The following is a 57,671-nucleotide window of genomic DNA, read 5'->3' as shown; positions in this document are numbered from 1 at the left end:
CATCTGGACGTAGACCGTCATCGCGTCGCCGCCGGTGCCTGGACCGCCGGGCAACGGCACGTTCGCGATGCCCTTCCACGAACCGCACGACGTCAGCACCACCGCGGCCACGGCGAGCGCGGCCGTGCGGGAGGCGAGACGACGGAATCTGTGCTTCATCACGGCGCTCCTGCTTCAGCGGGCAACGGCGGTCCTGCCGGTGCGGGTGCCGGCGCGGCGGGCGCGGGCCCGGGCGCCGGACCCGACAGCGGGGAGCCCCCGGGGTCGCCCGGGATGACACCCGGTGCGGGCGCGGGCGGCGGCCCGGGCTGCGGGTACCACGGCGGCGGCAACGGATTGCGTTCGTCGAAGGCGTTCGGCGGGCCGGGCAGGTTGCCGTCGCGTGTGGTGCCGAACGCGGGCGGGGCACCCGGGATGGGCGCGTCGGGTCCGCCGAGCAGCGCCGCGAGCGACTCCGGCGTCAGCATGTTCGCGGTGAACGGCTGCACGTCGACACCCTGCATCCCCGGGGCGACGACCCAGCCGGGCTCGTGGTTGCCGTGGGAGAACAACGTGTCGCGGGAGAAGATGCCGGGCACCGTGGTGTCCTTGTATCCCGGCGGCGGACGCAGCCGGTCCTCGGAGTAGGCGATCATCTTCGGCAGCGTCATGGCCGTGCTGATCTGGTTCAACCCGAACGGCGGGAAGTTGAACTTCAGCGCGTCGAGGATCGGCGCCAGGTACTGCGCGCACAGCTCCGCCGACTCCTGGTAGCCCAGCCGGCTGCCGGCCTGGATCGAACTGCAGATGAACTGCATCGGGTTGGCCATGTTGTTGATGACCGGCAGACCGACGATGCCGCCCGCGACCGGGGAGCTGATGTTGACGATGTTGGCGCCCAGGTTCGGGAACACGTGCAGACCCGTTTCGAGACCGTCGAGCGGTTCGGGCTGCAGGATCGCGTTGGTGACGTCGGCGAGGTTGTTGATGTCCTTGGTCAGGACCTCGCTGTTTTCGTCGAGGAACCCGCGCGTCGTGGTGAGCAGCTCGTTGAGGTCCTGCAGCGCGGTCGCCAGCTCACGGTCGGTGTTGGTGAACGAGTTGGTGAACTGCGCCAGGTCGTCGTTGAGCGCGACGAACTGCTGATCGCTGCGGTACAGCGCGTTGACGAACAGCGCGAGGCTCTTGACCACGCTGAAGAAGTCACCGCGGCCCTCGTTGAGGGTGGTGAGCGCCTCCGAGAGGCTGTTCAGCGTCGTGTTGATCTGCTTGCCCTTGCCGGACAGGCCGTCGGCGAAGGACTCGATCACGTCACCGAACGGGCCCTTGGGCTGATCCGGCGTGGGGCCGAGGTCGGTCAGGATGCGGTCGAGCGAATCACGCAGCTCGTCGTATTCGACGGGCACCTGGGTGCGGTCGATCGGGATGACCGCGTCGTCCTCCATGACCGGTCCGCCCGTGTACGGCGGGGCCAGCTGGATCGTGCGCGACGCCACCAGGCTCGGGTTGAGGATCGACGCGGTGGCGTTCGCGGGGACCTTGTACTTCGACTCGTAGCTGAAGGTCACCTTCATCTTGTCGCCGGCCGGTTCGATCTTGTCGATCGTGCCGACGCGGACACCCATGATCTGCACCTTGTCGCCGGGGTACAGCGCCAGGGTGTCGGAGAAGTACGCCACGGCGGTGTTGGTGGTCAGCTTCTTGTACAGCTGCCAACCCGCGAACGCGGCCACCAGCGCCAGCACCACGACGAGCGTGCCGATGATCACCGCAGCGCGCGACAACGTCGGCATCTTCATGTTTCGCACGTTGAAGATCGTTGACATCGATCAGGCCCCCGTCATTGTTGAGATCCCGGCGGGAGGAACGGTGGATTGCCCGGCAGCGGCCCCGTCTGGGCGGGCGAGAGCTGCTGGCCCGGCCCCGGTGGCGGCGGCGGACCCGGCAGCGGCGCCGGCGGCGGCACATTGGTCACCTGACCGCCCACGGCCGTCGGACCGGGGAACGGTCCGGGCGGTTCGTTGCGCGCACCCGGCGGGGCCGGCGGCAGCGGCACCGGCGTACCCGGCACCACGGGCGCCTGCTGACCCGGCACGCCGGAACTGGCGACGCCAGGAGTGGGCAGCATGCCGTTCGGGTTCGGCTCGGACGTCGCCACGTTCGGCCGGCCGTGGTAGTTCGGACCGTACGGGTTGTCGCCGAACGGCCCGACGCTCAGGTCGGCACACGGCAGCGGATTGCCCGGCGTGGGCAGGCCGTCGGCCGGCGGGGTGTACGAGCATGGATCGCCCCTGGGCACCGCGGGATTCGGGTACTCCGGGGTGCCCTGCAGGGTCGCCGGCGCAGGCGGCGGCGCACCGTTGGGCTGACGCACCCCGTTGGGATCCGGGAACTGGTAGGCAGGCAGACCGGCGTCGCGCCAGAACTTCTGCGGGTCGATACCGCGCTTCTTGAACGCCGCGTCGACGTACGGCTGGAGGAGCCAGTAGGGCGCCAGGTTCACCAGCATGACCTTGAAGTACGGGCCGGACGCGATGCCCTCGGCCAGTGACGCGGTGAACTTGCTCAGCGTGGTCAGCACGTCGACCAGGTCGAACTTGCGCTCGACCAGGATGTCGCTGATCGTGCGCAGCTGCTCGAGCACCCGGTTGAGATTCGGGTTGTCGTCGATGAAGCCCTTCACCTGCTCCGAGAATTCCGACACCCGCTCGAGCAGCTGACCGACGGCGTAGCTGCGCTCGTTGATCGCGGCCAGCAGGGTCTGCGCGTTGACCAGCAGCGCGTTGACCTGACCGCTGCGCTCACCGAGCACCCCGGCGATCTTGTTGGCGTTGGCCAGCAACTGCTTGAGCTGCTCGTCGCGTTTGCCGATCGTGTCGGAGAAGCGGGCCACCCCGTCGAGCGCCGCGCTCAGATGTGGATAGGTCTGGTCGATCGTCTCCGACAGCACGTTGAGCGATTCACGCACCGACTTGGTGTCCCAGCCGGACGCCGCCTTGGTCACGTCGAAGAAGGCGTCGTAGATCTGGTACGGCGTGGTCGTCTGGCCCAGCGGCAGGATGCCGTTGGCCTCCAGCGCCGTGGACCCGCGCGGCTCGATCTCGATGTTCTTGCGACCGAGGATCGTGTCGGTGCGGATCGCGGCCCGGCTGTCGCTGCCGATCTGCGTACCGCCCAGCGTGAAGCCGACGACGACCTTGTCGCCGTCGATCTCGGTCTTGAGCACCTCGCCGACGTCGACGCCGGCGATGCGGACCTTGTCCCCGGGGTTGATGCCACCGGTGTCGCCGAACTGGGCGAAGTACCTCGGCTTGGCGAACAGCATCGGCACGCTGGCGAAGCTCTGCCCCACCCCGACGACGAGCACCAGGATGATGATGCCCATCAACCCACCGCGGACGCGGTTCGATCCCTCGAGCGTTCTCATTGCGGCGTGCACCTACCCGTGGGCTGACCCCAGACCTTGACGGTGCGCACCGGCCCACCCGGCTGCAGGCCGTTGAGCTTGAGCGTCACGTCGCAGGCGTAGAAGTTGAAGAAGTCGCCGTACACGCCGCCGGCGCGGCCGATGATCTTCAACGCGTTCGGCAACCGGACGAGGATGTCATTGAGCTGATCCTTCTGGTCGACCAGCGGCTGCTGGGTGGCCTCCAGGTAGCCGATCGTGTCCTGCAGCAACGGCCGGTTCTCGGCGAGCAGGTCGGCCACGGTGCCCGCGGCGTCGCTGATGTCGGCGACCGACGTCGCGATCGGGTCGGCGCGGTTCTTCAGACCGGTGATGAGCCTCTCGAAGTTCACCAGCGTCTCGTCGAACTGCTCCTGGTGCCTGACGGTGGTGTCGAGCACGGTGTTGAGATTGCGGATCACCTCACCGATCGCCTGGTCGCGATCGGCCAGCGCCGACGTCAGCGACGCGGTCTGGTCGAGGATGTCGTTGATGGTGCCGCCCTGACCCTGGAAGACCGTGATGATCGACCTGGCGATGTTGTTGACCTTCTCCGGGTCGAGCGCGCGGAACAGCGGGCGGAATCCGCCGATGAGCGCGTCGAGGTCCAGCGCGGGTTCGGTGCGTTCGACCGGGATGGTGCCGCCGGCGGGCATCTTGCGATCGCTGTCGCCGCGCTTGAGTTCGAGGTAGCGGTCGCCGATCAGGTTGAGGTAGCGCACCGATGCGGTGGACTCGTCGAACAGGGGCAGGGACCGGTCGACCTTGAAGTCGACCTTGACCCGGCTGCCACCTTCGATCAGCTCGATCTTGGAGACCTTGCCGACCTCGACGCCGGAGGCACGGACGAACTGTCCGGGCCGCAGGCCGCTGGAGTTGGTGAAGATCGCCGAATAGCCGGTGGTGCGATCGAAACGCATCTGACCGAACACCACGATGATGATCGCGGTGAACAGCAGCAGCACCAGCGAGAAGGCGCCGAGTTTGAGGGCGGTACCGGTGATTTTCATGGGTTGATCGTGTTCTCCCCGATCTGGCGTCCCCAGACGTATTCGATGGCGATCGGCTGGCCGAGTTCGAGATGGTTGTACGGCGCGATCGAGGCGCCGGTGTCGGCCACCAGGTACGGGGCCGGCCACAGATCGCGGGTGACCGGTTGCCAGCAACCGGGACGGCCCTCCGGACCACCCTTGGCGTTCACCCGGGGCAGGTTGTCCGGATACACGTAGGGGTTGCCCGCGCCGAGCACCTCGGAGTGGGTGTTGAGCGAATAGCCGTTGCCGCCCAGCGACGAGGCGATCTTGGGCTCCACGTCGTGGAAGTTGCGGATCGTGCAGAACAGCGCGGGGCTGTACTCGTCGAGCAGCGCGCTCGTCGGGATGAGGTCCTCGGCGCCGCGGACCAGGTACGGGCCGCCGCGTTCGAACACCTCACCGCCGGTGTTGCCGAATCCGACCGCCGCGATGAGCGCCTGATCGAGGTTGCCGCGCTGCTCGTTGAGCGTGCGGGCCGTGGTCACCGCGTTCTCCAGCCCGTCGAACAGGTCGGGGGCGGCGTTGGAGTACACCTCACCGAGGTCGGCCAGCCCGCGGACGTCCCGCCGGATCTGCGGCATCTGCGGGTTGAGGTCGGCCAGGATCGTGTTGCCGTTGACGATCGACTCACCGAAGCGGTCGCCGAGCCCGTCCAGCGCCTGCGCGGTCGCGGTCAGGGTCTGGTTCAGCTTGACCGGGTCCACCTTTTCGGCCACCGACACCACGGTCTCGAACAGCGTGTTGAACTCCGTCGTCACGCTCGTCACGTCGATGACGTCGGTGGTCTTGATCCGCTGCGCGACCGGGTCGGGCGGCGACGAGAACGACACGTACTTGTTGCCGAACACCGTGGTCGCCGAGATCTCCGCGTTGACGTTGGCCGGGATGAGCTCGATGTACTTCGGCTCGACCTCGAGCGTGATCCTGGCCCGGGGCTCGTCGCCGACGCTGACGGCGTTGACCTCGGCGACGCGGCCGATCTCCACACCGTTGTAGGTGACCTTGGTACCTGGGTCGAGGTTAAGGCCGGCGCGGGCGGCCATCATCGTCAGCTTCTCGCGTGGGGCGAAGTCGCCGCGGAACTGGAACGCGACCAGCGTCGCGATCACCAGGAACACCACGAGGAGGACGAGGCCCGCGATCTTGTACGGCGGCGTGCGGGGCTTGTTGACGGGTGAGTTCGGCTCGGCCATGGCTACACCGTGAGGTTGAAGTTCGGGTCGGTGCCGTAGAGCGCCAACGAGGCCAACAGGACCACCAGCACGATCGCGATGAGCGAGGCCCGCATCGAGCGGCCGACCGCCTCACCGACACCCACCGGTCCGCCACTGGCGTAGTAGCCGTAGTAGCAGTGATTGAGCATGACGATGATCGAGATGATGATCGCCTGCACGAACGACCATGCGACGTCGTCGGGTCGCAGGAACGTGCGGAAGTAGTGGTCGTAGGTACCGGTCGACTGCCCGTAGAACAGCGTCGTGGTGACCTGCGCCGACAGGAAGCTCATGATGATCGCCATCGCGTAGAGCGGGATGATGACGATGAAGCCGGCCATGATGCGCGTCGACACCAGGTAGGAGATCGATTTGATCCCCATCACCTCGAGGGCGTCGATCTCCTCGCTGATGCGCATGGCGCCGAGTTCGGCGGTGGCGCCGGCGCCCACGGTCGCGGCCAGGGCCTGACCGGAGACCACGGGTGCGGCGATGCGCACGTTGACCAGTGCGGCGAAGAATCCGGTGAACGCCTCGACGCCGATGTTGCCCAGCGAGGCGAAACCCTGGATCGCGATCAGCGAACCGCCCGAGAGGGTGACGAACCCGACGATCGCGACGGTGCCGCCGATGACGGCCATCGCGCCGGTGCCCATGCCGATCTCGGCGATCAGCCGGAGCACCTCCTTGCGGTAGTACCGCAGGGCGTGGCCGATCGAGCCGACAGCGGTGACGACGAACCACGCGACGTGGCCGACGCTGTCCAGACCACGTGACGGCGCCGCGACGAGCTTCTCCGCACGGGCGTAACCGCGGGGGAAGCGCTGCCGCAGGACGGTGCCGGTGTTGGTGTTCGACTGTGATGTGGTTGCCATGTCAGCGCCCCGTTCCGAACCGCACGCCGATGGTCGTGAGCACCACGTTGACCGCGAACAGCGCGACGACGCAGAGCACCAGGGTCTCGTTCACGCCGGTACCGACGCCCTTGGCGCCGCCGCCCACGGTCAGTCCCCGGTAGCACCCGACCAACCCGGCGATGAGGCCGAACGTGGTGGCCTTGACGACGGAGATCAGCACCTCGGGCAGGCCGGTCACCAGCGTAAGCGTGGAGACGTAGGCGCCCGCGGAGACGTTCTGGATGTAGACGCCGAAGATGAAGCCGCCGACCAGGCCGATGGTGATGACCGCGCCGTTGAGCAGCAGTGCGACGAAGGTCGAGGCGATCACGCGCGGGACCACCAATCGGTGGATGGGATCGATGCCGAGCACCTCGAGGGCGTCGATCTCCTCCCGGATGGTGCGTGCGCCGAGGTCCGCGCAGATGGCGGTGGACCCGGCGCCGGCCACCACGAGCACCGTGACCAGTGGCCCGAGCTGGGTGACCGCACCGAGGGCGGCGCCCGCGCCGGAGACGTCGGCGGCGCCGAACTCCGCGAGCAGGATGTTCAGCGTGAAGATGATGAGCACGGTCAGCGGCACGGAGACCGCGACCGTGGGCAGGAACGACACCCGGAACAGGAACCAGGCCTGCAGGATGAACTCGCGCCACTGGAACGGCGACCGGAACAGCGCCTTGCCCGTCAGCACGCACATCCGGACGAAGCCGCCGACGGCTTCGAGCCCCGGCCTCACCTGATCGCGTACGTATCCCGTCAGCCCGCCGTTGGAGGCGGTCACGCGTGCACTCCCGTGCCGGAACCGTCAACCCCGTGGCGCAACGGCAGAACCTGTCGCACGCCGCCTCCTTGCCCCATCCCGACCCTAGTGACGACTGTCTCCCTACTCCTGGGTAGTAAGTGAGACCACAGGACTGTACCCGATGGTTCTCCGGCCGTGCACCGCATCGGCAGTATTGAGCGTCCAACCGTTAGCAAACCCGCCCCCATTCGCTAACCGCCGGAACCCGAGGCCGAACCCGTTGGCGCAGTGGCACTTTCGCCGGCGTCAATCGGTTGCGGGCCTGCGTACCGCTGGCGTAGCTCTGTCTTGAGGACCTTGCCGGCGGGGTTGCGCGGCAGCGCGTCGACGATCTCGAGCGCCTTGGGGTGCTTGTACCGGGCCAAACGTTCGGTCAGGAACGCGTCCAGATCGGCCAGCGACAGCGCCGGCTGCCTGGCCGCGTCCACGCCGCCCCGTACCGCCGCGATGGCGACCGGGACCTCACCCCACTTCTCGTGGCTGCGTCCGATGACGGCCACCTCGGCGATCGCCGGGTGGGCGGCCAACACGTTCTCGACCTCGGCGCAGTAGATGTTCTCGCCGCCCGAGATGATCATGTCCTTCTTGCGGTCGACGACCCAGATGTAGCCGTCCTCGTCCTGACGGACCAGGTCGCCGGAATGGAACCAGCCGCCCTCGAACGCCTCGGCCGTCGCCTTCGGGTTGTTCCAGTAGCCGGCCATCAGGGTCGGTGCCCGGTACACGATCTCGCCGACCTGGCCGACCGGGACGTCGTTCATGTCCTCGTCGACGATGCGCGCGGCGACGGTGGGGATCACCTTGCCCACGGAGCCGAGTTTGCGCAGCGCGTCCTCACCCAACAGCATGCAGGTCACCGGCGACATCTCGGTCTGGCCGAACGCGGCGAGGATCTGCGCGCCGGGAAACGTCTCGGCCATGTCGCGCAGCAGGGTGTCGGACGCGGGTGCGGCGCCCCAGGACAGCACGCGCAGTTTGAGGTCACGGGGGTCGGCCCGCTGCGCCGCGCACACCGCCTGCCACTGCGCGGGCACCAGGAAGATGCCGGTGACCTTCTCTTCGGCGAGTACGTCGAGCAGGGCGCCGGGGTCGAACGCCCCGAGCGGGTAGAGGACGGTCGGACGGCCGAGCAACAGGCCGACGATGGTGTTTCCGATGCCGGCGATGTGGAACAGCGGCACCCCGATGAAGCCGACGTCGTGGTTGAGGTCGACGCCGTTGGTGAACAGGAACGTCATCGCCTGCCCGGCGATGTTGACGTGGGTGAGCACCGCGCCTTTGGGGCGGCCGGTGGTTCCCGAGGTGTACATGATCAGCGCGGGTGCGTCGTTGGGGATGTCCACCGGCGCGGGCGCCTCGCCGGGCTCGGCGATCAGGTCGTCGTAGCCGAGGATCCCGTCCTCGGTGGCGCCGCCGGCGACGATCACCGTCTCGAGCGTGGCGTCGAGGTCGCGGACCGCCGTGGCGACGGGAGCCAGCACGGCCTCGGTGATGACGACCTTCGCGGCGCAGTCGCTGACGAGGAAGGCGATCTCCGGCGGCGTCATGCGGAAGTTCACCGGGACGGCGATCCCGCCGAGCTTGTTGACGGCCAGGAACGACTCGATGAACTCGGTCCGGTTGAGCATGAGGATGAGCACGCGGTCGCCGAAGCCGACGCCGCGACGGCTCAGGGCTCCGGCCAGCTTGGTGACGCGCTCGTCGAGTTCACCCCAGGTGGTGGTGCGGCCCATGAACCGCAGCGCGGTGTCGGCGGGCTGCATGAGGGCGTGCCGGGCGAGCTGGTTGGTCCAGTTCTGCCTGCGCGCGAGGTATGGCTGCTCCGTGGCGGAGGGCTCGGTGTGCACTGAGGCGTCGGGCAGGGGGGTCAACGGCGGTCTGCTCCATCGGCTCGGGGTTGCGTGTCGTTGATATTTGATCAAACATTGGATGGCCCCGGTCACACTATGGCCAAGGCGCTTCGTGGACAAGCCCGTTCGATCCCGCCGAAGAACCGGAGAGCACCGTGAACGCCCCCGTCCGACGACCGGCGAGGCGGCGCGTCAGCCGCCGCGAACAGCTCTCCGACGAGGTGGCCGGGCATCTACGTGCGGCGATCATGACCGGATCACTGCGGCCGGGCTCGTTCATCCGGCTCGACGAGACGGCCGCGGAGCTCGGCGTGAGCATCACCCCGGTGCGGGAGGCGCTTCGGACGCTGCGCGGCGAGGGCATGGTGCGGCTGGAGCCGCACCGCGGTCACGTCGTGGTGCCGATGACGCGGGGGGACATCGAGGACATCTTCTGGCTGCAGGCGACGATCGCGGCGAAGTTGGCGGAGGCGGCCACCGAGCGGATCAGCCAAGCGCAGATCGAGGAACTCGACGAGCTCAACTCCGCACTGGCCGACGCGGTCGAGCACGAGGACGCCGAGGAGGTGGCGTTCGCGGAGTTCGCGTTCCACCGGGCGTTCAACCATGCCTCCGGGCGGATCAAGTTGGCGTGGTTCCTGCTGCACGTGGCGCGATATCTGCCTCCGCAGCTGTACGCGACGGATCCGAGTTGGGGGGCGGAGGCCGTGGCCAGTCACCGGGAGTTGATCGACGCGCTGCGCAGGCGTGACGCGGAGACGGTGGTGCGGTTGACGACGGGGCAGTTCGCCGACGGTGCGGATCGGTTGATCGTCCGGCTGGAGCAGATCGGGCTCTGGGGATAGTCGGGCCGCGACGCGGTTTCGATCAGGCGCTTCCCGCGCCCAGGTGTTCGGCCCGGGCCTTCAGGTTGTCGGCCAGGTAATCGAGGGTCTCGCCGACCGCCTTCTTCACCATGGGCTTCGGGATGGGCAGTTTCGTCTCGACGTCCATGTCGACCGTCAGCAGCGACGACGCCCCGATGGACACCACCGAGAACCGTTGCTCGTGCTTGTCGAAGTGGTCGCCCTGCTGCAGCAGCGTGAAGATCTGGTTCTCCCCGGGGTAGTACACGGCGTTGATGAACGTGCCGGCCTGCCCCTGCACCTCGACGTCGAGCCGCAGCTGGCTGGGCCTGCCGTCGTCATAGCGCGCGAGAATCCAGCACCCTTTGATCTCCGGGTTCCATTCCGGGAACCTCTCGAAGTCGGCGACGATCGCCATGATGGCCTCGGCGGGCGCCTCGACCTCGACGGTCTTGCTCACGAGCGGCATGGGGCGAGCATATCGACTACTCGACCCGCGCCGTCTCCAGCAGCGACCTGATCGCTTCGGGGATCGGCACCGGGCGGCGGTTCGCGCGGTCGACGTACACGTGCACCCAATGCCCGACCGCCGCGACCTCCATCGCGTCGCGCTCGAACAGCGCCAGGCGATAGCTGACGCTGCTGTTGCCCAGCCGCGTCACCGCCAGGCCGACCACCAGCGGGTCCGGGAACCTCAACTCCGCGAAGTACCGGCAGCCCGATTCCGCGACCACTCCCAACCACGGCGCACTCACCGGGTCGACATCCACCGTGGTGTTGATCCACCCGTTGATCGCGGTGTCGAACAGGGCGTAGTACACGGCGTTGTTGAGGTGACCGAACATGTCGTTGTCGGTCCACCGGGTCGTCACCGGCCACCGCACCGGGAAATCCGCGCTGCTGAACTCGCTGGGCATGGTTGCAGTGTCGCAGTAGGGGCAGTCTGGAGAGCATGACGATCACCATCCGCGGCGCCGTCCTCGAAGAGATCGGCCGGCCGAGACCCTTCGCCGAATCCGTCCCCTTGACCGTCTCCGAACTGCAGCTCGATCCGCCCGGCCCCGACGAACTGCTGGTCCGGATCGAGGCCGCGGGACTGTGCCATTCGGATCTCTCGGTCGTCGACGGCAATCGGGTGCGGCCGGTCCCCATGCTGCTCGGCCACGAAGCCGCCGGGGTCGTCGAGGAGGTCGGTCCCGGCGGGTCCGACCTACGCGTGGGTCAGCGGGTCGTCATGACGTTCCTGCCGCGCTGCGGCCACTGCACCGCCTGCGCCACCGGCGGTCTGACACCCTGCGAACCGGGCACCGCCGCCAACAGCGCGGGCACCCTCATGCACGGTGACATCCGCCTGCACCGCGACGGCCGACCGGTACACCACCACCTCGGCGTCTCGGGGTTCGCGACTCACGCTGTGGTGGACCGGCATTCGGTGGTGCCCGTCGAGGCCGAGGTCCCGCCGGTGGTGGCGTCCCTGTTGGGCTGCGCGGTCCTCACCGGCGGCGGCGCGGTGCTCAACGTGGGCAGACCGCAACCCGGTCAGACGGTCCTCGTCGTCGGCCTCGGTGGTGTCGGGATGGCGGCGATCATCACCGCCATGGCCCACGACGGCGTCGACGTGGTCGGCATCGACCAACTGGAGGACAAACTCGACCGCGCCCGGTCGATGGGCATCAACGCCGCCTACACCCCGGAGGAGGCCGCCGAACGCACCCTCAAGGCCGAGGTGGTCATCGAGGCCGTCGGCCACCCCGCCGCGCTCGAGACGGCGATCGCGCACACCGCTCCCGGCGGCCGCACGATCACCGTCGGCCTCCCGCGCCCCGATGCGCGGATCTCGGTGTCGCCGTTGGGTTTCGTCGCCGAGGGCCGCTCGCTGATCGGCAGTTACCTCGGGTCGGCGGTGCCGGCCCGGGACATCCCGCGGTTCGTCGAGCTGTGGCGCTCCGGTCGCCTCCCGGTGGAAACACTGGTGTCGTCGACGATCTCACTGGACGAGATCAACACCGGTATGGACCGGCTCGCCGAGGGCAAGGCCGTCCGTCAGGTGATCGAATTCCACTGACCCGCAGGGTCAGAACCAGGCGTCGGACATCTCCAGCGTGGTGCGGTCCAGGCTCTCGAGCAGGTCGAGTCGCGGGCCGACCTTCGGCAGCTCGTAACGATAGAAGAACCGCGCCGCCTGCCGCTTGCCGTCGTAGAAGTCACCCGTGTGCCCCTCGGCGGCGACGACCTGCTCGAGCCACATCCAGGCGATCACGATGTGCCCGAACGCCTCGAGATAGACCACGCTGTTGGCCATCGCCGCCTCGACGTCGCCGGAGGCGAACATCGCGGTGGTGACGGCGACGAGCCGCTGCCACTGCGCATCCAGGCGGGCGGCCAGTTCGGCGGCCTCCCCACCGCACTCGCCCGCGGCCGCCACCGTCGCCGCCAGCGCCTCGCCCGCCGCCCGCAGGCTCGCACCGCCGCGCTGGGTGACCTTGCGGCCGAGCAGGTCCAGGCTCTGGATCCCGTGGGTGCCCTCGTGGATCGGGTTGAGCCGGTTGTCGCGGTAGTGCTGTTCGACGTCGTACTCACGGGTGTAGCCGTAGCCCCCGTGGACCTGGATGGCCAGGCTGTTGGCCTCCAGACACCACTGCGACGGCCAGCTCTTGGCGACGGGCGTGAGGATGTCGAGCAGGTCGGCGCTGTCGCCCCGGTCGACCAGCCGCGCGCAGTACAGCGCGAGCGCCAACGCGCCTTCGACATAGGACTTCTGCGCCAACAGCATTCGCTTGACGTCGGCGTGCTCGATGATCGGCACCTGCGGGGTGGCCGGATCCTTGGCGGTGACCGGCCGGCCCTGCGGGCGTTCGCGGGCGTACTTCAGCGATTTCAGGTAGCCGGTGTAGCCGAGCGCGACCGCGCCCATGCCCACCCCGAGCCGGGCCTCGTTCATCATGCGGAACATGTAGGTGATGCCGCGGTGCGGTTCGCCGACCAGGTAGCCGACCGCGCCCGGCTCCCCGCCGGGGGTGAAGACACCCTCCCCGAGATTGAGCACGGTGTTGGTGATGCCGCGCTGACCCATCTTGTGGTTGAGCCCGGCCAGCACCACGTCGTTGCGCTCGCCCACCGCACCGCCGGCGCCGACGAGATACTTCGGCACGATGAACAACGAGATGCCCTTGGTGCCCGGCGGACCGCCGGGGATCTTGGCCAGCACGAGGTTGACGATGTTCTCGGTGATCTCGTGTTCGGCCCCCGAGATCCACATCTTCGACCCGAACAGCCGGTAGGTGCCGTCCTCCCGGGGTTCGGCGCGGGTGGTGATGTCGGCCAGCGACGACCCGGCTTGGGTCTCCGACAGCGCCATCGTGCCGGAGAAGCGCCCGGCGAGCATGGGCCGGACGAACCTGTCGATCTGCTCCGCGGTGCCGAACTCGGCCAGCAGGTTGGCGTTCGCAATCGTCAACATGACGTAGCCCGACGTCGCCAGGTTGGCCGCCGAGATCCACGCGAACGCGGCTTGAGCCACCGTCGCCGGGAGTTGGGCGCCGCCGAGGTCGGCGTCCATCCCCATGCCCAGCAGGTCGGCCTGGGCGAACGCATCCCAGGCCTCCTTGACCTCGGGGATCAGCGTGACCGTCGAGCCGTCGAACGTCGGTTCGTGGGCGTCGCTCTTCTTGTTGTGCGGGGCGAAGTACCTCTCGGCGAGCTGTTCGCACAGGTCGAGCACACCGGTGAAGGTTTCGTGCGAATGCTCGGCGAACCGGGGCAGCTGTGTCAGTTCATCGACCCGTAGCCACTCGAAGAGCAGGAAGTCCAGGTCGCGGCGCGACAGCAGCGTCGACTTCATCGGATCGTGCTCACGCCACCGTCGACGGGGATCACGGCGCCGGTCACGTAGGCGCTGGCACGGCTGGCGAGGAACACGGCGATACCGGCCATGTCGTCGGGCATGCCCACCCGCCCGAGCGGTAACGCCGCGCCGACGGCCTCCTCGCCGGCGGCGAGCAGCACCTTGGTCATCCGCGACGGGAACAGGCCGGGCGCGATCGCGTTGACGAGGATCCTCGGCGCCAGCTCGGTCGCCAGGTGTTTGGTCAGCATGTGCACCGCGGCCTTGCTGGCGGCGTAGGAGAAGTTGTCGCGCCCCTTCTCCGGCGTGTGGAAGCCGTCGACGCTGCCGGTGTTGACCACCCGGGCCGGATCCTGTTCGGTCGCAGCGGCTTCCAGCAACGGCACCAGGGCGCGGGTCAGCAGGAAGACGCCCTTGACGTTGACGTCGAAGACCCGGTCGAAACCGGACTCGGGGAACTCGTCGAACGGGGCGCCCCAGTTGGCGCCGGCGTTGTTGAACAGCGCGTGGACGCGGTCCTCGCGGGCGGCGAGCGCGTCGGACAGCGTCTGCACACCCTCGGCGGTGCCGAGGTCGGCGGGCACCGCCTCCACGCGCCCCAGCGGCGACAGTTCGTCCACCGCGGCGGCCAGTTCCGCCTCCTTGCGGCTAGACAGATAGACCGACGCACCGGCCTGCAGCAGCCCACGGGCGATCATCACGCCGATCCCGCGTCCGCCGCCGGTGACCACCGCGACCTTTCCGTCGAGGGAGAACAGGTCAGTCATGCGCAACTCCCGTCCGGACGTCGACACCCAGCGGCGACTCGGTGCGCACCGTCTCGTCGCGGATCAGGCCGCGCAGCAGCGCGGTACTGAACTCCTCGGCGATCTCCTGCGCGGTGCGCCGTCCCTGCGGACGCAGCCAGCGGTAGGCGCCCAGTGTCATCCCGATGTAGCCCAGCGCCAGCACGTGCGAGTCGCAGTCGTGGAACTCGCCGCTGGCGATCCCCCGGTCGATCACGTCGCGCACGTGCTCGTAGACCTGGGCCTCCTTCTCACGGATGTACTCCACCTGCTCCTCGGTGAACCACTCGCTGATGTAGGGGCCCTCCTGGAAGTACACCGCGGCGCGTTCGATGTCGCTGGCGATGCCGACCAGCAGCCGACGGGTGAAGTGGTAGATCGTCTCGCGCGCCGATGCGCTCGGATCGTCGTGCAGCGCGTCGACGGTGAAGTCGGCGGCACCCTTGTAGATGTCGTAGAGGATGAGTGACTTGCTGGCGTAGTAGTGGTACACCGTGGCCTTGTTCAGGCCGACGGCGTCCGCGACGTCGTCCATCCGGGTGCCGTGATACCCGCGCGCGGCGAAGAGCTTGGTGGCGACCCGCAGCAGTTCTTCACGCCGAGTGGACCCGTTCGGGGAGGGTTCGGCAGGCATGGCGACTCACTATCGACGGGCCCGTCGAACGGGCATCTATCAACCGGGTGGTTGACCAGTGTATGGCAATGTGGCCGGACCCTGTTTAGGTCCGGTCCCGTCGGTCTAGACTGCACCAAACGCCGCGTCACACCCGGAGGTACCGAGATGGACCCGAATCCCGATTACGACGCGAGCGACGAGATCGAGTACTTCTTCAACTACTTCTTCTGGGGCTTGCGCGGGGTCTCCGGCCCCGGCGGTGGCTACCCGCCGCCCGCCTACCCGCCGGTCTGAGCCACGCCGCTTCCGCGTGATTCGCGGCTACGCCGCTTCCGCGTGATTCGCGGCTACGCCGCTTCCGCGTGATTCGCGGCTACGCCGCGGCTGCCTTGACGGCGCGTCCCACCTCGGCGCGCAACTCCGTGTACTCCGGCGATCGACGCAGTTCGTCGGGATCGACGTTCGTGCGTGGCAGGTCGACGGGTAGGTCGAGCGCCACCTGACCCGGCCTGCGCGTGAGCACCACGATCCGCGACCCGAGGAACGCCGCCTCGTCGGCACTGTGCGTGACGAACACCGTGGTGCGGCCCGACTCCGCGCTGACCTGCCGCACGTCCTCCTGCAACCGTTCGCGGGTGAGCGCGTCGAGCGCGGCGAACGGTTCGTCGAGCAGGAACAGCGGCGTCTCCGCCGCCAGCGCCCGCGCGATCGCGACCCGCTGCTGCTGCCCCCCGCTGATCTCCCAGATCCGCCGGTCGGCCGTGCCCTCGAGGCCGACCCGCTCCAGCAACTGCTCGCGCCGCTCGGCCCGACGCTCACGCGGCACCCGCGCGTACTTCAACGCCAGGTCGACGTTGCCGCCGACCGTGCGCCACGGGAAGAGTCGGGGCTGCTGGAACACCACGCCCGCCGTCACACCGGGGGTGGGCGGTGTGCCCGCCACCGCCACCGTTCCCTCGGTGGGCGTCTCGAAGCCGGCGAGCAGTCGCAGCAGCGTGCTCTTCCCGCACCCCGAGGCGCCGACCAGGACGAGGAACGCCCCGGGTTCGACGGTCAGGTCGACGGGTCCGACCGCGGTGAGGTCCCCGTAGCGATGTGCGACACCGCTGATCCGGATGCCGTCACTGCGTGATGGCACCGGGCAGACCCTTGGTGTAGATCGCATCCTGGAAGGCCTTCAGCGGTGCGGCCGACGGGATCTGCTTCTGCTCGGCGAGGAACTGCGATGCGCTCTCCAGATTCGCCGCGAGATTGCCCGGCGCACCGTCGGAACCCAGCCACTCCGCCGACGCCACCTCGGCCGGCGTCAGGTACACGCCCTGCTCGAGCTGGCCGGCGACCTCATCGGGGCTCAAGCCGATCTCGGCCGCGATGGCCTTGGCCGCAGCGTCGGGATCGTTCTTGATGACGTCGAGCGCCCGGGCCTCCTGCTGCCGCCAGACGTCGACCACGTCCGGGTGGGCGTCGGCGAACTCGTCGGAGACCACCCCGAGGTCGAGCGTGGGGCTTGCCGTCTCGGGCCAGCCGGCGGCTGGTGATCAAGTCCTTGCCGTTGCGGCGCAGCTGGTCCAGAGTCGGCAGCCAGGAGTATCCGGCGTCGATGTCGCCGCGGTCGAACGCCGCGAGGATGGCCTGCGGTTGCAGGTCGACGAGCGCAACGTCGTCGGGCGACAACCCGTTCTGGTCGAGTGCGGCCAGCAGGCTGTAGTGCGCCGTCGAGGCGAATGGTGTGCCGACGCGCTTACCCCGCAGATCGGCGATGGTGTTGACCCCGCTGCCGTTGCGGGCGACCAGCGCCTCGTTGTCGCCGGCGACGTCGAGGACGAAGGCGACCTTGTAGGGGATGTTCAGCGGTGCCGACAGTCCACGCGCCACCGGGCTGGAACCCAACGCGCCGAAGTCGACCTCCTTGGCGATGAACGCGGTGTTGACGTCGGCGCCCGAGTCGAACTTCGTCCACTTGATGTTGTAGTCGGGCAGCGCGTCCTCGAGCCAGCGGCTGTTCTTCACGATCAGGTCGCCGCTCGGGAAGCTCTGGTAGGCGATGCGGATCGTCTGCTTCTCGGCGTCCTGTCCCGACCGGTCCACCGAGCACCCGGCCAAGGCCATGGTCGCCGCCGCCAGGACCGCCAACGTTGCCTTGAACCTCATACTTTTCCTCTCCAGGGGACACTGCGACGTTCGATCGTGCGCAGGAGACCGTCGATGACCAGACCCGAGATGCCGATGGCGAAGATGCCCACCAGCACGACGGGCGTGTTGTTGTAGTTGCTGGCGTCCTTGACCAGGCCCCCCACACCGGGCAGACCGTTGAACAGTTCGGCGGCGACCACCGACGAGTACGCCATCCCCACCGCGAGCCGGATGCCGGTGAACGTCTCCGGCAGCGCCGACGGCACCACGACGTCGCGGATCACCTCGGCGCGGGAGGCGCCCAGCGCGCGGGCGGCCTCGGTCAGCCCGACCGGGGCGGCGAGCACGGCCGCCGTCGTCGCGACCGCCGCCGGTGGCAGCGCCGCCAGCGCGAGCAGCGTGACCTTCGGCGCCTCGTCGATGCCCAGCCAGATGACGAGCAGGAAGAAGTAGGCCAGCGGCGGCAGCGCCCGCAGGAAGGTCAGCCACGGCTCCAGCACGCTGCGGACCCAGCTGACCGAACCCATGACCAGGCCCAGCAGCACGCCGAGCACCACCCCGATGACCACTCCGGCCAGGACCCGGCGCAGCGTCATGTACAGGTGCTCGGCCAGTAGGTAACCCCCGTAGCCGCGAACCCCGTCGTGCGTGGTGGACACGTCGACGAACGCCTGCCACACGGTGGCCGGGTACGGCACGAACGTCTGGTTCCACACGCCGCTGGCGGCCACGAGCTGCCAGAGCCCGAAGAACACCGCCACCGAGATCAGCGGCAGTGCGGCACGGGTGAGCCGGCCACGCCAGGGTCCGCGCGGCGGCGCCGCCGGCGAGTCGAGTTGAGATTCGTCCGGCGTGATATCGACGAAGACCGACACGGTGGCGACTTTCTGTGGCTGAAGAAGGGGGCGAAAAGGCTTCAGCGACAGCAATGGTCGGACAGCGCGCGCTTCACCGGCATATTGCTACCGGCGCCACCGGACGGTTGAAAGAATTGCGATCCGCGTGAATTTATTCGGGGTGGCTGCCGCGGGCGTCGAGGCGGCGCAGGACACGGTCGACGATCGTCGGGTCGGTGCCCGATTCGGAGCGGGCCTCGACCACGGCGTCGCGGGCGGCCGCCAGCATCTCGTCCTTGAGCGCGTTCACCGTCAACGCGTGGTCGGTGTGCGCATCGTGGGATTCGGCGTCGGGTGGGGCGAATCCCACCGAGTGCCACATCCGTTCGGCGTTGTCGCGGGCGTGTTCGATGACCTCGGGGTCGGCTCCCTCCCGCTCCTGGAGTTCGGCGAGCCGGGCGAAGCCGGCGTCGCGGGCACGCCGGATCAGCGCCTGCACCGCGTCGTCCTCCTCGTGGGGTGACGCCCGCACCCGGAGCCTGCGCACGAGCGTCGGCAACGTCAGGCCCTGCAGCAGCAGCGTGACGACGATCACCACGAACGCGAAGAACACCAGGCGTTCGCGCTCGGGGAACTGCGGCGGCAGCGCGAGGACGGCGGCGAGTGTCACGACGCCGCGCATCCCCGCCCACGACGAGACGGTCATCTCCCGCCAGCCGATCGGCTCCGCCACGTACGCCTTGCGCCGGTGCAGTCGCTCGTCGATGGTGGCGACCGGGAAGATCCAGAGGAACCGCACGACGATCACGACCAGCGTGATCACCAGTCCCTGGGTGATCAACTCCTTCATCGGGGCGTCGACGCTGACCGCCACGGCGCGCAGCTGCAGCCCCACGAACGCGAAAGCCGAACCAGTGAGCAGTAATTCGATGATCTCCCACGTCGTCCCCGTGGCCAGCCGCGTCTGTGAGGACTCGGCGTCGCCGTAGCGGCTCATCGCCAGGGCGACGGTCACGACCGCGAGCACCCCGCTGCCGTGCACGGCGTCCGCGGCGGCGTACGCGGCGAACGGGACGACCAGGACGAGGCCGCTGCCCGCCGGATGCGGCGGCAGCTTGTTGATCAGCCAGCGCGTCGCGAACGCGATCGCCAGGCCGACCAGGACGCCGAGCACGATGGCGAGTCCGAGCGCCTCGCCAGCGCCCCAGGCGGAGAACGCGCCCGTCATGGTGCCCGCGACCGCTACTTCGTAGAGCACCAGGGAGGTCGCGTCGTTGGACAGCCCCTCCCCCTCCAGGATGGTGCGCAACCGCCGCGGGATGCCCAGCTTCTGGGCGACCGCGGTGGCGGCCACGGCGTCCGGCGGGGCGACCGCCGCGCCCAGGGCGATCGCCGCGATCAGCGGAACGGTCGGTATCAGCGCGTGCAGCGTCGCACCGACGGCGACGGCGGTGACGCCGACCAGCGCGACGGCCAGCAGCGCGATGGGTCGGCGGTTGTCGAGGAACTCCCGCCAGGAGGTGCGGCGGGCGGCGGCGAACAGCAGCGGGGGCAGCACAAGCGGGAGGATCAGTTCGGGGTTCGGGGTGAGCACCGGGACACCCGGGATGAACGCCAATGCCAGCCCGACCGCCAGCAGGACGGCCGGATACGGCACGGAGAGGCGCTGCGCCACGGGGGCGAGTACGACGGTCGCCGCCAGCAGCGCCAGGCACAAGGTGAGAGCGGCCAAGGCGGGTGATCCTTCCGGGGGCGGACGACAACTTGTACCCGTTCCGGCCCGCCGCACCCGGGAAATCGACGACAACATAAGCTGCCTTACCGTTACCTTATCTTTTCCTTAACTTCCTTAATTCGGGTGTACGGTGGCATGCATCGTCCGGTCGAGGAAGGAGCCAGACATGCACCATGGACCCGAACGGATCGTCCTGATCACCGGCGCCTCGGGAGGCATCGGCGCCGAGGTCGCGCGGCACCTCGCCGGCCCCGACACCCACGTGGTCGTCCACTACCGCGAGAACTCCAGCGGCGCGGACGCCGTCGCGGACGCCATCCGCCAGGCGGGCGGTCACGCGTCCACGCTGGCCGCGGACATCTCCGACGAAGCGCAGGCGGCGACGCTGATGGATGCCGTCGCGGCGCGGTTCGGGCGTCTCGACGCGCTGGTCCTCAACACCGCGAGCCGGCCCGAACTCGGCGCCGACCCCCGGTACGCCATGCGCCTCAACCGGGATGCGCAGCGTCGTCTCGCCCAGCTGGCCGTACCCCTGATGCCGGCCGGCGGCCGCATCGTGTTCGTCACCAGCCACCAGGCGCACTTCTTCCCGAACAAGGCCGTGCCGAAGGGTTATGTGGCCGTCGCCGCGAGCAAGCGCGCCGGGGAGACCGCCCTGTACGGGATGCGGACGGTCCTCGCCCACGCCGGCGTCCACCTCACCGTGGTCTCCGGCGACCGGGTCGACGGTCCGACCATGCGACCGCTGCCGACGGCCGACGAGTTCGCCGAGGCGATCGTCACCGCGGCCACGACCGCGCACCCGCCGAGCATCGCCTACGTCGGCCGGGCCGACTACCTCATGACCGCCTGACCGCTCGCGGTCACCTCGATCTCCTCACCACGACGGCAGATCAGCCCGTCGCGCTCGAACGCGTCGAGCCAGTCCGGCATCGGCCAGCGGTTCCAGCGGCGCCGGAAGATCCTGGCGTTGCCGACGATCTGGTGCAGGTGCTCGACCGGCGGATCGGACACCGGATGATGCTGGTGGTAGGCGTGCGCGCCGCCCACCCAGACGAGGGGGACACCGTGCTCGCGCGCGACGGCGCCGAAATCGGTGTCCTCGCCGCCGTAGCCCACGTACGCCTCGCAGAAACCACCGAGGAGCCGCCACGTCCGCGCGGTGACCGCGAAGGACAGCGACCAGAACAGGTCGTGGTCGTCGGCGACGACGAGCCGCCCGGCGGCGGGATCGGGGCGTGCCGGATGCGGCCGGGTCATCGTGTCGAGGGCGTCCACCGGGTAGCCGTCGCCCGCCGGCGGCGGCGGCAGGTAGGTGACCGGTCCGCTGAACAGCGCGGCGGACTCGGCCTCCGCGCACGCCCGGACGTACCGGCCGACCAGTTCGTCGCCGGGTATGCAGTCGACGTCGAGGAAGATCAGCACGTCCGCGCCGCGCCGCAACGCGTGCTCGGCGCCCATGTTCCGCGCCCGCGCCAGAGGTAGGCCGCAGGACGGCCCGGACGTCCTCGCACACTCGATGACCTCGGCCGAGCTGTCCACCGCGCCGGCGATCCCGGGGTCGTCCATCGCCACCACGACGCGCAGGTCCGGCCGTACCCGCGAGCGGTCGAGTCCGGCGCTCTGCCGGCGCAGGTGCCCGTGGCGGCCGTGCGCGACCGTCACCAGCGCGGTCGTCGGGGCGCTCACGCGGCGATCACCGATGCGGCGCGGGCGGCGGCGCCCGCGCCGCGTAGCCGCTGCCACCGACCACCGGCGTTGCGGGTTCGGGCCGCCGACAGCAGCCCCGCCCACTCGTCGGGGCGCGGCCAGGCCGGCGCGGTGACCACGACGCCCGCCTCGGCCAGCGCTCCCGCCGTGGCGCACTGCTCACCGAAGGGCCGCTGCTGTGGGATGACGACGGCGGGAACGCCTGCCGTCGCGATGTCGGCGATGGCGCTCTGTCCCGCGTGGGTCACGACGACGTCGGCGCCGCTCAGCAACGGCCACAGCTCGTCCACCCAGCCGGCGTCTCCGCCGGCGGCCACCCAGCGACAGTCGGGCGCCGCGCGCCGCAGCTGGTCGAGCGCGTCATCAGGCGTCGCCGATCCACCTGCCCCCGCCAGCAGCAGTCCGGTCCTCGGCCGCGCGGCCGACGGCGTGACCGGCGGGGCACCGTCGAAGCGGCTGATCACGCCGACGTAGTGGGTCCGTTCGTCGTGCGGGGCCAGCCAGCCGGGGCGGTACACCTCGCGCGACCACGGGGCGACGATCCGGTCGGCGATGTCGTATCCGAGCGCGTGCACCGCGTCGCCGCGATCGCCCGGCATCGCCATCACCGTCACCGCGACGCCGGCCAGCCGGCACAGCAGCGCCACCTCGACGGAGACGTCGACGACCATGCGGCGCGGTCGCAACGTCGTGATGGCGTTCACCAGCACCGCGGAGCGGTCGGCGAGGCCGCCCAAGTTCAGCGGGACCCAGTGCAGCCGGCCGTTGGCCGTCGGATCGGCGGCCGCGGTGTCCTGCCCGGGGACGTCGAGCGGCAGCCGCACCCAGTCGACCCCGGGGCGGAGTTCCCGCGGACGCGGCGCCGAGGAGAAGAACACCACCTCCTCGGTGAGATGCCTGCTGATGGCCAGCGCCCGCGATGTGTGGCCGCGTCCGTGATGGTGCACGTAGTAACCGATCACGCCGAGACCCGCTCGTCCTCGACGTCCATCAGGTCGGCGTACCGCGCGAGGTAACGCTCGACCATCACGGTCTGCGAACAGTGCGATTCCGCACGCGCCCGGACCGGGCCGCGCGGCAGTTGCGCCGCGGCGAGCAACGCCCGGCTGAGCGCGTCGACGTCGCCGGGTGGCGCCAGCCGGCCGCTGGAGGCGTCGATGGTCTCGGGGATGCCGCCGCGCGCGAAGGCCGCCACGGGTGTGCCGCTGGCCAGTGCCTCGGCGGTCACGAGACCGTAGGGCTCCTCCCAGCGAGGTGTCACCAGCGCGACGGCCGCGTTACCCACCAGTTCGTTGAGTTCATCGCGGCGCAGGTGTCCCTCGTAGCTCACCGCACCGCCGAGCTCCGGCCGCACCGCCTCTTCGAAGTACGCGGGGTCACCCACCGGGCCCGCGATCCGCAGCGGGCACCCGGCCGCCCGTGCCGCGGCGATCGCGTCGGGCAGCCCCTTCTCCGGAACCAGACGCCCGCTCCAGACCGCGTAGTCGCCCCCGGGTCCGGGTCGCCACTCGTCGAGGTCGATGCCGTTGGAGATGACGGGCACCGGCCCGTTGACCGGCTCCCACTGCCGTGCGGTGAACGCACTCACCGCGGTGAACGAGCTGGCGACCCCGCCCGGCAGCGCCACCGCCTGTTCCAGCCATTTCAACGGCGGGGTGTGCAGCGTGGTCAGCATCGGCACCGGAAGCGTGCGCGCCATGGCCAAGGGCAGGTAGTGGAGGCTGTGGTTGTGGACGATGTCGAACGAATCCCTCAGCCGGTCAGCCAGATTCAGCATCACCGACAGGTAGGCGTGCGTTTCGTGAACCACCCAGTCGGGCACCGAGGGGTCCTCGCGGGACGCGTCGGTCATCTCCAGGGCGTGCACCGGAACCACGTCCCAGGGCAGGTCGACCGCGGAGCCCGGCGCCGCGAACATCGTCACGGAATGGCCGGCCGCGGTGAGCGCGTGGGCGAACTGGTAGACGAACGCCTCGAGGCCGCCGGCGAACGGCTGGCGCACGGGATACCGCGCCGAGGCGATCATGGCCACCCGGATCGAAGAGGTCATGCCGCGTCCGCATCCGCGAGGACGGTGCGGTAGAGGCTGCTCATCTCCCGCCGGACCTCTCGCAGTTGCCGTCTCCGCTGCGCGCGCCGGTCGTCGCCGGTCGCCCGCCGGTGTCCCGCCGCGACAAGCCCCTCGCGGACCGCATGCCGCAGGCTCTCCACCAGTCGCGTACCTGTTGCGGTGTGGTCGTACGTCGGATCGCCGTGCTGTTCGTGGAAGTGCCCGCAGTCGGGGACGACGGCCGCTACCCCGGCGTCGTAGCACGCCTCCACCCATCCCGAATGCGTCCCGAACCGGTAGGGCAGCACGAGCGCATCGATCTCGCCGAGGTAGTCCTGCAGTTCCCGGTCGGTGAACCGGGCGTGCACGCGCACATCGACACCGCGCCGGCTCAGTTCGTCGAGCCGGACGGTGGTCAGTTCACCGGCCCGGGATGAGCGGCGGACGTCCTCGTCCACGTCCAGGCGCAGGCGCCACCCCGGTTCGCCCGCGGCGAGCAGCGCGTCGAGTACCGGTAGCGGATCGATGTTGGCGCGCAACGATTTCGCGTGGACGGCGACCACCGGTTGGGCCCACACGGGACGCTCCGCTCCGACTGCGGCGGGCGTCAGGACGTGCGGATGCGGCAACACGGTCGCCCGCCTGCCCCACCGGTCGGCGATGGCGGCGGCCGCCCCGGTGGTCAGCGTCACGACCGCGTCCGCGGCCGGGATCAGCACGTCCAGCCGTGCCAGGTGATCCCGCGGGTCGCGGAAATGCGGATTGTGCAGATCGTGGACGGTCACCACCAACGGCTTGCGGCGCGCGGTCAGGAACTCGACGACGTCGCGCAACACCGCAGGTGGTGTCGCGTCGAACCCGAAATGCACATGCATGACATCGAAGTACCCGGAATCGTCGGCGAGATATGACGGATCGAGGAACTGTGGTGGCCACCACTGTTCGGGCGACGTCGCACCGGGCGGCCGCGGATCGTCAAGCAGGACAATGTTTTCCGGGTCGATGACGGCACGCACGTAGGGGTGCGCGGCAGGAACCGAGGCAACAGCGATCAATCATCCAAACCTGTCAAGCAGCAGGGGAAGCACACCCTCGCCGCTTGCTAGACGATTGCGCCACGACCGTTGTATCACGATTGGCGACGCCTACTCTCGACGTGGTGAACGACGACGACCCCGCCCGGGTGTGGCACTACCGGGACTTCTACCGCCCGCCCGGTACGGAGCCGGCGGCGGATGCGCCGCTGTGGTTGGTCGTCGGCAACTGTCAGGCCGAAGCGCTGCGGGTGGTCCTGGACGCCGTGCCGCAGCGGCCGTACCGCACCGCCCGCATTCCCCCCGTGCACGAACTGCGGCGCTCCGATCTGCGCCACCTCGACGACCTGTTGACCCAGACCGCCGTGCTCATCTGTCAGCCCGTCCGCGACGACTACCGCGACCTGCCGCTCGGGACGGCACAGTTGACCGAGCGGCTGCCCAAAGCGGCGAAAGTGTTGCGGTGGCCGGTTATTCGCTACGCCGGGCTGTACCCGTTCCAGGTCATCGTGCGCCATCCGGCCGATCGGTCGGTGACCCCTCCCCCGGTGCCCTACCACGATCTGCGGACCATCGTGGCGGCCCGCGACCACCGGTCCTCCGACGAGCCGTGGGACGTCGACGTGTCGGCGGCGCAGCTGCGGGCGGTCGCCGACGCCAGCCGCGACGAGCTCGCCCGCCGCGAGCGTGCCCACACCGATGTGGGGGTGTCCGACGTGCTGCCCGGTCAGGGCGCGGACGCCGCACACACCATCAACCATCCGGGCAACGGTGTGCTGACCGAGCTGGCGCGGCGGATCCTGTGTCACCAAAATGTCACACTTTCGCTCGAGCCGCCTGCTCGGACGCTGCTCGGCTCGATCCGCGCGCCCCTGGAGCACCGGGTGCTGACGGCACTGGGCATCGACGCTGCCTCTCGGTCGAATTGGGAAGAGGGACAACGCATATGGACGCCGCAGGAGGTGCACGCGATCCAGATGCGCTGGTATGCGGCTCATCCCGACTACATCGCCTTGGCGCTGGAACGCCACGCCGCGACGCTCGATCTGCTCGGCCTCCCGGCGGCGGGCCTTTTCCGGTGAACGCGGCCGTCACCCATCTGGTGGTCGGCCCCGGCGAGCACGGGGTCACCCGGTTCGGCAGCGAGCTCGTCCGAACCCTGCGGCAGAACGGATTCGACGCCCCGATCGCGTATACCGCCGACGCCGCGCTACGGGCGGCGCCGGCCTGTGGGGTGCACGTGCAGTTCACCGACCGCCTCTTCGGGAGTACGCCCGAGCAGGCGGCTGAGGCGGTGGGCGCGCTCGTGCACGACATCCGCCGGCGCGGCGGGCGGATCACCGTGACCCTGCACGATCTCCCGCAACCGTCGGACGGAACACACCACCACCGACGATGCGCCGCGTACGCCGAGGTGGCCGGACTCGTCGACGGTGTCGTCGTCAGCAGCGAGCACGAGCGCGCGTTGATGGCCGAGGGCGGGGTGCGTGCGCGCCGCGTCGCCGTGGTGCCCCTGCCCGTGTCCACCGCGGGCCCGGTCGGGGCCGAATCACCGCGCCACGACGGCATGCGGACCGTCGGCGTCTTCGGCTTCCTCTACCCGGGCAAGGGGCACGCCGAGGTGATCGGGGCGCTCGCCGACGCCGCACCGGACGTCGAGATCCTCGCCCTGGGCGCCCCGTCGGCCGGACACGCCGGCCTCGTCGACGAACTGGCCGATGAATGTGCCCGCAGCGGAAGGCGTTTCCGCGTCACCGGTCACCTCGCCGACGCCGACGTCGGCCCCGCGCTGCGCGGCGTGACGGTGCCGGTCGCCCCGCACCGCCACGTGTCGGCATCCGGTTCGCTCAACTCCTGGGTCGGCGCCGGACGGCGTCCGCTCGCGCCGGCCAACCGGTACACCCGCGAGTTCGAGCAGCGCAACCCCGGTGCGGTCCTGCTGTACCCGGACACCCCCGCCGGGTTGCGTGGTGCGCTCGAGCACGCCCTCGACGCTCCCGCGGTGACGTGGCTGCCGCCCGGCACGGAGTGCGTGCCGTCCCCGGCCGCGGCCGCCCGGCAGTACGCCGGTCTGCTGCGGCGGTGGCACTCGTGACAGCACGACCGATCCCGCTGAGCGACGGCCGTTTCACCGTCCCCGGCAACCGGTGGGACCTGATGGCGGGCCGCGCCGCCCCCGACGTGCCGGTGGCCGTCGTCATCCCCTTCTACAACCAGCAGCGCGAACTCGACCGGACACTGGACGCGCTCACGCGGCAGACCTACCCCACGCACCTCGTCCAGGTGATCGTCGCCGACGACGGTTCAGCCCGCGCACCGACGCTGCGCCGTTCGCCGCTCGACATCCGGGTGGCCCGGCAGGAGGATCTGGGGTTCCGGGCGGCGGCGGCCCGCAACCTCGGCGCCGCCGCGGCGGATGCGGCCGTGCTGTGTTTCCTCGACGCCGACACCGTTCCCGAACCCGGCTACCTGCGCGCCGCCACGCGGCTGCCGGCCCAGCTGCCGGACGCGTTGGTGGTGGGCCGGCGGCGCTACGCGGACCTCGACTCCCTCGCCGCCGATGCCGCGCCGCGGCCGCTGCCCGAGCCGCGCTGGCTCAGCGACGCCTACACGGCCACCGCGAACCTGCTCCACCTCGACCACAGGTCCTACCGTTACGTCATCAGCTCGGTGATGTCCTGCGGCGCGGACCTCTTCACCGACATCGGCGGCTTCGACGAGTCGTTCGTCGGCTACGGCGGCGAGGACTGGGAGTTCGCGCACCGCGCCCTGGCCAACGGAGCGGTGCTGCACCACGCCCCCGACGCGGTCGCCTGGCATCACGGACCGGACTGGGCCGGCCGTGATGTCCCCGACCGGGCGGCGGTCAAGAACGCCGAGGCCGTCGCGCTGTCGCGCCGCATCACCGACCCGGACGCCCGCCGCACCGGACTGCGTCACGCGCTGCCCGACATCGCCGTCGACGTGGACGGCACCGGTCACACCGCGGCCTCGCTCGTCGCCACGATCAGCTGCTTCCTCGCCGAGGACGTCGGTGTCTGGGTGCGCGGCGACGACGCCGCCCGGTTGCTGACCGCCGTCGGCGCCTCCGACGACCGCCTCCACGCCGGGCCGGTTCCCCCGGACGTTCTGCGGCGCTGCCGGTACCTCATCACCACCGACGGACGTGCCGTGCTGTCCCGAGCCGGCGTCGCGACGCTGGTGCGCACATGCTCCGGCCCCGGGGTGGGCGCCGTCGCCGCGAGCGCGCCGGGGGTCGCGGTGACGTGCCAGGCCACCTGGGCGCGGAACCGGGTTCGCCGATGGACCACCGGCGCGGTCCGGTTCGCCGACCCCGCCGACGCCGCGGCCGTGAGCCACACCGTGACCGTCGATCCGGAGTCGATCGGCCTGCGCCGCGGGGCCGTGGAACCCGACCTGTCCTGGTGACGATCAGCGGGTCCGCGGTACCGGCGGTCCGGGTGGATGCCAAACTGTGCCGATGCTCATCGCGATACCACGCGAGTCTTCACCGGGTGAGACCCGCGTCGCCGCCACACCGCAGACGGTCGGGCAGATCATCAAGCTCGGCTATTCGGTCGTCGTCGAGTCCGGCGCAGGCGCAGCCTCCAGCTTCTCCGACGCCGCCTACGTCGAGGCCGGCGCCGAGATCGGATCGTTCGACCAGACCTGGTCCGCCGATGTCGTGCTCAAGGTCAACGCACCGACCGACGCCGAGATCGCCGCGCTGCGTGACGGCGCAACCCTGATCGGGCTGATCTCCCCGGCGCTGAACCCCGACCTCGTCGAGCGGCTCTCGACCCGCCGGATCACCGTGCTGGCCATGGACGCCGTACCGCGGATCTCCCGGGCGCAGTCGCTGGATGTGCTGTCGTCGATGGCCAACATCGCCGGCTACCGCGCGGTGGTGGAGGCGGCGCACCGATTCGGCCGGTTCTTCACCGGCCAGGTGACCGCCGCGGGCAAGGTGCCGCCCGCCAAGGTCCTGGTCGTCGGCGCCGGCGTCGCGGGTTTGGCGGCCATCGGCGCCGCGGGCAGCCTCGGCGCGATCGTGCGGGCCACCGATCCGCGGCCGGAGGTCGCAGATCAGGTCGCCTCGCTCGGTGGGGAGTACCTGGCCGTCGATCCGGCCGCGGCGGAGGTGTCGGCCACCGGCTACGCCAAGGAGATGGGCGAGGACTACAAGGTCCGCGAGGCCGCGCTGTACGCCGAGCAGTGCAAGGACGTCGACATCATCATCACCACCGCGTTGATCCCGGGCCGGCCGGCCCCGCGGATCATCACCGCCGACATGGTGGCCTCGATGAAGCCGGGCAGCGTGATCGTCGACATGGCCGCGGCCAACGGCGGCAACGTCGAGGGCACCGTCAAGGATCAGGCCGTCGTCACCGACAACGGGGTGACGATCATCGGCTACACCGACCTGGCCGGACGGCTTCCCGCGACGGCCTCGCAACTCTACGCCACCAACCTGGTCAACCTGCTGAAGCTGCTGACGCCGGAGAAGGACGGGCAGCTCACGCTCGACTGGGACGACGTGGTGCAGCGCTCGGTGACCGTCGTGCGCGACGGCGAGGTCACCTGGCCACCGCCACCGGTCCAGGTGTCCGCGGCACCGGCGGTCGCGACGGCCGCCGCCCCGGCCGTGACCCCGCAGGCCAAGCAGCCGATGTCGATGCGACGCCGGCTCGGGGTGGCCTTCACCGCGGCCGCGGCGCTGTTCGCCCTGATCGCGCTGTCCCCGGCGGCCCTGCAGGTGCACCTCACGGTGTTCGCGCTGGCGATCGTCATCGGCTACTACGTGATCGGCCACGTGCACCACGCGCTGCACACACCGCTGATGTCGGTGACCAACGCGATCTCCGGGATCATCGTCGTCGGCGCCCTGCTGCAGATCGGGCACGCCGACCCGGTGATCACCGGCATCGCCACCGTCGCGATCCTGCTCGCCAGCATCAACGTCTTCGGTGGGTTCGCGGTGACACGCCGCATGCTCGCCATGTTCTCGAGGAGCTAGGACCGTGCTGACCATTGAAACGGCCGCCACGTCGGCCTATGTTGTTGCGGCCCTGCTCTTCATCCTCGCGCTGGCCGGACTGTCCAAACACGAGACGTCCAAGGCGGGCAACACCTTCGGCATGGCCGGCATGGCCGTGGCGCTGGTCGCGACCGTCGCGCTGGCCCTGGACCACGACATCGAGCCGCTCGGCCTCGGGCTGCTGATCGGCGCCATGGCCATCGGTGCGGCGATCGGGCTGTGGCGGGCCCGGATCGTCGAGATGACCGGGATGCCCGAACTGATCGCGCTGCTGCACTCGTTCGTCGGTCTGGCCGCCGTGCTGGTCGGGTGGAACGGCTACCTGCACGTCGAGGGCGAACCCGGCGGCGCCGAGGCGGCCGCGCTCGGCGCCGAAGGCATGCTGGGCATCCACTCCGCCGAGGTGTTCGTCGGGGTCTTCATCGGTGCGGTGACCTTCACCGGCTCGATCGTGGCCAACCTGAAGCTCTCGGCGCGGATGAAGTCGGCGCCGCTGATGCTGCCCGGCAAGAACATCCTCAACGTCGGGACGCTGGTGTTGTTCGCCGCGCTCACCGTGTGGTTCGTCATCGACCCGCAGCTGTGGCTGCTCATCGTGGTGACGGTGCTCGCGCTGCTGCTGGGCTGGCATCTGGTCGCCTCGATCGGCGGCGGCGACATGCCCGTCGTGGTGTCGATGCTCAACAGCTATTCCGGTTGGGCCGCCGCCGCATCCGGCTTCCTGCTCAGCAACGATCTGCTGATCATCACCGGCGCGCTGGTGGGCTCCTCCGGTGCCTACCTGTCCTACATCATGTGCAAGGCGATGAACCGGTCCTTCATCTCCGTCATCGCCGGCGGTTTCGGCATCGAGGCCGGGCCGGGCGAGGACAAGGACTACGGCGAGCACCGCGAGATCACCGCCGAAGGCGCCGCCGAACTCCTCGCGGGCGCCGATTCGGTGATCATCACCCCGGGCTACGGCATGGCGGTGGCCCAGGCCCAGTACGGGGTGGCCGACCTGACCCGCAAGCTGCGCGAGCGCGGCGTCGACGTGCGGTTCGGCATCCATCCCGTCGCGGGCCGGCTGCCCGGGCACATGAACGTGCTGCTGGCCGAGGCCAAGGTGCCCTACGACATCGTGCTCGAGATGGACGAGATCAACGAGGACTTCGACGACACCGCGGTCGTCCTCGTCATCGGCGCCAACGACACCGTCAACCCCGCCGCGTCCGAGGATCCGGGCAGCCCGATCGCCGGTATGCCGGTGCTGACCGTGTGGAACGCCGACAACGTCATCGTGTTCAAACGGTCGATGGCATCGGGATACGCCGGTGTGCAGAACCCGTTGTTCTTCCGGGAGAACACGCAGATGCTGTTCGGGGACGCGCGCGACCGGGTGAACGACATCCTCGCCGCGCTCTGAGCCGCGAAAACCAGGAGACGCAACTATGCCGGTCGATCGTCTACTGCCCTCCGACGAGGCCCGCGAACTCATCGCGCTGACCCGCGACATCGCCGACAAGGTGCTCGACCCGATCGTCGACGCCCACGAGAAGGCCGAGACGTACCCCGACGGGGTCTTCGGGCAACTCGGTGCGGCCGGACTGCTGAGCCTGCCGCAGCCCGAGGAGTGGGGCGGTGGCGGCCAACCCTACGAGGTCTACCTGCAGGTGCTCGAGGAGATCGCCGCGCGGTGGGCGGCGGTCGCGGTGGCGGTGAGCGTCCACAGCCTGTCGTCGCACCCACTGCTGGCGTTCGGCACCGACGAGCAGAAGCAGCGCTGGCTCCCCGGGATGCTGAGCGGTTCACAGATCGGCGCGTACAGCCTGTCCGAACCGCAGGCCGGCTCCGACGCCGCGGCATTGCGTTGTGCGGCACGGCCTTCCGACGGCGGCTACGTGATCACCGGGGAGAAGTCGTGGATCACCCACGGCGGCCGGGCCGACTTCTACACGCTGTTCGCACGGACCGGCGAGGGGTCGCGCGGTATCAGCTGTTTCCTGATCCCCGGTGACCAGCAGGGGCTCTCCTTCGGTAAACCGGAGGAGAAGATGGGGCTGCACGCGGTGCCGACGACCACCGCACACTACGACCAGGCCCGCGTCGACGCCGACCGGCGCATCGGCGAGGAGGGCCAGGGTCTGCAGATCGCGTTCTCCGCGCTCGACTCGGGACGGCTCGGCATCGCGGCGGTAGCGGTCGGTCTGGCGCAGGCCGCGCTCGACGAGGCGACGGCGTATGCCAACGAGCGGACGACGTTCGGCCGCAAGATCATCGACCACCAGGGCCTCGGGTTCCTGCTCGCCGACATGGCGGCCGCCGTGGTGAGCGCCCGCGCCACCTATCTGGACGCGGCGCGGCGGCGCGACCTCGACCTGCCCTACTCGACGCAGGCCAGCGTCGCGAAACTGGTGGCGACCGACGCGGCGATGAAGGTGACCACCGACGCGGTGCAGGTGCTCGGCGGCGTCGGCTACACCCGCGACTTCCGGGTTGAGCGCTACATGCGCGAGGCCAAGATCACCCAGATCTTCGAGGGCACCAATCAGATTCAGCGGCTGGTGATCTCGCGGACGCTCACGGCGCGCTGAGACGTTTGCCCGGCGAACGTGAGCTTGTGCGCGAGTTTCCGGCGGCGGTTTCTCGCACACGACTTCACGTTCGGCAGATGATGTGATCATCGCCGATCAGGGTAGGCCGACCGGCGGGTTCGACACGTGTCATATCGTGACGGTATGGACTTCGCGATGTCGGCCAAGGCGCAGGACTACCACCAGCGGCTCACCGATTTCATGACCGAGTACGTCTTCCCCGCCGAAGCGGACTACCACCGTTACCGCGAGGAGGCCGGGCCGAAGGACCACACCGTCCCGCCAGTGGTCGAGGATCTCAAGAAGCTGGCCAAGGAACGCGGGCTGTGGAACCTGTTCCTGCCGTCGGTCTCCGGGTTGTCCAACCTCGAATACGCGGAACTGGCCGAACTGTCCGGCTGGAGCATGGAGATCGCTCCGGAGGTGATCAACTGCGCCGCCCCCGACACCGGCAACATGGAGACCCTGCACCTGTTCGCCAGCGAGGAGCAGCGCAAGCAGTGGCTGGACCCGCTGCTGAACGGTGAGATCCGCAGCGCGTTCGCGATGACGGAACCGGCCGTCGCCTCCTCCGACGCCCGCAACATCGAGACGACGATGCTGCGCGACGGCTCCGACTACGTGATCAACGGCCGCAAGTGGTGGATCACCGGCGCCGCCGATCCGCGCTGCAAGATCCTGATCGTGATGGGCCGCACCAACCCCGACGCCGCATCGCATCAGCAGCAGTCGATGATCCTGGTCCCCGCCGACACCCCCGGCGTCGACATCCAGCGGTCGCTTCCGGTGTTCGGCTGGCAGGACCAGCACGGGCACTGCGAGATCGTGTTCGACAACGTCCGCGTGCCCGTCGAGAATCTGCTCCACGAGGAGGGCAGCGGTTTCGCGATCGCCCAGGCCCGCCTCGGCCCCGGCCGCATCCACCACTGCATGCGCGCCCTCGGCGCCGCGGAACGGGCACTGGCGCTGATGATCGACCGCGTGCAGAAGCGCGTCGCGTTCGGCAAGCCGTTGGCCGAACAGGGCGTGGTGCGCGAGGCGATTGCCAAGTCCCGCAACGAGATCGACCAGGCGCGGCTGCTGTGCCACAAGGCGGCGTGGACCATCGACCAGGAGGGCAACAAGGCCGCCCACGTGCTGGTGTCGCAGATCAAGGCCGTCGCGCCGCAGGTGGCATGCGACGTCATCGACCGCGCGATCCAGGTGCATGGCGGGGCCGGGGTGTCCGACGACTTCCCGCTCGCGCGGTTTTACGCATGGCACCGCGCGATGCGGCTGTTCGACGGCCCCGACGAGGTCCACATGCGGACGATCGCGCGTGCCGAGTTGGGTCGCGAGAAGTCTCCGTTCGCCGCGGCGGTGTGCCGCCAATCGGACACGGCGGTGTCCCGCTAGTGACCTCGGCCGGCGACGAGCTCTCGGGGGCGTGGAACTTCCGCGACGTCGCGGAGCAGACCGGCATCGCCCCGGGCGTGTTCTTCCGCGCCAGTGAGCTGTCCAACCTCGACGACGACGGCCGCTCCGCGCTGACCGGCTACGGCGTCACCGACGTCGCCGACCTGCGCACGCTGCGCGAACTGGAGCGGCACGGGCCGGGACTGGTGCCCGCCGGGGTGGACATCCACCATCTGCCGTTCATCGAGACCGTCGCCTCGGACGGCGAGGCCCCGCACGAGCACGCCTTCCAGCGGATGATGACCGACAAACCCGACGACGAGTCCGTCGGTGCGGCGGCCGCCCGGTACATGACCGAGGAGTACGGCCGCATCGCCGGCGCACCGCTGGCCCAGCGGGCCGTGCGGCAAGTGGTGGCTCTGTTGGGCTCGGGGCACCGGGTGCTGGCGCACTGCTTCGCGGGTAAGGACCGCACGGGCTTCACGGTCGCAGTCGTGCTGGAGGCCGCGGGGGTGGACCGCGATGCGGTGATGGCCGACTATCTGCGCAGCAACGACGCCGTGCCGCGACTACGGGAGAGCATCCTGGCCACCGTGCGCGAACGCGCCGCCGAGACTCCCGAGGTGCTTGAGATGGCGGAGGCCCGGTTGACGGAGTCCGTGCTCGGGGTGCGGGAGGAGTACCTCCACACCGCACTCCGCACGATCGCCGACCAGTTCGGCTCGCTCGACGGATACCTGACGGCCGCCGGCGTGACGGCCGACGAGCTGACGGGCCTGCGGACCGTCTTGCGCGGCTGAGTTTCCGTAACGCCACGGCGACTCTGCGGCCGAATCTCCGCCACGGCGTTACGTAAATGGCCTTGTCGGTCGTCACCGGCATGCTTCGGCCATGTCCGAGGCGTTCCTCGGCAGCACCGCCCTGGCTGCCGGCATGACGCGTCATACGCTGCGCACGCGGTACGTCGCCCTGCACCACGACGTGTACGTGCCGAGAGACGCCGAACTCACCGCCGCGCTCAGGGCCGAGGCGGCGTCGCTGCGCGCCCGCGGGCATGGCGTCCTGGCGGGATTCTCGGCATCGGCGCTCCACGGTGCGCGGTGGATCGATCCCGGACGACCGTCCACCGTCATCGACGCGAACAGGCGCCGGGCCCGCGGCCTCGAGGTGTGGGCGGACGGCGTCGAACCCGACGAGATCTGCCGGGTCGACGGGATGGCTGTGACCACTCCGGCGCGCACGGCGGTCGATCTCGCACGCCGCTATCCCCTCGGCGCCGCCGTCGCCGCGATCGACGCACTCGCCCGGGCAACGCGGCTGTCGATCGACGACATCCTCGCCGCGACCGAGCGGCCCGGGCGGCACGGGATGTCGCGAGCCCGTGAGGCGATCGCGCTCGTCGACCCGGGTGCGGAGTCTCCGAAGGAGACGTGGCTGCGCCTGGTGATCATCCGAGCCGGGTTCCCTCGCCCGAAACTCAGGTGCCCGTGCACAACGAGTTCGGCGTACTCATCGGCGTGGTGGATCTCGGCTGGCGGGACCGGCGGCTCTCCGTCGAATACGAAGGTAAGCACCACCGGATGACCCGCGAGCGGTTCGAGAAGGACATCCGGCGCATCGACGAGATGATCGAACAGGGGTGGACGGTCCTGAGGATCACCGCGGCCGACACCGAGGCGACCGTGGTCCGGCGCTTACGCGTCGCATGGGGTCGTTCCGCGGCGGCGTGACAGCCGCTTGCGTAACGCCACGGCGACTCTGCGGCCGACTTTCCGCCACAGCGTTACGAAAATTCCCAGCCAGCCCGCTATGCGGTCACGTATACCCCGACCACCCACGCCACCGTCGCGAGCAGCGCACCGGCCAACTCCACGCCCACCGACAGGGCGACGCCCTTGACCGCGTGCACCGTCGACGCCCACGCGACCCGCTGGTCGCGGCGGACCCCGAGTTCGGCGACGTACACCCCGCCGACGAACCCGATCACCAGCCCGAGCACCGGGATCACGAAGAATCCGACCACGCCCAGCACACCGCCGGCCACCAGGCTCATCGTGCGGACGTCGGCGGCCCGCATCCGCCGCATCGGCCACAGGTACTTGATCAGCAGCGCCGCCCCCAGGATCGCGGTGACCACGCCGAGCGTCACCCACGCGGTGAGGTTCTGCTCGACGAAGGCCCACACCGCGACGGCGCCGAACACCAACAGGGTGCCGGGCAGGATCGGCAGCACGATGCCGACCATGCCGACGGCGATCGCCAGCGCGACGAGGAGGATGCCGCCGGCGCTCATCGGCGTTGCCCGCGCACCCACTGCACGGTGCCCATCATCTTCGTGCGCACCCCGACCACACCGAACTTCTCGAGCGTGTCGCCCAGTTCGTCCTCGTCGAACACCCGGGCACCGGCATTGGGCAGCACGTTGATCAGGCGCGCGAGTGGTCCCGCGGTCGGCACCATGACCGCAATCCGACGGCCGGGCCGCAGGACCCGCACCATCTCGGCCAGCGCGACCGACGGGTCGGGGATCAGCTGCAGCATCGCGACCGAGACGACCGCGTCGACGGATTCGTCCCGCAGCGGCAGGCGCTGCGCGTCGGCGCGCAGGAACCCGACATTCGGACCGGCCTCCGCACGGACCGCACGGGCGAGCATCGGCTCCGAGATGTCGACACCCAGCGCCAGGCCGCCCGGACCGACCGCGCGGCCCAGCGCCGCGGTGACGTTGCCCGGACCGCTGCCGACGTCGAGGGCCACTCCCCCGACCGGAACGCTCAGCCACTCGAGCGGCAACTGCCACGCGGTCGACAACCGTCGGATGAGGATCTGGGAGTTGTCGTAGACCAGCGATCCGAGCCGCGACGACCACACCGCCTGGATCGTCCCGGTGTTGCGGTCACCGCCGTCGGTCAGCAGGTCCAGATACCCCTTGCTGACGTCTGGGCGTTCGGGCGGGTCGACGAGCAGCCGTTGGGCCATGGTCAGCGCGGTGTCCACGGTCCCACGGTACGCCGCCCGGTCAGGCTCCGAGCTGGCGCGCCAGATCGAGAAAATCTCTTGCCAGCAGGTCGAATTCGCCCTCGGCCGGCATCCGGCGCTGCCGGTCCGGGCCGTATTCGAGCGGTCGGAACACGAATCCGGTCCGCAGCCCGGCGTCCCGTGCCGCCCGCAGGTCCGACGAATGCGCGGCGACGAGCATCAACTCCTCCGGGGCGACGCCGAGCAGGTCGGCGCAGCCGCGATAGGCCTCGGCGTCCGGTTTGTAGTGCCGGAACAGCTCGGCCGAGACCACGGCGTCCCACGGCAGCCCGGCCCGCTTGGCCATGTTCGTCAGCAGCGACACGTTGCCGTTGGACAGCGTCGTGATGACGAACCGTTGCTTGAGCCGCGTCAGCCCCTCGACGCTGTCCGGCCACGGGTCGAGCCGGTGCCACGCGCGGTTGAGCTCGTCGACCGCCTCGTCGCCGACCGAAACACCCTCGGCGGCAAGCAGATCCACGAGCGTCATCCGGTGCAGGTCGTCGAGTCTCGTCCAGGGCAGCTCACCGCGGCGCACCCGGTCCATCGACGGCACGTACCCCGCCCGCCAGCGGTCGGCGAACGCCGGCCAGTCGGCGGACACCCCGTGCGCACGCCCGAACGCCTCGAGTTCCCGGATGACGCTGGACCGCCAGTCCACCACGGTGCCGAAGACGTCGAACGCCAGCGCGCGAACCGTCAGCATGGTCGGTTCTTCGCGGAAGCGCTCGTCACGGTTCGAGGACCAGCTTGCCCTTGATCTCGCGGTCCGCCAGCGCCTGCAGCGCCGCCGGTCCGTCCGACAGCGCGTACCGCACCGGCGGCGGCGGGCGCAGGCCGGCCTCGACCAGCCTGCCCAGCTCGGCGCCGACGGCGGCCTGCGCACTCGGGTTCCGCCTGACGAACTCTCCCCAGCCGACCCCGACGACGCTCACGTTGCGCAGCAGCAGCCGGTTGACCTTCACGGTGGGGATGCCGCCGCCCGCGGCGAACCCGATCACCAGCAGCCGTCCCTCGGGCGCCAGCACCCGCACCGCATCGTCGAAGGCCGGGCCACCGATCGGGTCCACCACGATGTCCACGCCGCGGCCGCCGGTGGCGTCCATGACGGCCTGGCGCCATCCCTCGGTGAGCGGCAACACCACATCGGCCCCGAGACCCGAGATGAACTCCTCGGCGCCGGGCCGGTGCACCATCGCGATCACCGTGGCGCCGTGCGCCTTGGCGAGCTGGATGGCCGCGGTCCCGATGCCGCCGGCCGACCCGAGCACCAGCACCGTCTCCCCCGGCATCAGCGCTCCGCGGCGGGCCAGGGCGAACTGCATCGTGTAGTAGTTCCCGAGCAGCGCCGCCGCCGACGCGTCGTCGACGCCGTCGGGCGTGGGGATCACGCTGTCCGGCAGCGCCGCCACGCGTTCGGCGAACCCACCCATCAGTGTGAAGGCCGAAACCCGTTGTCCTGGGTGCAGTCCGGACGCCGCGGGCGCCGAACGGACCGTCCCGGCGACCTCCATACCGGGGATGAACGGCGGGTCCAGCTTGAGCTGGTACTCGCCGCGCAGCAGCAACAGGTCCGGGAAGCAGACGCCGGACGCGCCGACGTCGATGATCACCGCCTCGCCCGAGACGGGATCGTCGACGTCGGTGTAGACCAGCCCGGAGGGCCCGGAGAGTTCCTGCGCCAGAAGCGCTTTCATGCCCGCTCAGCCGAGCTTGAAGCTGGCCTGCTGCGCAGCCGACAGATCCGTGATCTCGCCCCACCTGGCGGCGACGTCGTCGAGGGTGGGCACCCCGTCGGAGAACGTCACCCCCTCGTTCTGGAACAGTGCGGTGCGCTGCACTTTGCCGCCGCCGACGATGAAGACCGAATCGGTGTCGGTCAGTTCCTCGGTCATGAGGTGGGCGACGATCGGGGCCACGTACTCCGGCGTCAGCTTCTCGAAGACCTCCGGCGGCAGGATGTCCTGCGTCATCCGGGTCGCCGCGATCGGCGCGACCGCGTTGGTCTTGATGTTGTACTTCGCGCCCTCCTGGGCGAGCGTGTTGATCAGGCCGACGAGGCCGAGCTTCGCGGCGCCGTAGTTGGCCTGGCCGAAGTTGCCGAACAGCCCGCTGGTCGAGGTGGCGACGACGACGCGGCCGAAGCTCTGCTCACGGAAGTGCGGCCACGCCGCGCGGATCACGTTGTAACCGCCGTACAGGTGCACCTTGAGCACGGCGTCCCAGTTCTCGTACGTCATCTTGTGGAACGTGCCGTCGCGCAGGATGCCCGCGTTGCTGACCACACCGTCGACCTTGCCGAACTCGTCGATCGCGGTCTTGATGATGTTCTCGGCGCCCTCGGGTTCGGCGACGGAGTCGTAGTTGGCCGCGGCGCGCCCGCCTGCGGCCTTGATCTCGTCGACGACCTGATCGGCCATCGCCGACCCGGCACCGGTGCCGTCGCGCGCACCGCCGAGGTCGTTGACGACGACGGCGGCGCCCTCGCGGGCCAGCGTCAGCGCGTACTCCCGGCCCAGCCCTCCGCCGGCTCCGGTGACGACGATGACGCGATCCTGCACTCCTGGCATGGTTTTCCTTTCGAGGACTGTCAGAACAAACGGCGGGCGAGCTTGAACGCCTTCTCTGTATACGGGGGATAGATGAAGGCGCCGACGTCGGGGCGGGTCGGTTTGGTCATCACGCTCTTCTTGTGGCTGAACGTCTCGAAGCCGAACCGGCCGTGGTAGGCGCCCATCCCGGACGGCCCCACACCCCCGAACGGCAGCTTGTGCGTGGCGAAGTGGAACAGCAGGTGGTTGACCACCATGCCGCCGGACGACACGTCCTTGACCACCCGCTCGCGGATCGCCCTGGTCTTGGTGAACAGGTAGGCGGCCAACGGCTTCGGCCGCGCATTGACGAAAGCGATTGCGTCATCGAGGGATTGGACGGTCACGATCGGCAGGATCGGCCCGAAGATCTCGTCGGTCATCAGCGGCTCGGCGGGATCGGGGTCCACGACGACGGTCGGTTGGATGCTGATCTTCGACGCGTCCGAGCCGCCGCCGATCACCACGTCACCCTTGGTCGCGGCCAGCGCGGTGGTGAGCCGGTCGAAGTGCCGCTCGTTGACGATGCGCTTGCCTTCGGGATTCTCGGACTCGAAGGTCTGGACCGCGGCCTTGATCTTGTCGACCAGCTGGTCGCGGATCGTCGCCTCGGCCAGCACGTAGTCGGGGGCGATGCAGATCTGCCCCGAGTTGATCAGCTTCGTCCAGGCGATGCGTTTGGCGGCCACGTCGAGGTCGGCGTCGGCGCTCACGATCACCGGGCTCTTACCGCCCAGTTCCAGCGTGACGGGGGTCAGGTGCGGGGCGGCGCCCTCGTAGACCTTGCGGCCGATCTCCGTCCCGCCGGTGTAGAGCAGGTAGTCGAAGCCCTGCGAGATGAGTTCCTGGCTGACCGAACCGTCGCCCTCGATCACCACGATGGCCTCGTTGTCGAGGTAGCGCGGCACCAACTCGGCCATCAACGCCGAACAGGCCGGCGCCACCTCCGACGGTTTGAGCACCACGGTGTTCCCCGCGGCGATCGCCCCGACGGCGGGCCCGAGCGTCAGCGCGAACGGGAAGTTCCACGCGCCGATGATCAGCACCGTGCCGAACGGTTCGTGCTCGACCCACCCGAGGCCGGGCAGCTGTGAGAGCTCCAGCATCCGGTAGCGGCGCCGCGTCCACTTGCGCAGGTTCTTGGCGGCGTCCTTGGCCTCTCCGGCGACGCTGGCGATGTCGGCCAGCCACGCCTCGAAGGGTTTGCGGCCGAGGTCCTGTTCGAGCGCGGCGGCGATGGCCGTCTCGTTCTCGACCATGAGCCGTTCCAGCGCGCGCAGTTGGCGTCGGCGCCATTCGAGGTCGCGGGTGCGGCCGGTCGCGAAGGTGCGGCGGAGACGGTCGACGGTCGCAGGGATGTCGGTGGTGGCCTGGGTGGCCTGGGTAGCCGAAGCGGCGGAATCAGTGGTCATGGCTGGTCCTTCCTGACCGATGAATGACCCGATCCTAACCAACCGGTTGGGGGCTCCTGAGAGCTACGCCACTTTCTCGGCGGTCACCAGCACTGCATGCTCGGTGTAGCACCGCGCGTCGTCGGGACGTCCCGACAGTTCGGGCAGGTGGCGTGCCTCGACGACGTCGGTCCACCATCCCCGCGATGTCAGCCAGCCCGGCGCATCCGAACGCCCCGGGCACATCCCGAGCACGTCGTCGAACGCGATCCGGCTGCCCGCCGCACTGAGCCCGTCGATCTCGGAGATCAGCGCGTCCTGCGTGGCGTCCGGCAGCGGCAGTACGCCTTCGGCCAGCCAGATCGTCGGTTCGTTGTGGTTGAAGCCCGACTCCCAGAGCCGCGTCGGCCACGGCATGCCCGATTCGACGCCCACCGGGTGCCAGTCCGCGACCGGCCGGGCTCCGTGCGCGGTCAGCGCGTTGCGCTTGTACCGCAGCACCGTCGGCTGGTCGATCTCGAAGACCGTCATCCCGTCCGGCCACGCCAGCCGGAACGCCCGGGTGTCCAGCCCGGCCGCGAGCACCACGCACTGGCGGATCCCCGACGCCGCGGCGTCGGCGAGGACCGCGTCGAAGAAGCGGCTGCGCGTCGCGTGATAGTCGGCGATCTGGTGGTGGGCGGCGGCCAGCGCGGGCACCCGGTCGATCAGCTCCGCGGACCGCTGCAGCACCTCGATCACCTTCGGGCGGCCGAGCAGCACCGCGGCCAACGGGTCGTCACAACCCGTGACGCTCGCGACGGCCGCGGTGGTGAGCACCTCGGGGCCGACGCGCGTCGCCACACTCGACACCCCCGGGGCGTGTCTTCTCACGACAGCCTCTCGGCGGTGACGAAGTTGGAGAACGCCTCCTCGTCGGTCAGGTCGGCGGGTAGGGCCCACCGGTTCAACCGGCGCATCTCCTGCTGTGAGCTGACCGCGGTGGCCGTCCAACCGTGGGCGTCGAGCCAGTCGGCGACGTCGGCGCGGTCGGGGTCCTCGTAGATGAGCTGCTGGATGTCCAGCGTCGCGGTCATCTCGAACTTCTCGGCGATGCGCTCGAACCGCTCCCGCATCTCCTGACGCCGGTCGTCGGCCTGCACCCCCGCCGTCTCGGCGGCGATGCGGCTTCCCGGCGCCGACAGGTCGGTGATCTGCTCGAACAGCCGGTCCTGCGCGTCGGCGGGCAGGTACATCAGCAGTCCCTCGGCCAGCCAAGCGGTCGGCAGCGCCGGGTCGAACCCCGCGCCGCGCAGGGCGGCGGGCCAGTCGTAGCGCAGGTCCATCGCCACCTCACGACGGGTGGTGACGGGTTCGACGCCGTGTGCGGCGAGGGTGGCGGCCTTGTACTCGAGCACCTTGGGCTGGTCGATCTCGTACACCGTGGTGCCCGACGGCCAGTCGAGGCGGTACGCGCGCGAGTCCAGACCGGAGGCGAGGATGACGATCTGCCGGATGCCTGCCGCCCCGGCCGCGGCGAAGAACGCGTCGAAAAAATGCGTGCGCACGGCCTGGTAGCTGTTCATGTGCTCGAAGATCGCGGCGGCCTCGGTGTCGGCCTCGGCCACCTTCGAGACGAAGTCGGCGTCGAGGACCGACTCCCAGATGCCGGTGCCCGCCCCGCTGACCAGCAGCCTCGCGTACGGATCCCGGATGAGCGCCTCATCGCGTTCGGTCTCGGCGGCGCGCGAGGCGGCCACCATCACCGCGGTGGACCCGACGCTCGTCGCGATGTCCCACGTGTCGTCGTCGGTGCGCAGAGAGCTCATCAGGGTCCTTTCGCCGCGCACGGGGCGGCGCTCGGCAACAAACGGATTGGCCTCCGATGTTACCGAAAGAGCTTAGGCAAGCTATCTGATAGTGTCTGATCTCACCCGGTCAGGTGCTGAGCTGCCACAACTTGTTGGCCATCAGCAACTCGAACTTCTCGACGATGACGGCGAGTTCCTGCTGACCGCCCACGTACCCGGCGTAGAAACCCATCCCCCACATCACCGCGACCAGCATCTCGACGATCGACGGGATGTCGGTGTCGGTCTGGAGCTCACCGCGTTCGATGGCGTCGTTGACCGCCCAGGACACGAACGACCGTGACATCCGCAGCGCGTCGTGCTCGTCGCTGCGCAGATCGGGATGCCGCTGCGATTCGAGGACCGAGGTGACGAGAAACGCGGCGGCCGAACGGTCTTCGGACTCGGCGTGCATGGCGGCCGAGAAGAACGCCGACAATCGGCCCAACAGCGTGCTCTCACCGTGGGCGCGTTCCATGCCTGCGCTAATAACCCACGCATTGGTCTGTTCGACGACCTCGCGGTAGAGGACGCGTTTGCTCGCGAAGTAATGGTTGATCGCGGGACGGGTCAGATCGGCGCGAATCGCAATTGCCTGGAAAGTCGCAGCGTCGTAACCGAGTTCGCTGAAGACCTCTCTCGCAGCACGCAGGATGCGCTCACGTGTCTCTGCGGCCTTCGCTGCGGGCGGTCGTCCCGGCCCCCGGCTGGCAGTATGCGGCACAGTCAAATTGTGCCATAGGTAACGTCGGGTACCTGCACATGGTCTCGGTCGCGCACCCGCGGGTGCATTTCCAGCAAATCGATGCGAAGAGCCACCGAATCGTCACGGCGAGCCATGTGGCGGCGTCGGCCAAAAAATCAGCCGCAACCACTACTGTGTCGTCCCATGGGGGCCGTGGTCACTCGGGAGGGGTACTTCGAGACCGGACTCGCCGTACTCGCCGACCAGGGCTACGGCGGGCTGAAACTCGCCGAGGTCTGTAACCGTCTCGGGGTGACGACGGGATCGTTCTACCACTACTTCGCGAACTGGTCGGCCTACACCCGCGAGCTCGTCGAGTACTGGCGGCAGCAGCGCACGGTGCGGATCATCGACGCGGTCCGCGCGGTGAGCGATCCGCGCCGCCGCATCGAGACACTGATCGAGGAGGCGCTGGCGCTTCCGCACGGCGCCGAGGCCGCGATCCGGGTGTGGAGCTCGATCGACCGCGACGTCCACACCGTGCAGGCCGGGGTGGACCGGCAGCGGTACGACATCATGCGTGAGTCCTCGCTGGAGCTCATCGGCGACGAGCGGCAGGCGGAGGTCTTCGCGGCGTGGTGTGTCTACATTCTCGTCGGATACGAGCAGGCCACCATCCCCCCGGACGAGGACGCGCTGCGGTGGATCGCGGCCGAGACCCTGCACACGCTGGACTCCGGCCGCTTCAGCTCGGTGTCCGACCCGCGCTGAGCCACCACCGAGCGGTCTACCATCGGCGGTCATGCTGACCCCGGCCGTCCTGTGGCGCCGGGCGGCCGAGCGGATCGAGCGCCGCGACCCCGAACACGACGCGCTGCGCCGCGCGGCGCGGGCGGCCATCGTCATGCCGGTGGCCGCGGCGGCGAGCTTCGCGCTGGCCGGCGGCACCCAGGCGCCGATGTTCACGATCTTCGGTTCGGTGGCGCTGCTGATCCTCGCCGACTTCCCCGGTAACCGGCCCGCGCGGGCGCTGGCGTACGCCGGGCTCGGATTCAACGGCGCGGTGCTCATCACCGTGGGCACCCTGACCGCGCCGCACCCCTGGCTCGGCGTCGCGCTGATGTTCGTGCTCGGCGTCGCGGTGACGTTCTCGGGTGTGCTCAGCGAGGTCATCGCCGCCGGGCAGCGGGCCACGCTGATGACCTTCGTCCTGCCCGCGTGCACCGCGCCGGGCCCGATCGACGAGCGGCTCACCGGATGGCTCATCGCCCTGGCCGTCTGTGTGCCCGCCGCGCTGTTCCTCTTCCCGCCCCGCCACCACGACGATCTGCGCCGCCACGCGGCGACGGTGTGCCGGTCACTGGCCCTCTGCCTCGAGGGCGACGCGTCGACGCGAGACGTGCACCGGGCGATGAACGCGCTGTGGGAGAACTTCGTCAACGCCGACTTCCGCCCCGTCGCGCTGACGGCAGGCAGTCGCGCGCTGGTCCGGGTGGTCGACGACCTGGGCTGGTTGTCCGACCGCGTCACCGACGACACCGCCGCGCTGCTCGGTGACATGAAGCCGCCCATCGTGCGGGTGCTGCGCGATTCGGCGACCGTACTGCGGACCCACGACCGGCAGGAGCGCGCGGCGCGCAACGCCGACCTGGACGCCGCGCTGGACGAACTGCGGTCGATCGCACACGGCCGCTACCGCGAGGACATCGAACAGATCCTGGCGGTGCCCGACGACGCCACCGCGGCCGCGGTCGCCCGCACCCTGCTGGGCCGCCGGACGTTCTCCGCGACGGTCGGGGTGACCGGCCGGATCATCCGCAACGCCGCGCTGGCCGATGCCCGGCCGGTGTGGGCGCGGGTGCTGGGCCGGCGGCTCCCGCACACCGGCGCGGCGGACTGGGTGATGCCCGAGACCACCGCGGTCGCGGCCATCACCAAGGGCTTCGTGGCGACCCGGGCGGTCGTCCTGCGCAACAGCCTGCGCACCGGCCTCGGGTTGGCCCTGGCGGTCACGGTCACCCAGGTGTTCCCCGTCGAGCACGGTTTCTGGGTGGTGCTCGGCGCGATGTCGGTGTTGCGGAGCAGCGCGCTGACCACGGGGACGCGGGTGCTGCGGGCGGTCGCGGGCACCGCGATCGGCTTTCTGCTCGGGGTGGCGCTGATCGAAGTCGTCGGCGTCGAACCGGCGGTGATGTGGCTGCTGCTGCCGGTGGTGGCGTTCGGCTCGGCCTACGTCCCGGAGATCGCCTCGTTCATCGCAGGCCAGGCCGCGTTCACGATGATGGTGCTCATCATCTTCAACGTCATCCAGCCGACGGGGTGGTCGGTCGGGCTGATCCGGGTGGAGGACGTGGTGCTCGGCGCGCTGGTGGGGGCGACGGTCTCGCTGCTGATGTGGCCACGCGGCGCGTCGGCGACGGTCGCGGCCGCGGTGCGCGACGCCTGCGAGGTGGGTGCGGCGTTCCTGCGGGCGGCCGTGCTGCGGGTCACCCGCGGTTCGTCGGAGCAGGCCGCCGACCGGGTGACCGCACTCAGCCACGCCGCCCTGGAAGCCTCCAGGACACTCGATGACGCTGTGCGCCAGTATCTTTCAGAGAACGGCGGGAAGACCGACGTGCGAGCGCCCGTGGTGCGGGCCGCGAACCGGGCGGTGCGGTTGCGGGCCGCCGCCGAACTGATCGCCGACGTCGTCCCGCCGCCGCTGGATGTGTACGCACAGACCCGCCTGGTGCTCGAAGCCCACGCCGCGCTGGTCTGCAGGCGGCTGGTCGGGCCCGCACCCGAGACCGACCGCACGGCGCCGATCAGCGACGACTTCGCGCTGGCGCTACGCCGCGAGGCCGCAGACCCGGAGTCCGAAGAGAACGAGCTGGCCGTCTCCGCCGCGCTTCCGCTGGTCACCGTGGCGGCGAACCTGGGCGAGCTCGAGTTGCTCTACCCCCGTTCCGAACAACCGCTGGCCGTCGGACACTGACGTCAGCGCCCGGACGTGTGCGGCATCAGCGCGTCCGGCGGGATGGAGCCGAACTTGCCGGCCTCGTAGTCCTCGACCGCTTGGATCAGCTCGGACTTCGAGTTCATCACGAACGGCCCGTAGTGGAAGACCGGCTCACGGATCGGCCTGCCGCCGAGGATCAGCACCTCGAGGGCCGGGCGGTGGGAGTCCTGGGTGGGGTCGGCCGCCACGCTCAGGCGGTCGCCGGGACCGAACACCGCGAGCTGGCCCTGACGGATCGGATGGCCGACGGGTCCGACGGCGCCGCGTCCGGACAGCACGTACATCAGCGCGTTGAAGTCCCGGTTCCACGGAATGTTCAGTCGCGCACCGGGTTCCACGGTCGCATGCGCCATCGTGATCGGCGTGTGCGTCGATCCCGGACCGCGCGCGCCGTCGATGTCGCCGGCGATGATGCGGACCAGTGCGCCGCCGTCCTCGGATGCCAGCAACCTGACCTCGCCACCCTCGATGGCCTGATAACGCGGGGCGGCGAACTTGTCCTTGCGCGGCAGATTCACCCACAGCTGGATGCCGTGGAAGATGCCACCGCTCTCGACGAGTTCGGCGGGCGGGGTCTCGATGTGCAGGATGCCGGAACCGGCCGTCATCCACTGGGTGGCGCCGTCGGTGATCAGGCCGCCGCCGCCATGGGAGTCCTGGTGGGCGAACCGGCCGTCGATCATGTAGGTGACGGTCTCGAACCCGCGGTGCGGGTGCCAGTCGGTGCCGCGGGGTTCCCCCGGCTCGTATTCCACCTCGCCCATCTGGTCCATGTGGATGAAGGGGTCGAGGTCGGCGGCGCTGACGCCGGCGAACGCGCGGACGACGGGGAAGCCCTCGCCTTCGAAGCCGCGGGGACCGGTGGTGATCGAGCGGACGGGCCGCTCGGTGTCGGAGGGCGCGGGTGACGTCACGCGGGGCAGCGTCAGGGTGTCAGCGGTGATGGCAGGCATGCCCCCTACAACCGGACTACGGTCCGATTAATTTCCTCAGCCGAGCGCGCCGAGATCAGACCTATGCCTCGCCATTTCGCCGGAAGCGTGTCACAACCCTGATCTCGCGCGGTCCTCAGCCGAGCACGGCGAGTGCGGCGGCTCGTGCCTCGGCGGCGGTCGCGGTGGCCAGCACGGCCTCGGCCGCGTCGCGGCACTGCTGGAGGGTCACCTGGGCGAGCTTGGCGCCCACCCCGGGAACCGCCGCGGCCGCGGCGGACAGCGACGTCACGCCGAGACCCGTCAGGACGCAGGCGAGCGTCGGGTCCGCCGCGGCCTCACCGCACACGCCGACGGGCTTGCCCGCCGCGGCGCCCGCCCGAACGGCCATCGCGACGAGCGCGAGCACGGCCGGCTGCCACGGGTCGGTGAGCGCGGCCAGATCGGCGGACATCCGGTCGGCGGCCATCGTGTACTGGGCGAGGTCGTTGGTGCCGATCGACAGGAAGTCGACGTGCTCGAGGATGCGGTCGGCCAGCAGGGCGGCGGCGGGCACCTCGATCATCACCCCGGGCGTCAGCCCGTGGCGGCGGACGGCGGCGGCGAAGTCCTTCGCCTCGTCGGCGGTGGCGATCATCGGCGCCATCACCCACGGCCGGTTGCCGGTCTGGGCCGCCGCGGCGGCGATGCCGGCGAGTTGGCGGTCGAGGATGCCCGGGTTGCCGTGCGCGATACGAATGCCCCGGACGCCGAGCGCCGGGTTGGCCTCGTCGGGGTGTCCGGCGAACTTGAGCGGTTTGTCGGACCCGGCGTCGAGTGTGCGAACCACGACCTTGTGCCCGGCGAAGGCGTCGAGCACCTCGCCGTAGATCGCGGCCTGCTCGTCGACGGTCGGCTCGGTGTCGCGGTTGAGGAAGCACAGTTCGGTGCGGAACAGGCCGACACCTTCGGCGGGGGTGTCGCGGGCCGCCCGTGCCGCGGCGCCGTCCTGCACATTGGCCAGGATCGCGACCGGATGGCCGTCGGCGGTCACCCCGGGCCCCGTCCAGCGCGCGGCGCGCTCGGCGTCGTGCCGGGCCGTGGCGACGGCTTGGGCCGCGGCCACCTCGTCGGGGCCGACGGTCACCGTGCCGGCCGTCCCATCGACCAGCACGAGCGAACCGGCGGACACCGCGTCGAGGCCGTCGACGGCGACCACGCACGGGATCCCGAGCTGACGGGCGATGATCGCGGTGTGGCTGGTCGGGCCGCCCAGTGTGGTCGCCAGCGCGACGATGAGCGTCGGATCGAGGCCCGCGGTGTCGGCAGGCGCGAGGTCCTCGGCGCACAGGATCGACGCGACCGACGGCAGCGGGACGCCGGGTTCGGGCAGCCCGCTGAGCTCGGCCACCACGCGGTCGCGGATGTCCTGTAGGTCGGTGACCCGCTCCGCCATCAGCCCGCCCATCTTCGTGAAGAGGTCGACGAACTGTGCGACGGCCTCCCGGACCGCGCGGACGGCCGGGGTACCGCCGGCGATGCGTTTCTCCGCGGCGCCCAGCCACGCGCGGTCCTGCGCGAGGGTCGCGGTGGCGGCGAGCACTTCGGAGGCCGCGCCGGTCGCATGTGCGGCGCGGTCCCGCAGACGGGTGGCGACGGCGGTCGCCGCGGCGCTGAACCGGGCGGCCTCGGCCGGTCGGTCGGCCTCGGTGAGCTCGGCGGCGCCGTCGTCGACGACCGGCAGCCGACCCGGGCGGATCACCGGCGCGTACTGCACGCCGGGGACCACCGGGACACCGTGCAGCACGGTGCCGGCCGGCGCGCCGTCCGCCTGAGGGGCGTCGTGTGACGTGGGCGCTGATGAAGCGGTCATGTGAACCAGGTTACTCAAAACCATTGACAAGTCAACACGAACGGTAGTAAAACCAAACATAACCAACAACAGTCCCGGCATTTCCCACATATACGGAGCTTCATGTACGCCGAAGAACGGCAGCAGGCCATCGCCTCACTGGTGATGCAGAGAGGCCGCGCCTCGGTGGCGGAGCTGGCCGAGGCCTACGACGTCACCACCGAGACTGTCCGGCGCGACCTGGCCGCCCTCGACCGGGCCGGACTGCTGCGCCGGGTCCACGGCGGTGCGGTGCCCGCGCGGGCGCTGCACCTCGTCGAGGCGGACGTCGCGGAACGGGACGCGACGCGGGCCGGCTACAAGGAGACCATCGCCGCGGCGGCCCTCGACCTCCTGCCCGTCAGCGGGGGCAGCATCCTGCTCGATGCCGGCACCACGACCGCACGGATCGCCGCGCAGTTGCCCGCCGACCGTGAACTCGTCGTCGTCACGAACTCCGTGCCGATCGCCGCCCGGCTGGCCGGCATGCCGATGGTGGAACTGCAACTGCTCGGCGGGCGGGTGCGCGGGCTGACCCAGGCCGCCGTCGGCGAGCAGGCCCTGCGGGTCCTCGACAGCCTGCGCGTCGACGTCGCCTTCGTCGGCACCAACGGCATCAGCGTGCGGCACGGTCTGTCCACCCCGGACAGCGAGGAGGCCGCCGTCAAGCGCGCGATGGTGCAGGCCGCCAACTACGTGGTGGTGGCGGCCGATTCGTCGAAGGTCGGCCGCGAGGAGTTCGTGAGCTTCGCGCCGCTGGGCAGCGTCGACACCCTGGTCACCGACGGGGAGATCACCGACGCCTACCGCAGGGAGTTCGCCGAGCGTGGCGTCGAGGTCGTGATCGCATGATCGTCACCGTCACGCCCAATCCCAGCGTCGACCGCACGGTCGCACTGCCGACGCCGCTGACCCGCGGCGCGGTGCAGCGGGTCACGTCGGTCGTCAGTGAGCCGGGCGGAAAGGGCGTCAACGTCGCCCGCGCGCTGACCCTCGCGCGGGTGGAGGCGGTCGCCCTGCTGCCCGCCGCGGACGACGACCCGATCGTCACCGCACTGCGCGCGACGGGGGTGCCGTTCCGCTGCGTGCCGATCGCCGAACCCGTTCGCACCAACCTGGCCATCACCGAACCCGACGGCACCACGACGAAACTCAACGAGCGCGGCGCGACACTGGACGCCGCCGCCCGGGACGCGCTCACCCGCAGCCTCGTCGCGGCCGCCGAGAGCGCCGCCTGGGTGGTGCTGTCGGGCTCGCTGCCGCCCGGCCTGCCGGACGACTGGTACGCCGAGGTGGTCGCGCGGCTGGCGTCCCTGCCCTGCCGGGTCGCCGTCGACACCTCCGAACGCCCGCTCGCCGCGCTGGCCGCTGCGTTCGACGATGCGGCGCCCGATGTCATCAAACCCAACGCCGAGGAACTGGCCGGGCTCGTCGGCGAATCCGCCGAGGAGCTGGAAAGCGCTGCCGCCCACGGCGATCCGGGCCCGGTCGTGGCCGCCGCGCGCCGGCTCGTCGACCGCGGAGTCGGCGCCGTGCTCGCCACGCTGGGCGCCGCAGGCGCCGTCCTCGTCGACCAGACCGGCGCGTGGATGGCGACGCCGCCGCCCATCGTCCCGCGTAGCACCGTCGGGGCGGGCGACTCGTCGCTGGCCGGTTACGTCCGTGCGGCCGTGGGCGGTGCCGAGGCGCCCCACCGGCTGCGCATGGCCGTCGCCTACGGCAGCGCCGCCGCGGCCCTCCCCGGCTCCGCACTGCCCACACCCGCCCAGCTCGATCTCGACGGCGTCGCCGTCAGCGCCATCGCCCCGACCCCTGCCAGCTCCTGACACCCGACCGAAAGAGCCAGTGATGTCCAGTCCCACCGCATCGCCGATCATCACCACCGATCTCGTGCTGCTCGACGTCGACGCCGGCGCAGACAAGGAGGCCGTGATCGGCCGCCTCGTCAGCCGGCTGGCCGACGCCGGGCGCACCAGCGACACCGACGGCCTGGTCTCGGCCGCGCTGGCCCGCGAAGGACAGTCGGCGACCGGCCTGCCCGGCGGGCTCGCGATCCCGCACTGCCGCTCGCCGTACGTCGACACGCCCACCATTGGGTTCGCCCGGCTGGCGCCCGGCGTCGATTTCGGCGCCCCGGACGGACCGGCCGACCTGGTGTTCCTCATCGCCGCACCGGAGTCCGGCGGCGCCGACCACATGAAGCTGCTGTCGAGCCTCGCACGCGCCCTGGTGCGCAAGGACTTCGTCGCCTCGCTGCGGGCGGCCGGCACCCCCGACGAGGCCGTCTCACTGGTCGAGGGTGTGGTGAGTCCCCAGCCGGCCGCAGCACCGCCGTCCACCGCGAAACCGGAACCGGAACCCGAACCGGCCAGGCAGCGGACCCTCGTCGCGGTGACCGCCTGCCCGACCGGGATCGCGCACACCTACATGGCGGCCGACTCCCTGGCGGCCGCCGCGAAGAAGGCCGGGGTCGCGCTGCACGTGGAGACACAGGGGTCCTCGGGCAGCACGCCGCTGTCGGCGACGACGATCGCCGAGGCGGACGCCGTCCTCTTCGCCACCGATGTCGGGGTCAAGGACCGGCAGCGCTTCGCGGGCAAACCCGTCGTGGCCTCCGGGGTCAAACGGGCGATCAACGAACCGGACAAGATGGTCGCCGAAGCGCTGGCCGCCGCCGTCGATCCGAACGCCGCGCGCGTCGAGGGCGGAGCCGCGGGCGCACCGGCGGCGGCCGCCCCGTCGGGGGATGTCGGCTGGGGCACCCGCACCCGGCAGATCCTGCTGACCGGTGTGAGCTACATGATCCCGTTCGTCGCCGCGGGCGGTCTGCTGATCGCGCTGGGTTTCCTGTTCGCGGGCTACGACATCGCGAATACCCCTGACGGCCAGACGGATTCGCTCGGCAAGATCATTGCGACCACGAACTCGCTGACCGACCTGCCGTCGGGCGGGCTGATCCAGTACCTCGGCGCGGTGCTGTTCACGATCGGCAACCTCGCGTTCTTCTTCCTGGTGCCCGCACTGGCCGGCTACATCGCGTTCGCGATCGCCGACCGGCCGGGTATCGCACCCGGATTCGTCGCCGGCTACATCGCCACCACGGTGGGCGCGGGCTTCATCGGCGGCATCGTCGGCGGGCTGATCGCCGGCTTCGCCGCGCTGTGGATCAGCCGGATCGGCGTCCCGCAGTGGGCCCGCGGGCTGATGCCGGTGGTGATCATCCCGCTGTTCGCGTCGATGGTCGTCGGCCTGCTGATGTTCCTGCTGCTCGGCAGGCCGCTGGCCTGGCTGACCACCAGCCTCACTGACTGGCTCAACGGGCTGTCGGGCAGTTCGGTGATCGTGCTGGGCGTCATCCTCGGCCTGATGATGTGCTTCGACCTGGGCGGCCCGGTGAACAAGGCGGCCTACGCGTTCGCGACCACCGGGCTCAACGTGGCCGACCCGGCGTCGCTGCGGATCATGGCGGCGGTGATGGCCGCGGGGATGGTCCCGCCGCTGGCGATGGCGCTCGCCTCGACCGTGCGGCCGGGGTTGTTCACCGAACCGGAACGCGAGAACGGCCGCGCCGCATGGCTACTCGGTGCGTCGTTCATCTCCGAGGGGGCGATCCCCTTCGCCGCGGCCGACCCGCTGCGGGTCATCCCGTCGATGATGTTCGGCGGCGCGATCACCGGCGCGCTGGTGATGGCCTTCGACGTCACGTCCAAGGCGCCGCACGGCGGCATCTTCGTGTTCTTCGCGATCGGCAACCTGGTGTGGTTCCTGGTTGCGCTCGCGGTGGGCACGGCGGCAGGCGCAGGCGCCGTCGTCGCGGCCAAACAACTCGCCAAGCCCAAGGTCACCGCGGAGGGGACGCCCGCGCTGGCCGCCGCCTGACCCCTGCCTCGAGGCGCCCAAACGAACAAACGGGCGCCGAAGTACGAGTAACTCCAACCATTTCGTCGAACTCGGCAACCGCCCCTACAGAAGGAGATCTCCACCATGCCCGCACGCACCGTCACCGTCGGCTCGGCCATCGGGCTGCACGCCCGCCCCGCCGCGATCATCGCCGAAGCCGTCGTCACCGCGGGCGTCCCGGTCACCCTCGCGGTCCCCGGGGGTGAGCCCGTCGACGCCGGGTCCGCCCTGATGATCATGACGCTGGGCGCGGGCAACGGCGCCGAGGTCACCGTGGAGTCCGACGACGCGGCCGCCCTCGACACCGTCGCCGGGCTGGTCGAGCAGGACCTCGACGCCTGACTCCCCACCCGTAGTTCCGCCGACAAGAAACCGCAGCTACCCCCCTCGCCGTGCCTTTAAGATTGCTCCGTGCATTCGACCGGTCCGCGCGGCGTCAGGGGAGGAGCCGCCCGCGAGGCGGATCCGGGTTTGCTGTCTACACTGAGGCGCGAAGCCGTCGGCGGGTTGACACGGGGGGTGCTGAGCACGGTGCAGCGGGTGCGGGTGGTGGTCGTGGCCCTGTTGTTGGCGCTGGTCAGCGCGCCACCGGTGGGGGCGGTCGAACCACCGAGCATCGACCCCGCGGCGCTACCGCCCGATCAGACCGGACCCGATTCGCCGACGGAGCAGCGCCGGGTGTGTTCGGCCCCGACAGTGCTGCCGAACTCCAACTTTGCCGACAAGCCCTGGCCGAACGACTATCTCCAGCTGGCCGAGGCCCAGAAGTTCGCGACCGGCGCCGGGGTCACGGTCGCGGTGATCGACACCGGTGTGAACGGGTCACCGCGCGTGCCCGCAGAACCGGGCGGTGACTTCGTCGACCAGGCCGGCAACGGCATGTCGGACTGCGACTCGCACGGCACGCTGACGGCGTCGATCATCGCCGGAAGGGGATCGCCCACCGACGGGTTCGTCGGGGTCGCCCCGGACGCCCGTGTCCTGTCGCTGCGCCAGACCTCGGAGGCCTTCCAGCCGGTCGGCGCCCGCCAGGATCCCAACGACCCCAACACCACGCAGACCGCGGGGTCGCTGCGCAGCCTCGCCCGCGCCGTCGTGCACGCCGCGAACCTGGGCGCGCAGGTGATCAACATCAGCGAAGCCGCCTGCTACAAGATCACCCGCCCCATCGACGAGACCGGACTGGGCGCGGCGGTCAACTACGCCGTCAACGTCAAGAACGCCGTGGTGGTCGTCGCCGCGGGCAACACCGGGCAGGACTGCACGCAGAACCCACCGCCCGACCCGGCGGTCCCGACCGATCCGCGCGGCTGGCAACAGGTGCAGACCGTCGTCAGCCCGGCCTGGTACTCACCGCTGGTGCTGACCGTCGGCAGCATCAACGACAACGGTCAGCCCAGCAACTTCTCGATGTCCGGTCCCTGGGTGGGTGCGGCCGCCCCCGGCGCGAACATCACCGCGCTGGGTTACGACGGTCAGCCCGTCAACGCGCTGCAGGGTCAGGACGGGCCCATCCCGATCGGCGGCACGTCGTTCTCCGCCGCGTACGTCTCGGGGCTGGCGGCGCTGCTCAAACAGCGTTTCCCCGCACTGACCCCCGCACAGATCATGAACCGCATCACCGCCACCGCCCGCCACCCCGGCGGCGGCGTCGACAACTACGTCGGGGCGGGGGTGATCGACCCGGTGGCCGCGCTGACGTGGGAGGTGCCCGAGGGGCCCACCGACATCCCGTACCGCGTCAAACAACTGCCGCCCCCGGTGTACGTCCCGCCGCCCGACCGCGGACCGATCACCTGGGTCGTCGTGATCGGGGCGGGTCTGACCGTGATCCTCGGCATCGCCGCGCTGACCCGGCGGGCGTTGAGGCGCCGATGAGACCCTTCCTCACGCAGTTCGGGCTGCGCCTGACCACCGGCCACCTGATCTGGGCGGCGGTGCTGATCCCGGCCTGCATCGCGCTCTTCATCCCGCTGAACCTGCTGTGGGTCGGCATCGCGGTGTCCGTACTGATCGCGCTGATCGCGGTCGTGACGGTCCGCGGACGCCGGTTGACGGGCTGGGTGGCGGCGCTGTTCTCCTGGCGGCGCCGACACCGCAGCACGCCGCCCGCCCCGTCGGAACCCGCGGTGGGTGCGACGGTCATGCCCGGCGACCACGTCGCGGTGCGCTGGCAGGGTGACCACCTCATGTCGGCGATCGAACTGGTGCCGCGGCCGTTCACCCCGACCGTGGTGGTGAACGGGCAGTCCTTCACCGACGACGTGCTCGACACCGCACTGGTCGAGACGTTGATCGCCGCACACTGCCCGGAACTCGAAGCCGACGTCGTGGCCGCGGGGTACCGGGTCGGCAAGACCGCGCCGGCCAGCCTGGTGGCGCTGTACGAACAGGTCGTCGGACCGTATCCGGCCCCGGCGAGCCGCCGGACCTGGATCGTGCTGCGGGCCGACCCCGAGCTGACCCGCAAACCCGCGCAGCGCCGCGACTCCGGTGTGGCGGGGCTGGCGCGGTACCTGGTGGCCTCGACGACCCGGCTGGCGGATCAGTTGGCCGGCAACGGGATCGACGCCCGCCCCAGCCGCAGCTTCGACGATTTCGACCGGGCCACCGAGGTCAGCTTCGAACGGGAGACCTGGTCGGCGATCAAGGGCCGCAGCACCTTCACCGCGGCGTACAGCGCCCCCGGCGGACCGGACGTGTGGTGGTCGGCGCGCGCCGACCACACGATCACCCGGATGCGGATCCGCCCGGGCACCGCCCCGACCACCACGGTGCTGTTGACGACGTTGGCCAATCCGTCGACGCCCCGCGGGTTCTCCTGTCTGTTCGGCGGCCAACGCGCCGCGCTGCAGGGCATCAGCCCGGTGACCGACAAGCACTACGAGCTACCGATCGGGTCGGCGGGAATCCTCATCGGCGAGACCGCCGACCGGTATCCGGTGTACATGCCGTTCGACGACGTCGACGTCAGCATCAACCTCGGGGATGCGCGCCTGTTCACGCAGTTCGTGGTCCGGTCGGCGGCCGCGGGGGCGGTGGTGACGCTGGGTCCCCAGTTCGGCGAGTTCGCCGGCTTCGTCAACGGGCGGATCGGCCACGACGCCAAACTGTCGTGGCCGAACGCCACCACGTATCTGACCCCGCACCCCGGAGTCGGGCGGGTGATATTGCGACACAACTTCATCGACACCCCGAGGCACCGGCAGCTGCCCATCCGGTTGATCAACCCGCGCGAGGAAAGCCGCTACCAGATGGCCCTCGAGCAGTGATCGACCGCGTACCGGCCGCCGGGATGCCGCGGTGAACTGAGGAGGAAGACATGGCGGGCGACGAAGTCCGGGTCGAGCCGGCGGACCTGCGGGCGCGCGCGACCGCGCTGGACGAGGAGATCCTCGACGAGTCGCAGCGTCCCACGCCGCCGTGCGGACTCCCGTTCGTGACGGCGTCGGCGGCCGGCATCGCGGCGGGTTCGGACACGCTGCGCAGCCACCTGATCGCCGGGAACCGCGAAGCCGAACGGCTCGCCGCGGTGCTGTCCGAGGCGGCCGACGTCTACCAGCAGATCGACACCCGCGCGGCCCAGGCTCTCGAGTACCCCGACGGTCCCCGCTCGGTGGAACCCGTCGCGGTCAATCCCACCCTTCCGCCGTCGGTCCCGGCGATCGAGTTTCCCGCCACGGTGCCCGCCGTGCCGGGCGGCCAGACCGACGCGGGCTTCATGGATGTGAAGGCGGCCGCGCAGATCATCCACTCCGGGAATTCGGGCCCGATGCGGACGTACGGCGAGCAGGCCAAGAACTTCGCCGGCACACTGCGCGAGAGGGCCGCGTCCTTCAACCTCGAGGGCATCAACTGGGAGGGCACCTCCGCCGAGAAGGCGGGTGACGCGGTCCGTCAGCACAAGGAGTGGCTGGAGAAGCTGGCCGAGAGTTACCAGTTCCTCGGCGACGAAGCGATCGACATGGCCGATGCCCACGACACGTGGGCGGGGCAGCATCCGACGGTCGCCGAGGTCGAAGCGGTCGAGGCCCGGGTGGCCCAGGCCGGCCAGGCGGGCGACAAGAACGCGCTCGCGGCGGCCATGATGGACTACCTTGCGCTGCAACGGAAGTCCGAGGAGGTCCGGACGAGTTACAGCGCCGACGTCGCAGGCAAGAGCCTGCCCCAGGTGGTCGACCCGCCGCAGGGTGCGGCACCGGTGCCGCCGATCAGCAGCAACGGTGCCCCGCGCAAGGGCGGGAACCAGCCGCCCGGTGAGGGCACCCCGGGTGAACCGGGTGGCGGCCAATCCGGCGGCGGCCAACCCGGTGGCGGCCAACCCGGCGGACGACCGGGGGCTCAACAGGCGGCTGCGACGGGCGCCGGCTCGCCTGGCGGCCAGGGTTCACCGCCACCCGCGGGCGGCCCTTCCGGTGGCGGCTCGCCGTCAGGAGGCGGCGGGTCGCCCGCCGGTGGTGGCGGCGCCCCGGCCGGTGGTGGTGCGCCCCCTGGCGGTGGCCTCCCGGGTGGACTGCCCGGCGGTCTTCCCACCGGCGGGCCGGAAGGGCTGCCGCCACTCGAGGACCCGGCGCTGAAGCCCGCCGCTGCCAGCGGCGGGGGTGCCGGTGGCGGGGGGGGTGGCGGAGCAGGCGGCGGCGGAG

The 57,671-nt window shown here is 70.3% G+C and carries 52 protein-coding genes and 2 pseudogenes (1 of these 54 running past the window's edge); 22 read left to right on the top strand and 32 right to left on the bottom strand.

Annotation, left to right across the window (positions count from 1 at the left end; genetic code table 11):
* From AU195_RS11650 to fadD5, 8 genes are all read right to left on the bottom strand, one after another.
* On the bottom strand, nt 1–159 hold the start of the coding sequence (locus AU195_RS11650) for a virulence factor Mce family protein (RefSeq protein WP_059159224.1). 990 nt of this gene lie to the left of the window's left edge; 159 of the gene's 1,149 nt are visible here — the first part of the coding sequence; it begins with the start codon at nt 157–159; its stop codon lies beyond the left edge, outside the window.
* Entirely contained in the window at nt 159–1,805 is a 1,647-nt protein-coding gene (locus AU195_RS11645; protein ID WP_059159223.1) for a virulence factor Mce family protein, read from the bottom strand. Before AU195_RS11645 ends, AU195_RS11650 begins: the two co-directional genes overlap by 1 nt.
* A gap of 14 nt (nt 1,806–1,819) precedes the next feature.
* A complete protein-coding gene (locus tag AU195_RS11640; RefSeq protein ID WP_059159242.1) occupies nt 1,820–3,406 on the bottom strand; it encodes a virulence factor Mce family protein in 1,587 nt (528 codons plus the stop codon).
* Nucleotides 3,403–4,434, bottom strand: coding sequence for a virulence factor Mce family protein (locus tag AU195_RS11635; protein WP_059159222.1), 1,032 nt, complete (start codon nt 4,432–4,434; stop codon nt 3,403–3,405). The genes AU195_RS11640 and AU195_RS11635 overlap by 4 nt, the downstream gene beginning before the upstream one ends.
* A complete protein-coding gene (locus AU195_RS11630) occupies nt 4,431–5,651 on the bottom strand; it encodes an MCE family protein (protein WP_059159221.1) in 1,221 nt (406 codons plus the stop codon). Before AU195_RS11630 ends, AU195_RS11635 begins: the two co-directional genes overlap by 4 nt.
* Before the next feature lie 2 nt (nt 5,652–5,653).
* The gene (locus AU195_RS11625; protein WP_059159220.1) at nt 5,654–6,547 is read right to left on the bottom strand and encodes an MlaE family ABC transporter permease; all 894 of its coding nucleotides are present in this window, start codon (nt 6,545–6,547) and stop codon (nt 5,654–5,656) included.
* Nucleotide 6,548: 1 nt separating this feature from the next.
* Entirely contained in the window at nt 6,549–7,265 is a 717-nt protein-coding gene (locus AU195_RS11620) for an MlaE family ABC transporter permease (RefSeq protein ID WP_502687337.1), read from the bottom strand.
* A 296-nt stretch (nt 7,266–7,561) separates the two neighbouring features.
* Nucleotides 7,562–9,241: a fatty-acid--CoA ligase FadD5 gene (gene fadD5, locus AU195_RS11615; RefSeq protein ID WP_059159218.1), complete on the bottom strand. Its 1,680-nt coding sequence runs from the start codon at nt 9,239–9,241 to the stop codon at nt 7,562–7,564.
* 134 nt (nt 9,242–9,375) lie between these two features.
* Between fadD5 and AU195_RS11610 the strand changes: the two genes are divergently transcribed.
* Complete coding sequence (locus AU195_RS11610; protein WP_059159217.1) at nt 9,376–10,065, top strand: GntR family transcriptional regulator; 690 nt, start codon at nt 9,376–9,378, stop codon at nt 10,063–10,065.
* A 22-nt stretch (nt 10,066–10,087) separates the two neighbouring features.
* Here AU195_RS11610 and AU195_RS11605 read toward each other — a convergent pair whose 3' ends face one another.
* Together AU195_RS11605 and AU195_RS11600 are read right to left on the bottom strand one after the other, a co-directional pair.
* Entirely contained in the window at nt 10,088–10,534 is a 447-nt protein-coding gene (locus AU195_RS11605; RefSeq protein WP_059159216.1) for an SRPBCC family protein, read from the bottom strand.
* A gap of 16 nt (nt 10,535–10,550) precedes the next feature.
* The gene (locus tag AU195_RS11600; protein WP_059159215.1) at nt 10,551–10,982 is read right to left on the bottom strand and encodes an acyl-CoA thioesterase; all 432 of its coding nucleotides are present in this window, start codon (nt 10,980–10,982) and stop codon (nt 10,551–10,553) included.
* Nucleotides 10,983–11,017: 35 nt separating this feature from the next.
* Here AU195_RS11600 and AU195_RS11595 point away from each other — a divergent pair, with 35 nt between their 5' ends.
* Nucleotides 11,018–12,130 (top strand): alcohol dehydrogenase catalytic domain-containing protein, encoded by a 1,113-nt coding sequence (locus tag AU195_RS11595; protein WP_059159214.1) that lies wholly within the window; start codon nt 11,018–11,020, stop codon nt 12,128–12,130.
* A gap of 9 nt (nt 12,131–12,139) precedes the next feature.
* On the opposite strand, the gene AU195_RS11590 is transcribed toward AU195_RS11595, so the two are convergent.
* Genes AU195_RS11590 through AU195_RS11580 form a run of 3 tightly spaced genes read right to left on the bottom strand, consistent with a single transcriptional unit; the run spans nt 12,140 to nt 15,328 of the window.
* Entirely contained in the window at nt 12,140–13,906 is a 1,767-nt protein-coding gene (locus AU195_RS11590; protein WP_059159213.1) for an acyl-CoA dehydrogenase, read from the bottom strand.
* Nucleotides 13,903–14,676: an SDR family oxidoreductase gene (locus AU195_RS11585; protein ID WP_059159212.1), complete on the bottom strand. Its 774-nt coding sequence runs from the start codon at nt 14,674–14,676 to the stop codon at nt 13,903–13,905. Before AU195_RS11585 ends, AU195_RS11590 begins: the two co-directional genes overlap by 4 nt.
* Nucleotides 14,669–15,328 (bottom strand): TetR/AcrR family transcriptional regulator, encoded by a 660-nt coding sequence (locus AU195_RS11580; protein ID WP_059159211.1) that lies wholly within the window; start codon nt 15,326–15,328, stop codon nt 14,669–14,671. The genes AU195_RS11585 and AU195_RS11580 overlap by 8 nt, the downstream gene beginning before the upstream one ends.
* A gap of 147 nt (nt 15,329–15,475) precedes the next feature.
* On the opposite strand from AU195_RS11580, the gene AU195_RS25685 reads away from it, so the two are divergent.
* The gene (locus AU195_RS25685; protein ID WP_011557535.1) at nt 15,476–15,604 is read left to right on the top strand and encodes a hypothetical protein; all 129 of its coding nucleotides are present in this window, start codon (nt 15,476–15,478) and stop codon (nt 15,602–15,604) included.
* A gap of 79 nt (nt 15,605–15,683) precedes the next feature.
* Here the strand turns inward: AU195_RS25685 and AU195_RS11575 are convergent, their stop codons facing one another.
* From AU195_RS11575 to AU195_RS11560, 4 genes and pseudogenes are all read right to left on the bottom strand, one after another.
* Nucleotides 15,684–16,475: an ABC transporter ATP-binding protein gene (locus AU195_RS11575; protein WP_157531110.1), complete on the bottom strand. Its 792-nt coding sequence runs from the start codon at nt 16,473–16,475 to the stop codon at nt 15,684–15,686.
* Nucleotides 16,432–17,461, bottom strand: a pseudogene (locus AU195_RS11570) (taurine ABC transporter substrate-binding protein). The gene AU195_RS11575 and the pseudogene AU195_RS11570 overlap by 44 nt, the downstream one beginning before the upstream one ends.
* Complete coding sequence (locus AU195_RS11565; protein ID WP_059159209.1) at nt 17,458–18,318, bottom strand: ABC transporter permease; 861 nt, start codon at nt 18,316–18,318, stop codon at nt 17,458–17,460. Before AU195_RS11565 ends, AU195_RS11570 begins: the two are co-directional and overlap by 4 nt.
* A gap of 133 nt (nt 18,319–18,451) precedes the next feature.
* A complete protein-coding gene (locus AU195_RS11560; protein WP_172800547.1) occupies nt 18,452–20,011 on the bottom strand; it encodes a Na+/H+ antiporter in 1,560 nt (519 codons plus the stop codon).
* A 169-nt stretch (nt 20,012–20,180) separates the two neighbouring features.
* Here AU195_RS11560 and AU195_RS11555 point away from each other — a divergent pair, with 169 nt between their 5' ends.
* Nucleotides 20,181–20,867: an SDR family oxidoreductase gene (locus AU195_RS11555; protein ID WP_059159207.1), complete on the top strand. Its 687-nt coding sequence runs from the start codon at nt 20,181–20,183 to the stop codon at nt 20,865–20,867.
* On the opposite strand, the gene AU195_RS11550 is transcribed toward AU195_RS11555, so the two are convergent.
* From AU195_RS11550 to AU195_RS11535, 4 genes are read right to left on the bottom strand one after another with little or no spacing between them, the layout of a single operon-like run.
* Complete coding sequence (locus AU195_RS11550) at nt 20,849–21,703, bottom strand: glycosyltransferase family 2 protein (protein WP_059159206.1); 855 nt, start codon at nt 21,701–21,703, stop codon at nt 20,849–20,851. The genes AU195_RS11555 and AU195_RS11550 overlap by 19 nt on opposite strands.
* Nucleotides 21,700–22,686 carry a glycosyltransferase gene (locus AU195_RS11545; RefSeq protein WP_059159205.1) on the bottom strand — a complete coding sequence of 329 codons (987 nt, stop codon included), beginning with the start codon at nt 22,684–22,686 and terminating at the stop codon, nt 21,700–21,702. Before AU195_RS11545 ends, AU195_RS11550 begins: the two co-directional genes overlap by 4 nt.
* On the bottom strand, nt 22,683–23,774 hold the full coding sequence (locus AU195_RS11540; protein ID WP_059159204.1) for a glycosyltransferase: 1,092 nt from the start codon (nt 23,772–23,774) through the stop codon (nt 22,683–22,685). Before AU195_RS11540 ends, AU195_RS11545 begins: the two co-directional genes overlap by 4 nt.
* Nucleotides 23,771–24,829, bottom strand: coding sequence for a glycosyltransferase family protein (locus AU195_RS11535; protein WP_082703038.1), 1,059 nt, complete (start codon nt 24,827–24,829; stop codon nt 23,771–23,773). Before AU195_RS11535 ends, AU195_RS11540 begins: the two co-directional genes overlap by 4 nt.
* A gap of 104 nt (nt 24,830–24,933) precedes the next feature.
* Between AU195_RS11535 and AU195_RS11530 the strand changes: the two genes are divergently transcribed.
* The 9 genes and pseudogenes from AU195_RS11530 to AU195_RS11490 all read left to right on the top strand — a co-directional run bounded on the left by AU195_RS11530 (nt 24,934) and on the right by AU195_RS11490 (nt 35,544).
* Nucleotides 24,934–25,890, top strand: coding sequence for a WcbI family polysaccharide biosynthesis putative acetyltransferase (locus AU195_RS11530; RefSeq protein ID WP_157531109.1), 957 nt, complete (start codon nt 24,934–24,936; stop codon nt 25,888–25,890).
* A complete protein-coding gene (locus tag AU195_RS11525; protein WP_059159201.1) occupies nt 25,887–26,903 on the top strand; it encodes a glycosyltransferase family protein in 1,017 nt (338 codons plus the stop codon). Before AU195_RS11530 ends, AU195_RS11525 begins: the two co-directional genes overlap by 4 nt.
* Complete coding sequence (locus tag AU195_RS11520) at nt 26,900–28,237, top strand: glycosyltransferase (protein WP_286149220.1); 1,338 nt, start codon at nt 26,900–26,902, stop codon at nt 28,235–28,237. The genes AU195_RS11525 and AU195_RS11520 overlap by 4 nt, the downstream gene beginning before the upstream one ends.
* A 52-nt stretch (nt 28,238–28,289) precedes the next feature.
* Entirely contained in the window at nt 28,290–29,825 is a 1,536-nt protein-coding gene (locus AU195_RS11515; protein WP_059159241.1) for a Re/Si-specific NAD(P)(+) transhydrogenase subunit alpha, read from the top strand.
* Between the two features lie 4 nt (nt 29,826–29,829).
* Nucleotides 29,830–31,251: a Re/Si-specific NAD(P)(+) transhydrogenase subunit beta gene (gene pntB, locus AU195_RS11510; protein WP_059159199.1), complete on the top strand. Its 1,422-nt coding sequence runs from the start codon at nt 29,830–29,832 to the stop codon at nt 31,249–31,251.
* Nucleotides 31,252–31,276: 25 nt separating this feature from the next.
* On the top strand, nt 31,277–32,419 hold the full coding sequence (locus AU195_RS11505; RefSeq protein ID WP_059159198.1) for an acyl-CoA dehydrogenase family protein: 1,143 nt from the start codon (nt 31,277–31,279) through the stop codon (nt 32,417–32,419).
* 156 nt (nt 32,420–32,575) lie between these two features.
* Nucleotides 32,576–33,814 carry an acyl-CoA dehydrogenase family protein gene (locus AU195_RS11500; RefSeq protein WP_172800550.1) on the top strand — a complete coding sequence of 413 codons (1,239 nt, stop codon included), beginning with the start codon at nt 32,576–32,578 and terminating at the stop codon, nt 33,812–33,814.
* Complete coding sequence (locus AU195_RS11495; protein WP_059159196.1) at nt 33,814–34,614, top strand: tyrosine-protein phosphatase; 801 nt, start codon at nt 33,814–33,816, stop codon at nt 34,612–34,614. Before AU195_RS11500 ends, AU195_RS11495 begins: the two co-directional genes overlap by 1 nt.
* A 91-nt stretch (nt 34,615–34,705) precedes the next feature.
* Nucleotides 34,706–35,544 (top strand): annotated as a pseudogene (locus tag AU195_RS11490) (type IV toxin-antitoxin system AbiEi family antitoxin).
* 77 nt (nt 35,545–35,621) lie between these two features.
* Here AU195_RS11490 and AU195_RS11485 read toward each other — a convergent pair.
* The 9 genes from AU195_RS11485 to AU195_RS11445 form a co-directional block, all read right to left on the bottom strand.
* Nucleotides 35,622–36,107: a DUF456 domain-containing protein gene (locus tag AU195_RS11485; protein ID WP_059159195.1), complete on the bottom strand. Its 486-nt coding sequence runs from the start codon at nt 36,105–36,107 to the stop codon at nt 35,622–35,624.
* The gene (locus AU195_RS11480) at nt 36,104–36,793 is read right to left on the bottom strand and encodes a methyltransferase domain-containing protein (RefSeq protein ID WP_172800549.1); all 690 of its coding nucleotides are present in this window, start codon (nt 36,791–36,793) and stop codon (nt 36,104–36,106) included. The genes AU195_RS11485 and AU195_RS11480 overlap by 4 nt, the downstream gene beginning before the upstream one ends.
* 40 nt (nt 36,794–36,833) lie before the next feature.
* A complete protein-coding gene (locus AU195_RS11475) occupies nt 36,834–37,538 on the bottom strand; it encodes a haloacid dehalogenase type II (RefSeq protein ID WP_082703037.1) in 705 nt (234 codons plus the stop codon).
* 25 nt (nt 37,539–37,563) lie between these two features.
* The gene (locus tag AU195_RS11470) at nt 37,564–38,529 is read right to left on the bottom strand and encodes an NADPH:quinone oxidoreductase family protein (protein WP_059159193.1); all 966 of its coding nucleotides are present in this window, start codon (nt 38,527–38,529) and stop codon (nt 37,564–37,566) included.
* Nucleotides 38,530–38,535: 6 nt separating this feature from the next.
* Nucleotides 38,536–39,402 carry an SDR family oxidoreductase gene (locus AU195_RS11465; protein ID WP_059159192.1) on the bottom strand — a complete coding sequence of 289 codons (867 nt, stop codon included), beginning with the start codon at nt 39,400–39,402 and terminating at the stop codon, nt 38,536–38,538.
* 20 nt (nt 39,403–39,422) lie between these two features.
* Nucleotides 39,423–40,835 (bottom strand): aldehyde dehydrogenase family protein, encoded by a 1,413-nt coding sequence (locus tag AU195_RS11460; protein ID WP_059159191.1) that lies wholly within the window; start codon nt 40,833–40,835, stop codon nt 39,423–39,425.
* A gap of 63 nt (nt 40,836–40,898) precedes the next feature.
* Nucleotides 40,899–41,687 (bottom strand): SAM-dependent methyltransferase, encoded by a 789-nt coding sequence (locus AU195_RS11455; RefSeq protein ID WP_059159190.1) that lies wholly within the window; start codon nt 41,685–41,687, stop codon nt 40,899–40,901.
* Nucleotides 41,684–42,622 (bottom strand): SAM-dependent methyltransferase, encoded by a 939-nt coding sequence (locus tag AU195_RS11450; protein WP_059159189.1) that lies wholly within the window; start codon nt 42,620–42,622, stop codon nt 41,684–41,686. Before AU195_RS11450 ends, AU195_RS11455 begins: the two co-directional genes overlap by 4 nt.
* 109 nt (nt 42,623–42,731) lie before the next feature.
* Nucleotides 42,732–43,367, bottom strand: coding sequence for a TetR/AcrR family transcriptional regulator (locus AU195_RS11445; RefSeq protein WP_059159188.1), 636 nt, complete (start codon nt 43,365–43,367; stop codon nt 42,732–42,734).
* A 165-nt stretch (nt 43,368–43,532) separates the two neighbouring features.
* Here AU195_RS11445 and AU195_RS11440 point away from each other — a divergent pair, with 165 nt between their 5' ends.
* Both AU195_RS11440 and AU195_RS11435 read left to right on the top strand, forming a co-directional pair.
* Complete coding sequence (locus AU195_RS11440; protein ID WP_059159187.1) at nt 43,533–44,099, top strand: TetR/AcrR family transcriptional regulator; 567 nt, start codon at nt 43,533–43,535, stop codon at nt 44,097–44,099.
* A 31-nt stretch (nt 44,100–44,130) separates the two neighbouring features.
* Nucleotides 44,131–46,302, top strand: a complete 2,172-nt coding sequence (locus AU195_RS11435; RefSeq protein ID WP_059159186.1) for an FUSC family protein — start codon at nt 44,131–44,133, stop codon at nt 46,300–46,302.
* Between the two features lie 2 nt (nt 46,303–46,304).
* Here the strand turns inward: AU195_RS11435 and AU195_RS11430 are convergent, their stop codons facing one another.
* Complete coding sequence (locus AU195_RS11430; protein ID WP_059159185.1) at nt 46,305–47,279, bottom strand: pirin family protein; 975 nt, start codon at nt 47,277–47,279, stop codon at nt 46,305–46,307.
* 115 nt (nt 47,280–47,394) lie between these two features.
* Nucleotides 47,395–49,170 carry a phosphoenolpyruvate--protein phosphotransferase gene (locus tag AU195_RS11425; protein WP_059159184.1) on the bottom strand — a complete coding sequence of 592 codons (1,776 nt, stop codon included), beginning with the start codon at nt 49,168–49,170 and terminating at the stop codon, nt 47,395–47,397.
* 42 nt (nt 49,171–49,212) lie between these two features.
* Here AU195_RS11425 and AU195_RS11420 point away from each other — a divergent pair, with 42 nt between their 5' ends.
* The 7 genes from AU195_RS11420 to AU195_RS11390 all read left to right on the top strand — a co-directional run.
* Nucleotides 49,213–49,980 carry a DeoR/GlpR family DNA-binding transcription regulator gene (locus tag AU195_RS11420; RefSeq protein WP_059159183.1) on the top strand — a complete coding sequence of 256 codons (768 nt, stop codon included), beginning with the start codon at nt 49,213–49,215 and terminating at the stop codon, nt 49,978–49,980.
* A complete protein-coding gene (locus AU195_RS11415) occupies nt 49,977–50,954 on the top strand; it encodes a 1-phosphofructokinase family hexose kinase (RefSeq protein WP_059159182.1) in 978 nt (325 codons plus the stop codon). The genes AU195_RS11420 and AU195_RS11415 overlap by 4 nt, the downstream gene beginning before the upstream one ends.
* Before the next feature lie 22 nt (nt 50,955–50,976).
* Entirely contained in the window at nt 50,977–53,007 is a 2,031-nt protein-coding gene (locus AU195_RS11410) for a PTS fructose transporter subunit IIABC (protein WP_059159181.1), read from the top strand.
* Nucleotides 53,008–53,112: 105 nt separating this feature from the next.
* Nucleotides 53,113–53,370 (top strand): HPr family phosphocarrier protein, encoded by a 258-nt coding sequence (locus tag AU195_RS11405; protein ID WP_059159180.1) that lies wholly within the window; start codon nt 53,113–53,115, stop codon nt 53,368–53,370.
* A 189-nt stretch (nt 53,371–53,559) separates the two neighbouring features.
* A complete protein-coding gene (mycP, locus tag AU195_RS11400; protein WP_059159239.1) occupies nt 53,560–54,906 on the top strand; it encodes a type VII secretion-associated serine protease mycosin in 1,347 nt (448 codons plus the stop codon).
* The gene (gene eccE / locus AU195_RS11395) at nt 54,903–56,300 is read left to right on the top strand and encodes a type VII secretion protein EccE (RefSeq protein WP_059159179.1); all 1,398 of its coding nucleotides are present in this window, start codon (nt 54,903–54,905) and stop codon (nt 56,298–56,300) included. Before mycP ends, eccE begins: the two co-directional genes overlap by 4 nt.
* A gap of 50 nt (nt 56,301–56,350) precedes the next feature.
* A partial coding sequence (locus tag AU195_RS11390) for a PPE domain-containing protein (protein ID WP_059159178.1) occupies nt 56,351–57,671 on the top strand: 1,321 nt, incomplete at its 3' end.

The sequence above is a fragment of the Mycobacterium sp. IS-1496 genome, from assembly GCF_001499995.1.
In the GTDB taxonomy this organism is placed as follows: Bacteria; Actinomycetota; Actinomycetes; order Mycobacteriales; family Mycobacteriaceae; genus Mycobacterium.
The sequence above is the reverse complement of the archived record's forward strand: the minus strand, read 5'-3'. Positions and strand labels throughout refer to the sequence as shown.

Bases quoted from the DNA above. Each gene is read 5' to 3' on its own strand.
- AU195_RS11645 (WP_059159223.1), bottom strand. From the start codon at position 1,805: ATGTCAACGATCTTCAACGTGCGAAACATGAAGATGCCGACGTTGTCG.
- AU195_RS11640 (WP_059159242.1), bottom strand. From the start codon at position 3,406: ATGAGAACGCTCGAGGGATCGAACCGCGTCCGCGGTGGGTTGATGGGC.
- AU195_RS11635 (WP_059159222.1), bottom strand. From the start codon at position 4,434: ATGAAAATCACCGGTACCGCCCTCAAACTCGGCGCCTTCTCGCTGGTG.
- AU195_RS11630 (WP_059159221.1), bottom strand. From the start codon at position 5,651: ATGGCCGAGCCGAACTCACCCGTCAACAAGCCCCGCACGCCGCCGTAC.
- AU195_RS11625 (WP_059159220.1), bottom strand. From the start codon at position 6,547: ATGGCAACCACATCACAGTCGAACACCAACACCGGCACCGTCCTGCGG.
- AU195_RS11620 (WP_502687337.1), bottom strand. From the start codon at position 7,265: ATGTGCGTGCTGACGGGCAAGGCGCTGTTCCGGTCGCCGTTCCAGTGG.
- AU195_RS11605 (WP_059159216.1), bottom strand. From the start codon at position 10,534: ATGCCGCTCGTGAGCAAGACCGTCGAGGTCGAGGCGCCCGCCGAGGCC.
- AU195_RS11600 (WP_059159215.1), bottom strand. From the start codon at position 10,982: ATGCCCAGCGAGTTCAGCAGCGCGGATTTCCCGGTGCGGTGGCCGGTG.
- AU195_RS11595 (WP_059159214.1), top strand. From the start codon at position 11,018: ATGACGATCACCATCCGCGGCGCCGTCCTCGAAGAGATCGGCCGGCCG.
- AU195_RS11590 (WP_059159213.1), bottom strand. From the start codon at position 13,906: ATGAAGTCGACGCTGCTGTCGCGCCGCGACCTGGACTTCCTGCTCTTC.
- AU195_RS11585 (WP_059159212.1), bottom strand. From the start codon at position 14,676: ATGACTGACCTGTTCTCCCTCGACGGAAAGGTCGCGGTGGTCACCGGC.
- AU195_RS11580 (WP_059159211.1), bottom strand. From the start codon at position 15,328: ATGCCTGCCGAACCCTCCCCGAACGGGTCCACTCGGCGTGAAGAACTG.
- AU195_RS25685 (WP_011557535.1), top strand. From the start codon at position 15,476: ATGGACCCGAATCCCGATTACGACGCGAGCGACGAGATCGAGTACTTC.
- AU195_RS11575 (WP_157531110.1), bottom strand. From the start codon at position 16,475: ATGCGATCTACACCAAGGGTCTGCCCGGTGCCATCACGCAGTGACGGC.
- AU195_RS11555 (WP_059159207.1), top strand. From the start codon at position 20,181: ATGCACCATGGACCCGAACGGATCGTCCTGATCACCGGCGCCTCGGGA.
- AU195_RS11540 (WP_059159204.1), bottom strand. From the start codon at position 23,774: ATGACCTCTTCGATCCGGGTGGCCATGATCGCCTCGGCGCGGTATCCC.
- AU195_RS11515 (WP_059159241.1), top strand. From the start codon at position 28,290: ATGCTCATCGCGATACCACGCGAGTCTTCACCGGGTGAGACCCGCGTC.
- AU195_RS11505 (WP_059159198.1), top strand. From the start codon at position 31,277: ATGCCGGTCGATCGTCTACTGCCCTCCGACGAGGCCCGCGAACTCATC.
- AU195_RS11500 (WP_172800550.1), top strand. From the start codon at position 32,576: ATGTCGGCCAAGGCGCAGGACTACCACCAGCGGCTCACCGATTTCATG.
- AU195_RS11485 (WP_059159195.1), bottom strand. From the start codon at position 36,107: ATGAGCGCCGGCGGCATCCTCCTCGTCGCGCTGGCGATCGCCGTCGGC.
- AU195_RS11480 (WP_172800549.1), bottom strand. From the start codon at position 36,793: ATGGCCCAACGGCTGCTCGTCGACCCGCCCGAACGCCCAGACGTCAGC.
- AU195_RS11475 (WP_082703037.1), bottom strand. From the start codon at position 37,538: ATGCTGACGGTTCGCGCGCTGGCGTTCGACGTCTTCGGCACCGTGGTG.
- AU195_RS11470 (WP_059159193.1), bottom strand. From the start codon at position 38,529: ATGAAAGCGCTTCTGGCGCAGGAACTCTCCGGGCCCTCCGGGCTGGTC.
- AU195_RS11465 (WP_059159192.1), bottom strand. From the start codon at position 39,402: ATGCCAGGAGTGCAGGATCGCGTCATCGTCGTCACCGGAGCCGGCGGA.
- AU195_RS11460 (WP_059159191.1), bottom strand. From the start codon at position 40,835: ATGACCACTGATTCCGCCGCTTCGGCTACCCAGGCCACCCAGGCCACC.
- AU195_RS11450 (WP_059159189.1), bottom strand. From the start codon at position 42,622: ATGAGCTCTCTGCGCACCGACGACGACACGTGGGACATCGCGACGAGC.
- AU195_RS11440 (WP_059159187.1), top strand. From the start codon at position 43,533: ATGGGGGCCGTGGTCACTCGGGAGGGGTACTTCGAGACCGGACTCGCC.
- AU195_RS11435 (WP_059159186.1), top strand. From the start codon at position 44,131: ATGCTGACCCCGGCCGTCCTGTGGCGCCGGGCGGCCGAGCGGATCGAG.
- AU195_RS11430 (WP_059159185.1), bottom strand. From the start codon at position 47,279: ATGCCTGCCATCACCGCTGACACCCTGACGCTGCCCCGCGTGACGTCA.
- AU195_RS11425 (WP_059159184.1), bottom strand. From the start codon at position 49,170: ATGTTTGGTTTTACTACCGTTCGTGTTGACTTGTCAATGGTTTTGAGT.
- AU195_RS11420 (WP_059159183.1), top strand. From the start codon at position 49,213: ATGTACGCCGAAGAACGGCAGCAGGCCATCGCCTCACTGGTGATGCAG.
- AU195_RS11415 (WP_059159182.1), top strand. From the start codon at position 49,977: ATGATCGTCACCGTCACGCCCAATCCCAGCGTCGACCGCACGGTCGCA.
- AU195_RS11410 (WP_059159181.1), top strand. From the start codon at position 50,977: ATGTCCAGTCCCACCGCATCGCCGATCATCACCACCGATCTCGTGCTG.
- AU195_RS11405 (WP_059159180.1), top strand. From the start codon at position 53,113: ATGCCCGCACGCACCGTCACCGTCGGCTCGGCCATCGGGCTGCACGCC.
- eccE (WP_059159179.1), top strand. From the start codon at position 54,903: ATGAGACCCTTCCTCACGCAGTTCGGGCTGCGCCTGACCACCGGCCAC.